A 57,363-nucleotide genomic window follows, 5' to 3' on the forward strand; every position below is an offset into this window, starting at 1 on the left:
TATACGGTGCGTACACCGCGGACCGGATCGTCGTACGCCAGCAGACCGAGATCAGCCGGGAGTCGGACGCGACGCTGGTGACCGCCCGCTGGGACGGGCGGCCGCTCGGCGACTTCCAAGAGGTGCCCGGGCAGGACGCCTTGGCCTTCTTCGGCCTGCTCCTCGACGACGAGGGCGTACGGTCCGTCGGCTGCCTCGCCGTCGTACGGACCGTGGAGCGGAAGGACGTCGATGCCCTCGTCGATGCGCTCACGGAGGAGATCGCGGACGAGGGCATGACGGTCGAGACGCGGCGTTGGTGCCGCGGCGGGCGTTCGTGACGCGGTGCTGGTGCCGCGGCGGGCGCTCGTGACCCGGCACCGGTACCGCTCCACGTCGTGGTGAGACACCGCTCCAGGTCGTCGTGAGACCTCAGCCGGGCCAGATCCCCGTGTCCAGGAACGACTCGATGGCCGTGCTGTACGGGCCGATGTCCAGGCCCTGTTCGGCGAGCCAGGTGTCCGAGTAGTACTTGTCGAGATAGCGGTCGCCCGGGTCGCAGATCAGGGTCACGACACTGCCCTTCTCCCCCGCGGCGACCATCTCGGCGATGATCTTCAGCGCGCTCCACAGACCGGTGCCGGTCGATCCGCCCGCCTTGCGGCCGATCGCCGCCTCCAGGGCCCGTACGGCCGCGACGCTCGCCGCGTCGGGCACCTTCATCATGCGGTCGATCGCACCCGGCACGAAGCTCGGCTCCATCCGCGGCCGGCCGATGCCCTCGATGCGCGAACCGCAGTCGCTGGTGCAGCCCGGGTCGCCGTTGACCCAGCCGTCGAAGAAGCAGGAGTTCTCCGGGTCGGGTACGCAGATGCGGGTGTCGTGCTGCATGTAGTGCACATAGCGCGCGATGGTCGCCGAGGTGCCGCCGGTGCCGGCCGTCGCCACGATCCACGCGGGCTCCGGGTAGCGCTCCAACTTCAGCTGCTGGTAGATCGATTCGGCGATGTTGTTGTTGCCGCGCCAGTCGGTGGCGCGCTCGGCGTACGTGAACTGGTCCATGTAGTGGCCGCCGGTGCGCTCCGCGAGCGCGGCCGCCTCCTCGTACATGGCGCGCGAGTCGTCCACGAAGTGGCACTGCCCGCCGTGGAATTCGATCAGGCGGCACTTCTCGGCGCTCGTCGTACGCGGCATCACCGCGATGAACGGCACCCCGATCAGCTTCGCGAAGTACGCCTCCGACACCGCGGTCGAACCGCTGGACGCCTCGATCACGGGGGCGCCGGGCCGGATCCAGCCGTTGCACAGGCCATACAGGAACAGCGAACGTGCGAGACGGTGCTTGAGACTTCCCGTGGGATGCGTCGACTCGTCCTTGAGGTAGAGGTCGATGCCCCACTGCTCCGGCAGCGGGAAGCGCAGCAGATGGGTGTCGGCGCTGCGGTTGGAGTCCGCCTGCACCTTGCGCACGGCTTCTTTGAGCCAGTGCCGGTACGTGAGGTCGCTGCGGTCCACATCGATCGTGGACATCACTGCCGGGTTCTGAGGCTTCTCCACCGTGCTCACCGCGCCGCTCCCTTGTCTGCCGCCTGCCCGCCGGAGGTCCCGCCGGGCTCTTCCAGCCCGCTGAAGACGTCTCGGCGAAGCCGCCCTGCCGCCCCAAGCATAGACAGCCAACGCACGCTTCTCACCTGCACAAACATCGCTTTGAGCGGCCCAAAGGCCCCCTTGGGGTGACCAGTTCACTCCGCCGGTCCACAGCACGGGAACACGCAACCCGCGCACAGTTGTGCGACGTCCTGAGGGGCACTGGTGCTCGGGCCGTATCGCGGGCAGACTGCCAGCACCGCCCCGGCACCCGGACGTGCGCGGCGGGGTCGGACCACGGCGGATGCTTGGGGGCGAGCTTCATGGCGGAGACGGAGTTCAGGGCCACGGGCGTACGGATCGGCCGGCGCCTGCGCTCGCTCACGCGGGCCGGACAGGTGCGGATCGCCGGCGGCCGCCTGGAGCTCCTGACGAGCAGCGGCCGCGAGATCGACAGCGCGCCGCTGACCCAGGTGCGCGCGGGGCAGCCCTGGTTCGTGCCCGAGGACAAGGCGGTGGCGACCGTCAACGGCACGCGCTACTCGCTGACCCTGGGTGAACACGACCCGGCGCCCGGTGAATCGGGACCACCGGCCGCGAGCCGCTTCATCGAGGCCGTGCGCCAGGCCACCGGCCGGTTCAAGCGCGGCTGATCCACCCGGACGACAAGCGCCGCCGCGGTGCGCGCCCCGCCGGGTGACCTCGCGTTCCGTCACGCAAGTTGCACAGGCCCATCCCCTGAGTCACCCTGGTCTCACCTCGCTACTCAGGGTTCAACGGCGGTCACGCTGAGACCCAGCCACCGCCCAGCAGGCAGCCACAGTGGGACATCCGGAGGTGACTCCGGATGCGTTTGCCGTCTTCTTCCGGACTCAATTTCGGGGAGTCGCAACCGTGATCAGCCAGCCAAGCAGGCACTGCACGGTGGAGCTCCAGGCCCTGCCGTCGCGGATCGGGCAAGTCCGCAGAATCGTCTCGGCGCAGCTGCGCTACTGGCACCTCGATCCGCTGATCGAAGGTGCCGCGCTAGGCGTCACCGAGTTGCTCACCAACGTCCACCGGCATGCCGAGCCGGACAAGATGTGCACGGTCGAGATCGAGCTGCTGCTCGACCGTCTCACCGTCTCCGTGCACGACCACGACCCCCGTCTGCCGCAGATCCGCGCCGCCGATCCGCTGGCCACGTGCGGGCGCGGGCTCGCGATGGTCGCGGCCGTCAGCGAGAGCTGGGGCGTGCGGCCGCAGGGTCCGGCGGGCAAGACCGTGTGGTTCACGCTGCCCGCGCCGTCGCCCGCGGTGGCACTGCCGGCGTATCCCGCACACGGTGCGATTCCGTTCACCGAGACTCCCGCCCGGCCGGCCGTGGTGGGCTGACCGGGCGGTGATCTTCCCTGCCGTACGGGGGCACGCATGCCTCCGTACGGGAGCGCGCACGCGTCCGCACGGGAGCACGCGTCCTCATGGGCGACCCGACCAAGGTCGGAGCCGCAGCGCAGCGCGAAGGAGTCCCGCCTCGGGCAGGACCCCTGACGCACGGACACGAGTTCACTCCGTCGCGATGGCCCGCAGCACATTCAGCCGTGCAGCCCGCCGCGCCGGCCTGAGTCCGGCCAGTGCTCCGGCGGCGAGACCCACCAGGGCCACCACCGACAGCTGCAGGGGCGGCAGGGCGAAGGCGAACGCGCTGTCGCTCGCGCCGTCCGATGCCTTGACCAGGATCCAGCCGAGGAAACCGCCGAGCGCCAGACCGCCCGCGGTGCCGAACGCGGCGACCAGGACCGACTCCCAGCGGACCATCGCGCGCAGCTGGGCGCGGGTCTGGCCGACGGAGCGCAGCAGGCCCAGTTCACGGGTGCGTTCGTGGACCGACAGGGTGAGCGTGTTCGCGATGCCGAGCAGGGCGATCAGGACGGCCAGGGCGAGCAGGGCGTAGACCAGCGTCAGCATCATGTCGATGCCGCCCGCCGAGGACTCGGCGTACTCGTCGCGGGTCTGCACCTCCGGGTCGCCGTAGGCGGCCGCGGTCTGCTCGACCGCCGCACGACCGTCGGCCGCGGTGACGCCGTCCTTGAAGGTGACCGCGATGAGGGTGTCGGAGTCCTGTGCGCGGTGCGGTGCCCAGGCCTCCCGGGTGATCACGTAGTCGCCCGCGAGTTCCGACCGGTCGAAGACGGCTCGTACGGTGAAGGGTTCCTTATTTCCGTCGGTGAAGGCCAGTTCGGTCGTGTCGCCGACGGCCAGACCACGGTCGCCGGCCTCGTCGCGGGCGATCGCGATCCCGTCGCGGCCCAGCGTGCCCAGTGAGCCGTCGACGGTGCCGAGGTCGAAGCCGCGGGCCAGGTCCTGCGGGTCGGTGACCGTCAACTGGCGGCCCGCGCCGTCGACTTCGGCCACTCCCCTGCCGAGGCCCACGGAGGTTTCGACCTCGGGCAGGTCGGCGAGGGCGGGCGCGAGCCGGGGGCTCAGGCCGCTGCCGCCAGCGCCGAAGGCCGGCGCGCTGACGGCGACGTCGCCCGCGAAGGAGCGGGACACGGTCTGGTCCATGGTCGCCTTGAGGGAAGCGGCGAACACGGTGAACAGGCCGACCACCGCGACCCCGATCATCAGCGCGCTCGCGGTCGCCGCGGTCCGCTTGGGGCTGCGCAGCGCATTGCGCCGGGCCAGACCGCCGGTGACACCGCGCAGCCGGTCGAGGGGTCCGCCGAGGATCCGTACGGCGCGACTGGAGGCCACGGGGCCGAGGACCACGAAGGCCACGAGGGCCAGGACGGCGCCGGTACCGGCCAGCCAGAGCGACGGGGTGACCAGGACACCGGTGAGCGTGATGCCCACCGCGAGGACGCCGAGCGCTCCGCCGAGGACCGCACGCCGGCGCGAGGCGCCGGAGTCGTCGACCTGGCTCTCCCGCAGGGCGGCGAGGGGCGCGGTGCGTCCGGCCCGTACGGCGGGGAGCAGCGCCGAGCCGAGGCAGACCACGATGCCCACGAGCAGCGGCAGGACCATCGCCATGGCCGTGATCACCAAGTCGCCCTCGGGGAAGGGGAATCCGATCGCCGGGAACAGGGCCTGCAGGCCGAGGGCGATGCCGATGCCGCCCAGCAGTCCGGCCGCCGACGCGAGAACCGCGACGGCCGCGGCCTCGATGAGCGTGGCGCCGACGACCTGCTGCCGGGAGGCGCCGAGTGCGCGCAGGAGGGCGTTCTCGCGGGTGCGCTGGGCGACGACGATGGTGAACGTGTTGTGGATCGAGAAGGTCGCGACGAGGAGTGCGATCCCGCTGAAGACCAGCAGGAACACGGTGAACAGGTCGAGGAACTGCGCGGAGATGTAGTCCGTGTTCTCCTCGGCGGACTCCTGGCCCGTGATGGCCTCGACTCCCGCGGGCAGCACCGGAGCCAGTGCACGGACCAGTTCCTGTTGCTCCACGCCGGGCCCTGCCCGTACGGAAATGGAGGACGCCTCACCGGGGTTGGGAGTGAGGTACTTCTCCGCGTCGGCCTGGGTCATGCCGGTGAAGGTCACCTGTCCCATGCCGTCGGCGCCGCCGATGGTTGCGAGGCCGACGACGGTCACCTCAACCGGGTCGGGGGTGCGCAGCGTCGTCGTGTCGCCCACCTTCAGGCCGCCGCTCTTCGCGGCGCCGCGGTTGACGACGACCTCACCGGACTTCGCCGGGGCACGGCCTTCGGCGAGTTGATACGGGTTGAGCTGCGGGTCGGCGATCCAGTTGCCGGCGAGCGTGGGCGGGCCCGCGCCGCCGACGGGATCGCCGTTCTTGCCGATGAGCTGGCCGGCGCCTTGGATGCCGGGCGCCGCGGCGGCGACCTGGGGCAACTCCTCGATGCGGCGGACGAGTTCCGTGTCGACCGGGCTCCGGACGCCCTGGCTCTCGCCGGGGGTCGTGATGGTGTCGGCGCTGCGGACGACGGCGTCGGTGCCCGCGGCGGCGTTGCCGAACATCGAGCTGAAACTGGCCTTGAGCGTGTCGCCGAGCAGGAGTGTGCCGGCGAGGAAGGCGACACCGAGGAACACCGCGGTGAAGGTGCCGGTGAAGCGGCGCTTGTGGGCGCGCAGCGAGGAGAGGCTGAGCCGCGCGGTGGCGGTGTTCATGACGGTCCTCCCTGGGCGCGTGCCGCGGCGGACGGGGTGCCGGTGCGGCCGTCGAAGGCCTTCATCCGGTCGAGCACCTTGTCGGCGGTGGGCGCGGCCATCCGGTCGACGAGCCGTCCGTCGGCGAGGAAGACCACCTCGTCGGCGTGCGCGGCGGCCACCGGGTCGTGCGTGACCATCACGACGGTGCGGGCCATCTGCCGTACGGTCCGTCCGAGGAGGCCGAGGACTTCTTCGCCCGCACGGGAGTCGAGGTTTCCGGTGGGCTCGTCGGCGAAGACGACGTCGGGCCGGCCGGCGAACGCCCGTGCCACGGCGACGCGTTGCTGCTGTCCGCCGGAGAGTTCGGCCGGCCGGTGGTGCAGCCGGTCGCCCAGGCCGACGACGTCGACGAGCGCGTCGATCCACTCGCGGTCCGGCCTGCCGCCCGCGAGATCGATCGGCAGGGTGATGTTCTCGGCGACGGTCAGGGTCGGCAGCAGGTTGTACGCCTGGAACACGAACCCCACCCGGTCGCGCCGCAGCAGCGTAAGCCGCTTGTCGTCCAGGGCACCGAGTTCCGTGTCGCCGATGAACGCGGAGCCGGAGCTCAGCGTGTCCAGACCGGCGGCACAGTGCATGAGGGTGGACTTGCCGGAGCCCGAGGGCCCCATGATCGCGGTGAAGCGGCCGGCCGTGAAGTCGACGCTCACCCCGTCCAGGGCCCTCACCTCGGTGTCGCCGGCGCCGTACACCTTCACGGCGTCGACGACCCGGGCCGCGGCGGCGATGTCCGTCATGGTGCTCATGCCGCACCGCCCTTGGCCCGGCCGCGGTCGCCGCGTCCGAACTGCTCCTCGAGCACGGTCAGCCGCCGCCAGTACTCGTCCTCGTCGATCTCGCCGGAGGCGAAGCGGTGGCCGAGCACGCTCATCGGCCCCTTGGCGTCGGGACCCTCACGCCACGGACCGCGCCGCCCGGGCCACACGGTGCGGCGCAGCAGGGTGACCACGCCGATCACCACGGCCGCCCAGATCAGCGGGAAGAACAGGATCCACGGGCCGGGCCCGCCGTCTGCGAAGTGCGCCAGGGTCTCCATGACAACCCATCTCCTCGGTGAGGTCTCGGGACCGGCCGTTGCCCGGCCGATCTCTGTCGATGCCTCGAGACTCCCGCTTGCAGGGGGTCCGGGTCGTCGTACGGGCAGCGGCCGTCGGGCTGCTTCCCCGGGAGTACATGAGGGCTTCGCGCCTGCTCCCCGGCCGCCTCTCCACGAGCCCGTACGCGCCCTTCTGCCGGTGTCGTCGGTGGACGCCGTGCTGTAACGGGACGTGTCCGACACCCCCCGTTCACCCCGTACGGCGGGGAATGTTGGGTTCCGAAGGCACGCTCCGAACGTGAGACGAATCGCAGGAATCATCCTCGCGGTCCTGCTGATCGGCGGCGTGGCGGTTGCCGTCGTAGCAGGCCGGGACGAGGGCACGAGCACGGCGACGAAGACCGTGCGCGCAGTGATCGGGTCGGAGAAGGCCGAGTTCTTCGCCGACCCCGAGGTGGTGGAAGCCCTGGCCGCCAAGGGCTACACCGTGAAGGCCGAGACCTCCGGGTCCTGGGCCATGGAAGGGCTCGACCTCGAGGGGTACGACCTCGCTCTGCCGTCGAGCCAGGCACCCGCCGTCGCGCTGGCGGCGAAGTACAAGGTGACCGGGACGCTCCCGCGCCCCTTCTACTCGCCGCTCGTCGTGGTGGCCCACAGGAACGCGGCCGAAGTGCTCGCGTCGAACGGGCTCGCCACACTCGACGAGGCCCACCGGGGCACGCTCAAGATGGACAGCTACCTCGACGCCGCCCGTAAGGACCGCACCTGGCAGGAGCTCAAGGGCGCCGGGAAGTACGGGGAGTTGACGGGCACGCTGTATCTGTCGAGCACCGATCCCCAGACGTCCAACTCGGGGGCGCTGTATCTCGCCGCGGCCTCCTACGTGGACAACGGCGGCAAGGTGGTCGCCGGCGACGGCGAGGTCGACAGGGCCGCGCCGCTCCTGAACAAGCTGGTGCGGGTGCAGGGCGCTCAGCAGTCCAGCAGCGACGCCGCCTTCCGTGACTTCGTCAGCGGCGCGGGCAACCCGCTCGTGGTCGTCTACGAGTCACAGGTCGCCTCGCTCCTCGCGGACGGACAGAAGCCCGACGACCTGGTCGTCCTCTACCCGGACACCACGGTCAACAGCGACCACACCGTCGTACCGCTCACCGAGGAGGGCAAGGCGGTGGCCGAACTCCTCGCCGAGGACGAGACGCTGCGTGCGCTCGAGGTCCGGCACGGCTTCCGCCCGCAGGGCGGCACGCCGAAGTTCGCGGACGGAGCCACGTATCTCAAGCAGGAACTGACCGGTGTCCACCAGGCGGCCGTGCCCACCTCCAAGGTGCTGCACGAGCTGGCCCGGCGGGCGCGGGCATAGGGGGATCACCGATGAATGACCACATGCCTGACGGCATGACGCGCGACGCTGCGGACGACACCTTCGTCCTGACGCCGCCGCAGCCCGTGGCCGCCGTGCCGCGCGAGAAGGCCGGCGGGCTCGTCCCGGTCGACGAAGGCGTGCGCAGCGACATGGCCGACAAGGCCTCCGCCTACGTCGCGGGCCTCGCGTCGCTCGACGCCCGCTCCCCCGAGTTCGCCGGCAAGGTCGGCGAGATCACCTCGCTCGGCGCCGGCGAGATGCGTACGGCGGCCGCACAGTCCAACCGGATGCTGGAGCGGACGATCCGGAGCCTGCCCGACACGGGCGGGGACGCCCAGTCGCAGGTCGCGGGCTCGCTCGTGGAGCTGCGGCGGGTCGTCGAGGACCTGGATCCGCGCGATCTGCCGGCGTCCAAGGGGCGCAAGTTCCTGTCGAAGCTGCCGGGCGGCAGCAAGCTGCGCGACCACGTCGCCAAGTACGCCTCCGCGCAAGGGACGCTGAACAAGATCGTGGGTTCGCTGCGGGGCGGGCAGGACGAGCTGCGCCGCGACAACGCCGCGCTGCAGACCGAGCGCGTACGCCTGTGGGAGACCATGGGCAAGCTCCAGGAGTACGTCGTCCTGACCGAAGCCCTGGACGTGGCGGTCGAGCAGCACATCGGCGCAGTACCGGACCCGCAGGAGGCCGACTCGCTGCGGGCCGACATCCTCTTCCCGGTCCGCCAGAAGCACCAGGACCTGCTCACCCAGATCGCGGTGTGCGCGCAGGGCTACCTGGCCATGGATGTCGTACGGCGCAACAACGAGGAACTGATCAAGGGCGTCGACCGGGCCGCGACCACGACCGTGTCGGCGCTGCGCATCTCCGTGATGCTGGCCTCGGCCCTCGACAGCCAGAAGAAGGTCATCGAGCAGGTCAACGCCCTGCGGGGCACGACCGATGACCTGATCCGGGGCAATGCCGAGATGCTCGCCACGCAGAGCGGCGAGATCCAGCGCATCGCCGCCGACTCCGCGGTGGGTGCGGAGACGCTGCGCAGCGCCTTCCAGCAGATCTACCGCACCCTCGACGCGATCGACACGTACAAGATCCAGGCGACCGAGGCGATGGCCACGACGGTGGAGAACCTCACCGCCGAACTGCAGCACGCGAGCGGCTATCTGGACCGCAGCCGGTCGCGGGGCGCCCTGGAAGGAGGTCTTGGATGAACAGGCGGACATTCAAGTGGCTCCTTGCCGCAGCGCTGTCCGCACTGACACTGCTGACGGCCTGCACCTCCGAGTCGCCCGCCGGGCCCGACGACGCCCCGCGCCCCGGTTCCCTGCGGATCCTCGCCTCCAGCGAGCTGAGCGACATGAAGCCGGTGCTCGAACAGGTCGCCCGCGACACCGGCATCGAGGTCCGTCCCACCTACATGGGCACCCTCGACGCCGTGGAGCTCCTGGCGCAGGGGAAGGCCGAGGACCGGTACGACGCGGTGTGGCTGTCCTCGAACGACTATCTGCGCCTGCGGCCCGAAGCGGCCGCGCAGATCGTGTCGGAAACCCCGGTCATGTCGAGCCCGGTCGCCGTCGGGATCAAGCCCGCGGCGCTCACCGCCCTGGGCTGGCAGCCCGAGAACGTCACCTGGGCGCAGCTCGAACAGGCCGTGCGCGACGGCAAGTTGACCTACGGCATGACCGACCCGGCACGCTCCCACTCGGGCTTCGCCTCGCTGGTGTCCGTCGCCTCGGCGCTCTCCGGAGCGCAGTCCGCGCTCACCGACGCCGATGTCACGAAGGCCACGCCCCGTCTCAAGGAGTTCTTCGCCGGGCAGAAGCTGACGTCGGGTTCCTCGGGCTGGCTGGCGGCGGCGTACAAGCGGCGCGGGAACGTCGACGCCCTCCTCAACTACGAGTCCGTGCTCGAGAACATCCCCGGGCTGACCGTGATCCGCCCCGAGGACGGCGTCGTCACGGCCGACTACCCGCTCTCCTCGCTCGCGTCGAGCGACACCGCGACCCGCGAGGAGGTCCGCCGCCTCACCGAAGCACTGCGCGGTGACACCGTCCAGCGGCTGATCACCGAGCGCACCCATCGCCGCCCGGTCGTCGCCTCGGTGGCACCGGCGGCGGGGCTCGACACGGGCCGGCGCCGCGAACTGCCCTTCCCGGGCAGCCGCTCGGTCGCGGACGGCCTGCTCTCCTCGTACGAGAACGAGCTGCGCCGCCCCTCCCGTACGGTCTACGTCCTGGACACCTCCGGCTCGATGGAGGGCGAGCGCCTGGACCAGCTCAAGTCGGCATTGACCTCGCTCACCGGGGACTTCCGTCAGCGCGAGGAGGTCACGCTGATGCCGTTCGGCTCGGGGGTGAAGAAGGTGCGGACCCATGTGGTGGAGCCCGCCGACCCCAAGACAGGACTGAACGGAATCCGCAAGGACACGGCCGCGCTGAGCGCGGAGGGCGACACTGCGATCTACACCTCCCTGCAGAAGGCGTACGACCATTTGCGGTCGGAACGGGACACGTTCACCTCGATCGTCCTGATGACGGACGGCGAGAACACCACGGGCGCCGACGCGGCCGACTTCACCGCCTTCTACAAGGGCCTGGATCCCGGGCAGCGCGAGATCCCCGTCTTCCCCATCCTCTTCGGCGACTCCGACAGGTCCGAGCTGCAGGGCATCGCCGACCTGACCGGAGGCCGGCTCTTCGACGCCCAGGAGGTCTCGCTGGACGGCGCCTTCAAGGAGATCCGTGGCTACCAGTAAGAGGCACCCGGGATATCTGAGCTACCTGGAGTCCCGCAAGAACATCGCGGGCAGCGCGTGCGGGCTCTTCGGCCTGGTCCTCACCTTCACCGGTGTCGCCGGCGCGTACTGGCCCGTCGTCGTCGCGGGCCTCTACGGCGCGGGCGCGCTCATCGCCCCGCCGGAGCGGCCCGCCCGACCCGACTTCCCGGACCCCTCGGCCCAACTCGACGCACTGCGCGCCGACTTCGAGAAGCTGCGCGCCTATCTGGCGGACGTCGAGCTGTCGGTCACGGCGGCCGCCCGGCTGCGCGAGGTCACCGACCTCCTCGCCGCTCTCCTCGAACGCGGCTGGGTGGCGGAACTCCTCGCGCACGACCCGGAGAGCGTGCACGTGCTCGCGCGGGTCGTCCGCCGCGATCTGCCGGAGGCCGTCGACACCTTCGTACGGACCCGCTGGTGGACCCGGATGGCTCCGGGCACCGACCCTCCCGAACTGCATCTGGAGCGCCAGCTCGGCCTCCTCAAGGCAGAGTCCGAGCAGCTGGCGGCCGGTCTGCGCGCGGTGGAGGAGCGGCGGCAGGAGTCGCATACGCGGTATCTGGAGGAGCGGGGCGGGAGCGTGTGAGGGCGGTGGCTCAGCGGAAGCGTGTGAGGGCGGTGGCTCAGCAGAAGCGGTGAGGGCGGTGGCTCAGTCGGGCTTCGGCGCGTCCACGCGATAGCCCGGGACGGACGGCCAGCGCACCGTGAGGACCACCGACTCCTCCTCCGCGTGCCAGGAGTGGTCGACGCCCTTGCCCCACAGGACGTACTCGCCCTGTTCGGCGAGCACCACGTCATGACCGGGGAACATCATCCGGAAGCGCCCGCTGATCAGGACGAGGAGCGCCGTACGGATCTCGCCGGTGGCCCACTCCGCGCGGGTGTCCCCCTGGGGGTGCACCCCCCATTTGATCTCCAGCTCGGCGCAGTGCCGCGGGTCGGCCGGATCCTTGAAGTGGCCGAGGAGCCAGCCGCGGTCGAGGGCGGCGTCGCGGTCCGCCCGGCCCGCGTACACCCCGTCGGCCACCTCGTGGAAGGCGCCGCCCTCCTGTTCGTACACGCTCACGCCAGTGCTTTCATCGGGTCGTCGAGGACGGGCTGCCAAGCCAGTTCGGCAGCCCCTACAAGGGAGTTGTGGTCGAGGGTGCAGGCGAGGATCGGCACTCCCCCGCTGCGTCCCCACAGGCTGCGGTCGGCGACCACGGCGCGCAGCCGGTCCGGGTCGGCGTCGAGCAGCGCGCGGTGCAGGCCGCCGAGGATGATCCGGTCCGGGTTCAGGATGTTCACCAGGCCGGCGAGGCCGAGGCCGAGGCGGTCGATGAGTTCCTCGGCCGCCAGACGGACCTGCGGTTCGGCGTAGGAGTCGCGCAGCAGGTCGAGGGACTGCTGCAGGAGCGAGACCTCGGGGCCCGGTTCGCGTCCGGCCTTCGTGAGGAAGGCCAGCGGGTCGGCCTCCACGTCCAGGCACCCGCGGCTGCCGCAGTGGCAGGGGCGGCCCTCGGGGTTGACAGTCAGATGACCGACTTCCAGGGCGAGGCCCGAACTGCCCGTGTGCAGACGGCCGTCGAGCACCAGCGCACCGCCGACGCCGCGATGCCCGGTGGCCACGCACAGCAGATGCGCGGCGCCCCGTCCGGCGCCGTGCCGGTGCTCGGCGAGCGCGGCGAGGTTGACGTCGTTCCCGGTGAACGCGCTGACGTCCAGGCCCGCGGCCGCGATCCGTTCGGCGAAGATCTGCCGTACGGGTGCGCCGACCGGCCAGGCCAGATGCAGCGGATTGAGGGCGAGGCCCTCGGGGTCCGCGACGGCGGACGGGACGGCGAGCCCGGCCCCCGCACATCTGCGGCCGGAGGCTGCGAGCAGTTCGGCGCCGGCGTCGACCACCGCGCTGATCACCTGGACGGGGTCGGCCTCGATGTCCTCGCACCCGGGTGTCGTGGCCACGATCCGGCCGCCGAGGCCGACGAGTGCGGCACGGTAGCCGTCGGCGTGCACCTGTGCGGCGAGGACGACAGGACCGTCCTCGGCGACGTGCAGCCGGTGCGAGGGCCGGCCCTGCGAGCCGCCGGCCGCACCGGGTTCGACGGTGATCAGGCCGAGCGCCTCGAGCTCGGCGGCGACGACTCCGGCGGTGGCCCGCGTGACGCCCAGCTCGGCGGTGAGCACGGAACGGGTCGGGGCTCGCCCCGTATGCACGAGCTCCAACGCGGGGCCGAGCGCTCCACGCCCCCGGTCAAGGCGGGTCCGCACGGTGGCGGACCGCGCTTCGCTTGAGGCCGTGTTGCCGTTCATGGGGCCGAGTCTCCCATGATCCGCCGGACGTTCAGCGGCAGGATCCATCAGGTTCGCGCTGAGCTTGGGGGTTGTCTGACCCTTCAGGAGAGGTTGAGACTTCGCGTACGGGCTGCTGTGCTTCGCCCTCAAGGCGGCAGGCCCGCGTCGGCGGCTCTACGCGAGGCCGCTCACCCGCAAGGTGAGGTTCAGCCGCCCCACAAGCCCCAGCTTCGCGGGGGCTGTTCCCCCGTGGACCCGCGGCACTCCGTGGTAGTTCAGCCGGGATTCCCCGCCGAACACGAACGCGTCGCCGCTGCGCAGTTCCACGTCCGTGTAGGGCTTCGTCCTCGTCTCACCGTTGCCGAAGCGGAAGACACAGGTGTCGCCGAGGCTGACCGACACCACGGGATCGAGGGACTTCTCGTCCTGGTCCCGGTGCATGCCCATCCGGGCGTCCGCGTCGTAGAAGTTGATGAGGGCGATGTCGTACGGGGCCGCCGCGAACTCCTCGCCGAGCGCGGCCGCCGCCGTTCGCCGACCCAGGTCCACGAGTGAGGCGGGCATCGCCTTGACCGGCGCTCCGTCACCGTCCACGGCCGTACGCGCATAGCCGTAGGGGAACCAGTGCCAGCCGAGGCCGAACTGCCGCACCGACATCCGTCCACCGCCGGGGGTGGTGACCTCGCGCAGCCCGGCCGGCGGGCGGGCCCAGGTGCGGCACTGTTCGAGGAGCGCCCGCTGTTCGGCGGGGTCCAGCCAGTCCGGCAGGTGTACGGCGCCGGGTGCGATGGTGCGGCGTGGGCGCCGGAACAGCTCGTCCATGTGGCCTGAGCCTGCTCTACGCGTCGTTCAGATCGTCGCCGGCGTCGACTGAGGGATCCAGGTCGGCCTTCGCGCCGGCGTTCGCGTTGCGCCGGTGCGCCGCGATCTTCGCCCGGCTGGTGGCGAGGTGCTGGGCGGCCAGTTCGTCGACGCGCTGCACGTCCCGCGCCTCGATGGCCAGGTACAGCTCCTCGTGCTCGTGCGCGAAGAGGTCGAAGTCGTCGTGCTGGCCGAGCAGCCAGCGCATCCGGCTCTGCAGGATGCCGCCGAGCTCGCTCAACAGGGCGTTGTCGGCGAGTTCGGTGACGGTTTGATGGAAGTCGGCGGCCTTGCGGCGCGCCGCCTGCCCGTCACCCTTGGCCGAAGCGGCCAGCTGCTGGTCCAGGTCGTCGCGCAGCTTCGCCAGTCCGGCGCGGGTGCGGCGCTCGGCGGCGAGCCGGAAGGCGAGCGTCTCCAGGGCGGAGCGGACCTCGTTGAGGTCGGAGATATCGGACTGGCTGAACTCGCGCACCACGGCCCAGGTGCGGGGCCGTGGCGTCACCAGGCCCTCACTGACGAGGCTGCGCAGCGCATCGCGTACGGGCAGCCGACTGACGCCGAGTTCGGCGGCGATCTCGCGCTCGACCAGCTTGCTGCCGGGAGCGCGCGTACCGTCGATGATCTCGTCGCGCAGGGTGTTCATGACCCGCTCCGACTCGGGGGTGAATTCCTCAGCCGTTGCCATGGCGGCATTTTCGCATCCGAGATCGCCCAGACGGCCTTCGACGACCCTGTGGGTGGCAACGATTCGTATACCACCACGCTTGTCGACACCCACAAAGACGCTCGCGATTCCGGCGAAGCCGCGTATCGGATAGCAAGCAGCCCACCGCCGCTTTGGTATCCCAAATGTTAGAGTCCCCGGGTCGCTCACCCGCAGGAGGATCCCGTGCACACCCGCTGGCGCGCCGCCCATGTACTCGCCTTCCAGAACGGCCGGCATGTGCTGCTGCGCGACGGCGAAGTGGTGTGGCAGGACGACACCATCGTTCATGTCGGGCGCGGCTGGGAAGGCCCGGTCGACGAGGACGTGGACCTCGGCGGGCGGCTGGTCATGCCCGGCCTGATCGACCTCGACGCGCTGGCCGACATCGACCACCTGATCCTCGACTCATGGCACTCCCCCGAGACCGGACCGGGGCTGCAGTGGTCCCGCACGTACGCGCGCGCGAGCCGTGATGTGTTCACACGCGCCGAACGCGCGACCGTCCGCGAGTACGCCCTCGTCCAGCTCGCCCTGCACGGCGTCACCACGTACATGCCGATCGCGTCCGAGGTGCACAGCTCCTGGGCGGAGACGTTCGAGGAGTTCACGGATCTGGCGGAGGCCTCGCGGCGCATCGGACTGCGGGGCTATCTCGGCCCGAGCTACCGCTCCGCCGTCAATGTCGTCGACGCCGAAGGCAACCGCGATCTGCACTTCGACGAGGAGCGCGGGCGCGCCGGACTCAGGGACGCCGAGCGGTTCCTCGACCATGTCGAGCGGCTCGACGACCCGCTGGTGCAGGCCGCCTTGCTGCCCTGCCGTATCGAGACGATGACCCCCGACCTGCTGCGCGCCACCGCGGATCTCGCACGCGAGCGCGGCGTCCCGGTCCGCCTGCACTGCCTGCAGGGCAGCGTCGAGCGCGAGCTCGTGCACCGCCTGTACGGCTGCACCCCGCTCCAACTGATCGAGCGCACCGGCCTGTTCGACACCCATCTGCTCATCCCGCACGGCATCGTCATCGACCGGCACCCTTCCGTGCACGGCGAGGACAACGGCGATCTGGACACCCTCGTGCACGCCGGTGTCTCCGTCATCCACTGCCCGCAGACCTCGCTGCGCTACGGCGACGTACTGCACTCGTTCGGCGACTACCGCAACGCGGGCCTCAATCTCTGCCTGGGCACCGACTCCTTCCCGCCGGACCTGATCCGCGGCATGGACCTCGGCGTCCACCTCGCCAAGGTGGTCGACGGCCGGCCCGACGCGGCACCCGCCGAGGCGTACGTGGAGGCCGCGACGCTGGGCGGCGCCCGCGCGCTGGGACGCGAGGACCTGGGGCGGCTCGCGCCCGGCGCCCGTGCCGACCTGGTCGCCTTCCGCCTCGACGACATCCGCGACGGGGTGCTCGACGACCCGGTGCGCACCCTGCTGCTGAACGGCACGGCCCGCAATGCCACACACTCCGTGGTCGACGGCCGCCCGGTCCTCGTCGACGGCGCCCTGCCCGGAGTCGACGTCGAGGCGCTGCGCGCCCGCGCCCAGGCGCTGTTCGCCACGATGCGCGCGGCCTACAGCGAGCGCGACCACCGGGGCCGCGGGGCCGACGAGCTGTTTCCGCCGACGTTTGCGCCCTTCGTCGAGCAGTAGGTTCAGGTCCCTTCGTCGGTGGACGGGCCACAATCTGACGCCACTTGGACAGATCTGAATCTCAACCGTCACACGGCTGGCGCGTCGACTCCGGAAGGCACCCGCACGGGGGAAACCTGGTCCGACTCCTCCCAGCTCACCTCACTGACCGTGGGCGGCACCACCTACGCCGGCCAGTACGGGGCCACGGATCAAAGCGAGCACATCAAGCTCGGCCCAACTACCTTCCACAACGGGCCACTTGACCTCTCGGCCCAGACCACAGGCGGCGTGGACATGGGATTCAATCGAGACCCCGGGGGCACTCCGAATTCCATGACCACGGGCGGAAAGGCGTACTTCTACCTCACCGACGTCATCGGCTCCGTCATCGGCCTCGCAGATGAAACCGGCGCAAAGGTCAACTCCTACGCCTACAGCCCCTGCGGCGTCACCCGCAACACGACCACGGAACAGGTTCCGCAGCCGTACCGGTTCGCCGACGGCCACCAAGACCCCACCGACCTCTACCACTACGGCGCCCGCAACTACGACCCCAACATCGGCCGCTTCAACAGCCCCGACCCTTCCGGCCAGGAAAAGACCCTTACCTGCACGCCGAAGGCGACCCCGTCAACCGCATCGACCCGACAGGGCTGTTCAGCTTCTCCGATGTTCTGGATGTAGCTGAAAAGGTCGTCACTGTCGCCACAGGATGCGCGGGGGCGTCGGCCTGGCCGCAGAGACCGTAGGACTACAACCATCGACCATCCCCCTCGGCACCGCCGGCACGGCGGGTGCAGGTCTTCTCGGATGCGGAATCGGCATTGGTGCAGCGCTGATAAACGCAGACTTGATTCCCTACGGATGACACCTGATCAAACCAGCTAGTCCGTTACGACCCGGCAGGGGTGGCGCTGGATGGCTTTCGCCACCCCCGCCGACACGATGTGGCCTGCAGAAGATACCGCTTCGGATGCACTCACTTGATGAGAGGAAATCCGTGAACATGCAGATCCTGGCGCGTGGTGCGTACGGGCCGGACTTCCCTGTCTGGCTCTGGGTCGCACTGATAGTTGTCTTCATCGCAGCCGCTTTGCTTTCGGCCTAGCGGAGGCGGAAGTAGGGATCCTGACATGGCCCCACGGGCACACCCCACCTTTCGCGGAACAAGGATCAGGCAGAACGCCCATGTCGAATAACGAGTACCGCAAGGCGTGGAGGAATCTGACCCTCGCCTTCATCGTCCTGTACCTCTTGATAGGCATAAGCATGATTGCCTCCGGATCATCTGCCAGTAGCGCATGGATCAGACCGCTGTGGTTGATCGCTCCTGCCCTTGGGGTGGCAGTTGTCATTCGAACCAGGCGTCCCAAGAGGTAGGTAGAGCCCAGGGAGCCCGCCCGGGAGGGGATCGGCGCTCCCCGGGAATGCGCGCCGGGAGACACACCTGGCAATGGCGACGCGAGACCTGTACGACGAGGCGGCGCCCGAGTCGGAAACTGCGCCGGCCTGAGGAAGCGGAGGTACTCCGGTGCTGGAGAGCAGCGAGTGGACCGTACTGGCATATAAGGGCTTGGGGGGAGCTTCGATGTGGGTCGTGATCGGACTCCTCATCCTGGGGCCGGCGTGGGCCGCCGTCGCGACGTCGAGGAGGCGGAAGTGACGTGTTCTGCCGACGGACCCCAAGTCCCCACCGGCATGCGCCACTTCGGCGCCCGCTACCACGACCGCACCCTCCACCGCCTCATCAGCCGGCCCTGACGCGGAGCACAAGAACCCGTACCTGCACGCCGAGGACGACTCGGTCCACCGCACCAGCCCCCAACGGATCGCTCTCGCTACCGACCTGTCTGAGATCTGGTTCCAGGCGGCTGCGGTCCATGCTCACCCCGGGAACGGCCGGTGATCGACAAGACTCCACCCCGTCGGCATTCCAGCCGTAGAGCCCGCAAACCCACGCGAGCACACGCGAATCCCCCTTGTTCAGGGCCGGACTGACCCCTACCCTGTGTTTTGTGCCGCTACTGAACAAACTCAGGTCCGGATCCGCCGTCGCCACCAAACCGCCCACCGGCCTCACGCGCCTGCGCGTCATCCTGACCGTCTTCTTCGCCCTCGACGGATTCATCTTCGCCGGCTGGGTCGTCCGCATCCCCGCGATCAAGGAGCAGACCGGAGCGTCGGCGAGCGCACTCGGCCTGGCCCTGCTCGGCGTCTCCGCCGGCGCAGTGATCACCATGGTGTTCACCGGACGGCTCTGCCGCCGTTACGGCAGCCACCCGGTGACGGTCGTCTGCGCAGTGCTGCTCTCGTTGAGCGTCGCCCTGCCCCCGCTCACCCACTCAGCAGCCGCACTGGCCGCCGTGCTGGTCGTCTTCGGTGTCGCGTACGGAGGCATCAATGTCGCCTTCAACAGCGCCGCCGTGGATCTGGTCGCCGCTCTGCGCCGGCCGATCATGCCGAGCTTCCACGCCGCGTTCAGCCTGGGCGGCATGGTCGGCGCGGGACTCGGCGGGCTGATAGCCGGCTCCCTCTCCCCCACCACGCATCTGCTGGGCCTCACCGTGATCGGTCTGCTCGTCACCGCGATCGCCGGACCTGCCCTCCTGCACCTCCAGCCCCCGAACCCGCCGGCGGGACGGACCGATCCGGAAGAGACCCCGCGCCGCCTCGACTCCCGTGCCCGCCGCCTCGTCCTGGTCTTCGGCTTCATCGCCCTGTGCACCGCCTTCGGCGAAGGGGCACTCGCCGACTGGGGCGCGCTGCACCTCGAACAGGACCTCGACGCACACCCGGGCATGGCAGCCGCCGGCTACTCCCTCTTCGCGGGCGCGATGACCCTCGGCCGCCTCAGCGGCACGACGCTCCTCGAACGGCTCGGCCAGACCCCGATCATCGTGATCGGCGGGGCAACTGCCGCCGCGGGCATGCTCCTCGGCGCCCTCGCCCCCACCGTCTGGCTCGCCCTCATCGGCTTCGCCATCACCGGCATCGGCCTCGCCAACCTCTTCCCCGTCGCCGTCGAACGCGCCGGCGCACTCGCCGGACCCAACGGAGTGGCCACCGCCTCCACCCTCGGCTACGGCGGCATGCTCCTCGGCCCGCCCGCGATCGGGTTCATGGCGGACTGGTTCACCCTCCCCATCGCCCTCACCAGCGTTGCCGTCCTCGCGGCCATCGCCGCACTCATCGGCTACGGCACGCGGACGCCACGAAACCCAAGACTCGACTCACTTCAATGAGGCCTCGTCGCGTGATGTTCCGGTTGAACCAGCCAGGGACAGGGCGGATCGGCGGACGGTCGGCCATCGACGGCGCGGTTACTGAACCTCGGTACATTACGGGCATGGAAACGCAAATGCGGCCGCTAGTACTCTGGCTCGCACTCTTGGCAGCGGGAGTCGGCTGGGGAGTGATCAGCGGGTCGTGGTGGCTCACGCTGCCGTCTCTGCTCCTGCTCAGCCTCACCGTCCACCGGTGTCAACAGCGGAGCGGCGGTCCCGGGTTTCTCCAACGCAAGGAGAGAGCCGTGATCTTGGGATCGATGGTGCTTTCCCTCCTGGCCGCGCTCGTCGTCCGGCTGGCTCCGTGATCCACATCGACGCGCACCCCATGACCTCGACGCGCACGTCGCCGCTCTTCTCGGTTACGTGACCCGCGGCGGGGACAACCCACCGTCATTCAGCCGCGTTGCCCCCGTATGAGGTCCCGGTACCAGCCGAACGACGCCTTCGGGGTGCGGACCTGGGTCTCATGGTCGACATGGACGAGGCCGAAGCGCTGGTGGTAGCCCTCCGCCCATTCGAAGTTGTCGATCAAGCTCCAGGTGAAGTAGCCGCGCACGTCGACACCTTGGGCCACAGCGGCGTCGACGGCCTGGACGTGGGTGTCCAAGTAGTCGATACGGTCGAGGTCTTGGACGGAGCCGTCGGCGGCGACGACATCCTCCGCCGAGCAGCCGTTCTCAGTGATGTAGACCGGCGGGAGCGACGGGTAGCGCTCCTTGAGGGTGACGAGGAGTTCGCGCAATCCGTCCGGGACCACTGGCCAGCCGAATGCGGTGCGGCGGTAGCCCTCGATCGGGGCCTCGTCGAACGGCAGCCCTTCGGAGGTCGGCGCCTGGATCCGCGTCGGGTTGTAGTAGTTGATGCCGAGGGCGTCCAGCGGGGCCGAGATCAGGTCCAGATCGCCGTCCCGGACGGAGCCGCCGAGCGTCCCGTCCACGCCGAAGGCTGCCAGGTCGGGGTAGGTGCCCGTGAAGAGCGGGTCGTTGAACAGGCGGTTGTGCAGGTTGTCGTAGGCCTGCGCGGCGGCCAGGTCGGCAGGCTTGTCCGACGCGGGCCAGACCGGGGTGCAGTTGTTGGCGATCATCACCTTGAGGCCGCGTGCGCGGAGCTCTCCCGACGCCACTCCGTGCCCGAGGAGTTGGTGATGGGCGACGGGCAGGGCGTCCAGGAAAAGAGTGCGACCCGGCGCGTGGATACCGAGGCCGTAGCCCCAGACCATGTGGACGAACGGCTCGTTGAGAGTGATCCACTGCTGGACGCGGTCGCCGAGCCGGTCGGCCACGAGCGCGGCGTATTCGGCGAAACGGTGCGCGGTGTCGCGGTTCAGCCAGCCGCCCTCGTCCTCCAGGGCCTGCGGAAGATCCCAGTGGAAGAGGGTCGGTACGGGCTCGATGCCGTGCGCGAGGAGTCCGTCGACCAGGCGGTCGTAGAAGTCCAGACCCGTGGAGTTGGCCGCACCCTTGCCGTACGGCTGGATCCGGGGCCAGGCGACGGAGAAGCGGTAGCCGGTGAGGCCCGCCTCGGCCATCAGCGCGATGTCCTCCGCGTACCGGTGGTAGTGGTCGCAGGCCACTTCGCCGGTGTGCCCGTCGCGGACGGTGCCCGGCCGGGCGGTGAAGGTATCCCACACCGACGGCCCGCGGCCGTCCTCCTCGGTGGCGCCCTCGATCTGGTACGACGCCGTCGAGGCGCCCCAGACGAAGTCCGTGGGCAGATGATCCAGTGTCACGTACGACCTCCTAGAACATGAGCACTGCTCACGTTAGTGGGTTCGGTGGAATGATGGAAGCGTGAACCAAGACCGCACCCCAGGGACCCTGCGCAAGCTGCCCGTCCAAAAGCGCAGCCTCGAACGCTTCGAGCGGCTCCTCGACGCCTGCGCCCAAGTCCTGGACGAGGTCGGCTATGCCGCGCTGACCACGAAGGAAGTGGCCCGGCGGGCCGAGGTGCCCATCGGCACCCTGTACCAGTTCTTCTCCGACCGCGAAGGACTGATCGGCGCGCTCGCCGCGCGGAATCTGGAGTCGTACCTGGGGCGGGTGACGGACCGTCTGGAGCGCGAGGCGCCCGACGGGATCATCGGCGTCGTGGAGGTGACCGTCGACGAGTACGTCACCATGCGCCGCTCGATCACCGGATTCGGCGTCGTCGACTTCGGCGCCGTCGGCCAGGACCACGTCCTGGAACCGCACTTGGACAACAACACCGCGGTCGCCGGCCGGCTGCGCGCCCTGACCGCCTCCCTGACCGGTGTCGAGGACGACACCGACCTGGAGATCGCGGTACGGGTGGCCCTGGAGTGCGCGGACACGCTGCTGCAACTCGCCTTCCGCACCGACCCGCAGGGCGACCCGCAGCTGATCGCCGAGTGCAAGCGGGTGCTCAACAGCTACCTGAGCGACCGGCTCGGCTGACCTGCCGCGAAAAGACCTCTCAGCGGACCGACTTCACCTTCCAGACCATCGCCGCACCGAGGACGGACAGTCCGGCGGAGCACAGGAACAGCAAGCGATAGCCGCCCAGGCTGCCGAGTACGACCGAGGCGATCGCCGGGACGAGGACGTACGGCAGGGAGGTCATCAGATTGGCCAGGGCCATGTCCTTGCCGCGGTCGGCCGAGGCCGGGAGCACCTCGGTGACCAGGGCGGTGTCCACGGCCAGGTACACGCCGTAGCCCAGGCCCAGGATGACGGCCGCGGCCAGGGTCATGGTCCATGTCGGCGACAGCGCGAGCGGGATCGCGGCGACGGCCATCGTGACGCCGCCGAGGAAGACGAGCATGCGGCGCCTGCCGAGCCGGTCGGAGAGCCAGCCGCTGAACACCACCGTCGCGATCGTGGCCAGGCAGTTGACGCCGATCACGATGAGCAGCCCGTCCTCGGTGGACTGGCCGGGGAAGATCTCCTCGTAGTGCACCACGTCGTCCAGGAAGTACGGCAGATAGAGCGTGCCCGTGCCGTAGCCGAGGCCCATGGTGAACCGGGAACCCAACGCCCAGACGAAGTCGGGGTGCCGGCGCGGGCTGATCCGGTAGCCGTTGAGGAAGGTGCGCAGCGAGAACGGCTCGCGGTCGCGCAGGGGTAGCGGCGGGTCCTTCATGGTGATCGCGAACAGGAGGATCAGCAGCGGCAGCGTGGCCATCAGCGCGTACTGCGCGGGGAATCCCGTGACGAGGCCGAGCAGCAGACCGCCCGCGATCATGCCGATGGCCTGCGGGGCCATCGCCCAGCCGAGCACCACGCCCCGCTGGGCCACCGGGACTTGGTCGGGCACGATCGGGGCGAGTCCGCCGCCGATGAGCATGAATGTGGCGGACAGTACGAGCGAGCCGATCGCGACCCCGACCACCGTCGTCTGGAAGCCGAGGCAGACCAGCGCCGCCATACAGGCCAGCGAGCCGATCACCAGCCAGGGCCGGCGGCGCCCGAACCGGCTCGTGGTGCGGTCGCTGAGGGCGCCGGCCAGCGGCGCGAGGACGATCCCCGATATCGCGCCCATCATGCTGACCCAGGCGTAACTGCCGATCTTCCCCTCCGGGTCGATCTCGGCGATCTGCTCCGGCATCAGGAATGTGGTCGGCGCCTGCAGCGGCACGTAGAGACCGATGTTGGCCAGTACGTACAGGGCGATCCAGCCGCGGCCGACCTTGTGCACCGGCTCGGCGAGCGCCGCGGGCTGCCCGGGGCGCTCCGGGGCGAGGCTCATCGGGAGACCTTCTTGAGGTGGACGAGCTCGCTCGTGCAGTCGAAGGAAAGGAGCGGCGCGAGGCCGTGGCCGAGGAGGACGGCTCCCTCGTGTACGGCGCCGGTGGCCTCATCCCGGTAACGAGCCCCCGGATCAAGGGCCTTGAGGCGGGTGCGGGCGGCCGAGCGGGTCAGCGCGGACGGCTTGAACCGGAAGACGACCACCTCGTCCTCGGTGAGGTACTGCACGGCGTCGTTCCCCAGGCGGTACTGGACTCCTCCGTGCACCACCGGGCGGATCCGCTTGTACTGCGCGACCAGCATCCGGGACCAGGCCAAGTCCTCCTCGCTCCAGTTCCGCAGGTCCCCGCCGATGCCCATGGCGCCCGCCATCGAGACGTGGAACCGATACGCGATGGACGCCAGGCGGCCGGTGACGCTGTTCGGGCTGTCGGTGACCCAGGCGCCCATCGTGCGTGCGGGCAGCACCTGTCCGTGACCGTGCTGGATGGCGACGCGTTCGGCGGCGTCGGTGTTGTCCGAGGTCCAGATCTGGTCGGCGCGGGTGAGGACGCCCAGGTCGGCGCGGCCGCCGCCACCGGCGCACGACTCCAGGTACAGGCCGGGACGGGCGGCGCGCGTGCGGTCCATCACCTCGTACACGCCGCGTGTGTGCTCGATCCAGACCCGGTCGGGGTCGGCGGCCCCGGGCCGGCCTGCCTCGCTGAAGGGCCGGTTCATGTCCCACTTGAGGAAGGCGACGTCGAGTTCGGTGACGGTCCTGACCAGCCACTCCACCGCCCACTCGCGGACGTCGCGGCGGGCGAAGTTCAGGACGTACTGGTTGCGGCGCTGTGACCGTCCCCGTCCTTCCTGGTGGAGGATCCAGTCGGGGTGCGTACGGAAGAGTTCGCTGTCGGGGTTGACCGCCTCGGGCTCCACCCACAGGCCGAAGCCCATGCCGAGGGAGCGGACGTGGTCGGCGAGCGGCCCCAGGCCGTTCGGGAAGCGGTCGGGGTTGGGCCACCAGTCGCCGAGTCCGGCCCGGTCGCTGGTGCGGGCGCCGAACCATGCGTCGTCCACGACGAACACCTCGACGCCGATCGAGGCGGCCAGGTCGGCGAGTTCGTTCTGCTGTTTCTCGCCGATGTCGAACTCGGTCGCCTCCCACGAGTTGTAGATCAGGGGGCGTTCGGCGGCGCGGGCGGGCAGCACCTCCCGTTCCACGTAGGCGTGCCAGCGGCGGCTGGTGCCGCCGAAGCCGTCGGGAGCGTAGAGGCCGGTGAAGACAGGGGTCTCCAGGCGTTCACCCGCGGCCAGATGCCAGACGAGTCCTTCGTGGCCGAAGCCGCCCGTCCAGGAGGTGCGGCCGTAGGGGTCGCGGCGCAGGGTGATCCGGCGGCTGCCGCTCCAGGCCAGGGCCGTGCTCCAGACCTCGCCGTGTTCCTCGGCGGCGTCGTGCGCGTCGAGCATCAGCCAGGGCCCGGCGTGCTGGCCCGTGATCCCGAGGCGGCTGGTGAACACGGTCTCCCCGACGGGCACTTGGTCGCGCCGCAGCTGGAACTCCCGGCCCCATTCCCCGACCACATGGCTGACGCGGTAGTCGTCGCGGGCGGGCAGCGTCCAGGCGGCGGAGTCGAACCGCAGCACCTCCACCGGCTCGTGCGCGGTGAGGACGGCCCGGCGCTCGACCTGGTCGTGGCCGTCCCGCAGCCGGTAGTGCAGGTCGAGGCCGAGGGCGCGCACCCGGTCCGTGAAGGAGAGCGTGAGCCGGTCGCCGTCGATCTCGTGCGAGCGGAAGCGCCACTCGAAGCCGCGGACCCCGTCGCCGAACCGTACGGTCAACGAGGGCGCCCCGAACCGCAGTCCACCCTCGACGCCGAACTCCTCGCCGCCCGGGTCGTCGCCGCCGGGATCCTCCGCGGGCAGGTCGGCCGCGATCGCGACGGCCTGCTCCAGGGACAGTGGGCGGCCCCAGTGCACATGCCGGGGGACGTCCTCGGCGTCGAGGCAGAAGGCGTAGGAGGTGCCAGGGGTGCTGAGCAGCCAGAGGCGGGCCTCGGCGTGGTGCCTGATCATGCGAGTCCTCGGAGATGGGTGGGGCTGATGCTCTGCCAGGTGGCGGGGCCGGCCGGATCAGGGGAACTGATCCGGCCGGCCCCGGCCGTGGACACCGCCTGGTCGACGGTCAGCTGCCGTACACGCCGACCTCGCGCAAGGAGTAGCCCCACTTGGTGCCGCGCTCCAGGCCGTGCACGCGTACGTAGCGCGCCTGGCTCGACGTGAAGCGGGCCGTGTCCAGGCCGCCGTCGCCGGCGGTCGTGGACCAGGCCGTCCGCCAGTTCGTGCCGTCGTCCGACAGCTCGATGCGGTACGACTTCGCGTACGCCTCCTGCCAGTCGAGGGTCACGCGGCCGACCGGCTTGGCGGACCCGAGGTCGATCCGCAGCCACTGGTCGCTCGACCACTCGCTGGCCCAGCGGGTGTTGAGGTCGCCGTCGACGGCCCTGCCGGGCGCGAAGTTCTCGATCGGATTCCACCACTCCGTCGAGGACGCCGAGGCGCGTGTGCCCTGGGCCAGGTTCTGCCCGGGTGTGTGCTGCTCGGACTTGCCCCATGTACGCAGATACGACTCGGCGCCCGAGAACAGGTCGTCCACGACGCCCTGTCCGCCGACGATCCGGATGTCCTCGATCCAGTCGGGGACCATGCCGTAGTGCGCGGCGCCGTCGGTGTTGAAGTCCCATGTGCGTTCACCGGTGGTCTGCTTGTCGATCAGCGAACCGCCGTCCGTGGACCGGTAGGGGTACTTCACCGGGTTCGGGGTGTCGGCGCCGCGCGGGGCCGGCCAGCCGCCGACTCCGTTCATGTCGGTGCCGTAGCCGAGGCCGACGTCGTACTTCGCACGCAGCGCGTCCCTGCCCTTGGCCTCGGCGCTGAAGCCCTCGGCGCCGCTCATGTACGAGGCGGCGAACCCACCGAGCTTGTAGAGCCGTTCGGTCCAGCCCGCGTCCATCCAGCTGTGCGAGGAGAGGACGCCGGGGTAGTCCGCGGACTCGAGGATGTCGAAGGCCTGGCCGGCGGCCTTGACGCTCATGTGGTCCAGCTCCAGCATCATGTGACGCTTCATCATCCCGCGTACCGCGTATGCGCCCAGGTCGGTCAGTCCGCGGGTGTTGCACTGGGCGTCGGTGGCGTACGTGGGGACGGACTCGCCCTCGGGCAGTCGCGCCTCCGCCTCGGGTGCCGCCGCGTTGCCGATGGGGTTGTCGCGCTGCGGCCCGCGACAGGTCTCCGTCTTCCAGTACGTGCCCGTCGACAGGAACTGGCCGACGTTGATGGCCGTACCGAGCGCGCCGGAGTCGAAACGCACCCCGCACAAGGCGTTGTCGAACTTGTGGCACAGGAACATGCTGCTGACGCCCAGTTCCTTGAGCTCGTCCAGGCCGCGGTCGATGTCCGCCTTGCTGCACTGGGCGACGTCCAGGATCTGCTTGCAGCCGAACGGTTCGGAGGTCTCGACGCCCAGGACGACGGCCAGCTTGCCCTGTTCGATGACCTCGCGCGCCTGCCCGCTGCTGGTGACGATCCGGAACCAGCCCTTGCCGGGGCCGCCGTACATCTTGTCGATGTAGGCCTGCATGTCATACGTCTTCTGCGCCTCGAGACGGATGGCCGTCATCTCGTCGCAGCTGCGGTCCTTGAAGAAGTAGACCGAGCAGATCACTCCGTTGGTGACCAGGTCGTTGACCAGGACCCGCTGACCCGCGCGCCAGGCCCGCTCGATGCCCGCGTAGTAGTTCTGCTGGTGGGTCAGGGAGTCATGGGCGGGCCAGTCCTTGAACGTGGGCCAGCCGACGGGGTCGTGCTTGCCGTCACCGCCCTTGGTGATCATGTCGAAGACGGCGAGCGAGCCGTCGGGGTAGTGCTCGGGGCAGTCCTTGAGCGCGTCGGCCACGCCCTGCTCGGAGAACGGCTTGCCGCAGATCAGCCGCCCGCCGAAACCCTCGTTGGACATGATGTGGTCGTGGGCGTCGACGAAGCCCCGAACGTTCCCCTGGGCGTCGGTGCCCTTGAAGGGCTCGCCCGTGACATTGACCCGAGCGTCGGGAGCAGGCCGCGCGGTGGGATCCCACCACTTGTCCTCCGCCGCGGAGCTGGGCGCCGGGCCGAGCACCAGAGCCATCGCGGTGAGGAGCAGGACGACCAGCGGAAGGGATCTGAATCTGTGGCGTGGGGGGTGCGTGAGGGCCATCACGAGATCCTTAATGTGAGCACAGCTCATGTTTGGCTCACAGATTAGGGACATGCGCCCCCGCCGCCAAGCCCCTGTCAGGGAGTTGTTACCGGAGGTAGCACGTATCCGGCGCGGCAGGCCGACGCCACGCCCATACCGCTAAATCCTGATAAACCGCCTTGCACCCTCCGCACCGCGTCTTCACATACGTCATATCCCACACCCCTCGGCCCTTGTGTCCCCGAGTCCGCCCGCGCAAAGGTGACGCGATTCCTGTTATCCGCCGACGCCCCCAGGGTCTCCTGACTGCCGGCCCGGTGAGGCGGCGAGCGAGAGGGAGAGTGGACGGACGTGGGTGTGAGCCGAGAGAGCGGCGCGCTGGTGCGCGCGGCGCAGAACGGGGACCGCAGGGCGCAGGCCGATCTGGTCACCGCGTATCTGCCGCTGGTCTACAACGTCGTGGGCCGTGCGCTCGACGGTCACGCCGATGTCGACGACGTGGTGCAGGACACCATGCTGCGGGCGCTGCGCGGTATCGACGGGCTGCAGGATCCGCTGCGGTTCCGCTCGTGGCTCGTGGCGATCGCGGTGAACCAGGTTCGGCGCCACTGGCAGGCGCGGCAGTCGGCGCCGGACGCGTTCGGCCTGCGTGACGCGTACGAACTGGCCGATCCCGCCGGGGACTTCGTGAACGTCACGATCGTCCGGCTCGGCCTGGAGGGTCAGCGCCGCGAGGTCGCCGAGGCGACGCGATGGCTGGAGAGCGACGACCGCGAACTGCTCTCGCTGTGGTGGCTCGAGGCCGCGGGCGAGCTGACGCGCCCCGAGCTGGCCGCCGCTCTGGAGATCTCCGAGCAGCATGCCGCGGTGCGGGTGCAGCGGATGAAGGGCCAGTTGGAGACCGCGCGCGTGGTCGTCCGCGCCCTGGCCGCGCCGCCCTGCCCGGGGCTCGGCGCGGTGGTCGGGATCTGGGACGGCATACCGTCCGGGCTGTGGCGCAAGCGAATAGCCCGGCATGTACGGGAGTGTCAGCTGTGTTCGCGGCATGCGGCGGATCTATGGCCGGCCGAGGGACTTCTCGTCGGCTTCGGCCTGGTGCCCGTGGCGGCTGCCGCGGGGGCCGGGCTGTTCGCGGCACTCGGTCTCTACGGGGAGCCGGCCGCGCAGACGGTGGCGTTCGCGGATCCGGCCGGCGCCTCCTGGGACGCCACGGCGGACGAGCCCTGGGACGCCGGCGGCAGCGATCTGACTCCGGCCGGCCCCACGCGGCTCGAGGAGCGCCGGATGCGCGTGCGCAAGCGGCGGCGTACGGCCACGGCGGCGGCAGCGGTCGTGCTGCTCGTCACGGGGGTGACGGCCGTGGGGATCGATCTGATGTCACCCGACTCGGACAGCGACAAGGTGCAGGCGGCCACGGCCACCGCCTCGGACAGTCCGTCCGAAGCGGAGAGCACCGCGGCCGAGACACAGTCGCCGAGCCCGTCCGTATCGAAGTCGCCCTCGCCCTCCGCCTCCAAGAAGCCCTCGCGGACGGCCAAGCCGACCCCGACCACACCCAAGCCGCAGCCGACGAAGACCAGGACGACCGAGCCCGCGCCGGCCCCGAAGCCGCCGGCGAACCCGGGCGGCACGCATGCGCAGCAGGTGCTCGCGCTGGTGAACGCCGAGCGCGCGAAGGCCGGTTGCTCGCCCGTGACCATGGACAGCCGGCTCTCGAAGGCGGCCCAGCTGCACAGCGAGGACATGTCGGCGAACAACTACTTCAGCCACACCAGCCAGGACGGCCGCACCTTCGTCGACCGCGCGAAAGCCCAAGGCGTCGACAACCCGGGCGCGGAGAACATCGCCCGCGGCCAGAGCTCGGCACGGAGCGTCATGGACGCGTGGATGAACTCGGAGGGCCACCGCGCCAACATCCTCAACTGCGGCCTGAAGACCATGGGGTTGGGCGTGGTGACGAGCGACTGGACCTGGACGCAGATGTTCGGCTGGTAGCCCCGGCCGCGGGTCTGCGGATCAGAGCCGCCTGCCTACTTCCGGATCAGGGCTGCTTGCCCACTTCTGGATGAGGGCTGCTTGCCCACTTCCGGATGAGGGCTGCTTGTCCCTCCAGATCAGGGCCTCTTGCCCTCTTCGTGGCGGGCGACTGTCCAGGCGCGGGCCTGCTCGCTGAGCGTGATGCCGAGTCCGGGGCGCCCGGACAGGTGCATCCGGCCGTCGCGTATCTCAAGACGCTCCTCGAACAGCGGGTACAGCCAGTCGAAGTGCTCGACCCAGGGTTCGATCGGGTACGCGGCGGCCAGATGCAGATGGATCTCCATCGCGAAGTGCGGCGCGAGCTGCAGCTGATGGTGTTCGGCGAGCGCGGCCAGCTTCAGGAACTGGGTGATGCCGCCGATCCGCGGAGCGTCGGGCTGGATGATGTCGGCGGCTTGGTGCCGGATGAGCTCGACGTGTTCGGCGACGCTCGCGAGCATCTCGCCGGTGGCCACGGGGGTGTCGAGCGAGGCGGCGAGAGCCGCATGCCCTTGCGCGTCGTAAGCGTCGAGCGGCTCCTCGATCCAGGCGAGTCCGAACTCCTCCATGGACCGACCCATCCGCTGTGCGGTGGTCCTGTCCCACTGCTGGTTGGCGTCGACCATCAACGGCACGTCCTCGCCGATGTGTTCGCGTACGGCCGCGAGCCGGCGCAGGTCGTGCCTGCCGTCCGGGTGCCCGACCTTGATCTTGATGCCGCCGATGCCGCTCGCCAGCGAGGCGCTCGCGTTGGTGAGCACGTCCTCGACCGGTACGTGCAGAAAGCCGCCGGAGGTGTTGTAGCAGCGCACGGAGTCGCGGTGGGCGCCGAGCAGTTTGGCCAGCGGCAACCCGGCCCGCTTGGCCTTCAGATCCCACAACGCCACGTCGTACGCTGCGACGGCCTGCGTGGCCAGACCGCTGCGCCCGACGGAGGCACCCGCCCACACGAGCTTGGTCCAGATCCTGCCGATGTCGCTCGGATCCTCACCGATGAGCTGCCCGGCGATCTCCCGCGCGTGTGCGAACTGCCCCGGCCCGCCGGCCCGCTTGGAGTAGCTGAACCCGACGCCCTCGCGGCCCTGTTCCGTGGCGATCTCGGCGAACAGGAAGGCCACTTCGCTCATGGGCTGCTGGCGCCCGGTGAACACCTTGGCATCGCTGATCGGTGCGGCCAGCGGCAGCGTCACCGAGGAAAGGCGCAGCCAGGCGATGCGGTCGGGGGCGGCGTCGCCCGCGAAGGGCGCGGAGGAGGACGTGTACGGCGTGGTCACCACGGTGGATCCCTGGGTCGGGGCGGGACGGCTGGCGCCTCGAACGCTACGGTCGGCGATCGATCACGTCCATCCTGAGTTTCCCCATGGACCGGCTTCACGGCGTGCGCGGCGTTCCCGTCCACGGGCCGGAACTTGGTGGTCACGCCGCCGGGCAGTGCTTAGGATCCCGGGCCATGGACATCGCCGAGCACATTGCCATCCTGCGCGCGGAGGGCCGACTCCTCGCCGACAGCGCCGAGTCCGCCGGACCCGACGCTGCCGTTGCCACCTGTCCCGGATGGCAGGTGCGGGATCTGCTGAAGCACACCGGGGCCGTGCACCGCTGGGCCACCGGGTACGTCGTGCAGAAGCACACCGAGCGGCGGCCGTTGGGCGAGGCGCCCGACCTGGACGGCGACGCGCTGGTCGGATGGTTCCGCGAGGGGCACGGACTGCTTGTCGAGGCGCTGGAGCAGGCGCCCGACGATCTCGAGTGCTGGGCGTTCCTGCCGGCCCCGTCGCCGCGGGCCTTCTGGGCACGACGGCAGGCGCACGAGACGGCGGTGCACCGCGTGGACTCGGATTCGGCGCTGCGTCCAGGCGCATACCAGGGCATCGGCTCCGCGTTCGCCGCCGACGGCATCGACGAGCTCCTGACCGGCTTCCACGCGAGGGAACGCAGCCGGGTCCGCAGCGAGGAGCCCAAGGTGCTGCGGGTCCGCACCACCGACGAGGACGCCGTGTGGACCGTACGCATCACGGACAAGCCCCCGGCGACGACCCCGGGCGAGGAGGGCGAGGCCGACTGCGAAATCAGCGGACCGGCCGCGCAGCTCTACCTGGCCCTGTGGAACCGCCTGCCCCTCCCCCAGGCCACCGGCGACGCCGCCGTGGCCCGGCTGTGGCAGGAGACTTCGGCGGTCTGAGGCGGCGAAGGGCCCCACCGGCCGTTCCGCAGGCGCCACAATGACCTGTATGGGAACCCGTACGCAGGCACAACGAGACGCCGCCACGGTCGAGATCGGCTATGCGCTGGTCTCGGCCGTGTTCCTCGCCGCGCTGGTGTTCGCCGTGGTGGCCGGCCCGGCCTGGGCCTTCGGTCTCCCCCGCGGTCCACGCGACGTCCTGGTGGGTGCCGGGGCCGTGCTCGCGCCGATCGCCTTTCTCGTACGGGTCGTCAGTGTGCTGTGGCGTTTCCGGAACGCCGGCCGTCAGCCGAGCCAGCCCGGTCGGACCAGCCCCGACTCGTAGGCGAGCACGACCAGTTGGGCGCGGTCGCGGGCGCCCAGTTTGACCATGGTGCGGCTGACGTGGGTCTTCGCCGTCAGCGGGGAGACCACGAGGCGGCGGGCGATCTCCTCGTTCGACAGACCGATGCCGACCAGAGCCATCACCTCGCGTTCCCGCTCGGTGAGTTCACCGAGGCTCTGCTCGATCGCGGGTTCCTTGGAACGCGCCGCGAACTCCGAGATCAGCCGCCGCGTCACGCCCGGCGACAGCAGCGCGTCCCCGTCGACCACCGCCCGTACCGCCCGCAGGAGTTCCTCGGGCTCGGTGTCCTTCACGAGGAAGCCCGACGCGCCGGCCCGGATGGCTTCGAAGACGTACTCGTCGAGCTCGAAGGTCGTCAGCATCACGACCTTCACGGCGGCGAGTCCGGGATCGTCGGTGATACGGCGGGTCGCGGCGAGTCCGTCGAGCAGCGGCATCCGGATGTCCATCAGGACGACGTCCGGGCGCAGTTCGCCCACCCGGCGCAGCGCCTCCTCGCCGTCGGCCGCCTCGCCGGCCACCTCGATGTCCGGCTGTGCGTCGAGCAACGCCTTGAACCCGGCCCGGACCAGCGACTGGTCGTCGGCGAGCAGTACCCGGATCATGGCGTGGTCTCCTTGGGACGCAGGGGAATCAGGGCCCGCACCCGGAAACCGCCGTCCTGGCGCGGACCAGCCTCGATCGTGCCACCCAGGGCCGCCGCACGCTCCCGCATTCCGGCAAGCCCGTTGCCGCTGCCGCCCGCGTCGGCCCCCGAGGCGGGACCGTCGTCGTCGACCAGGAGCTCCAGTTCACTCGTCCCGTAGCCGATCGTGACCCTGGCGGCGCGCGAGCCCGAATGCCGTACGACATTGGTCAGCGCTTCCTGGACGATACGGAACGCCGCGAGGTCGGCGCCGGGTGCGAGCGGCACCTCCTTGCCCTGGCGGGTCACCTCCACGGTGAGCCCGGCGCTCGACGCCTGCTGGACCAGTTCGGGCAGCCGGTCGAGGCCCGGGGCCGGCGCGCGAGGTGCGTCACCGGGTGCCCGAAGCGATTCGAGGACCTGGCGCACCTCGCCGAGTGCTTCCTTGCTGGCCGACTTGATGGTGGTCAGGGCGGTGCGGGCCTGCTCGGGGTCGGCGTCGAGCAGCGCGAGTCCCACCCCTGCCTGCACATTGATGACCGAGATGGAGTGCGCGAGCACGTCATGCAGTTCCCGGGCGATCCGCAGCCGCTCCTCGTCCGCCCTGCGGCGCGCGGCCTCGGCCCGCTCGGCGCGTTCCCTGGCCCACTGTTCGCGGCGCACCCGGGCCAGCTCGGCGACGGCCACGATGGCCACCACCCAGGCGGCGACGACCAGTTCACCGCTCCAGGACGCGGCGGAGTCGCCGGAGGGCGGCAACCAGCGGTAGAGCCAGTGGGCGATCAGCAGATGCCCGAGCCACAGCATCCCGATGGCCGCCCACGCCGCCCGCCGGTGCCCGGCGACGATCGCGGCGAACACCGCGAAGGCGACCGTGACGAAGACCGGGCCGTACGCGTATCCGGCGCCGAGGTAGACCATGGTCGTGGCGGCGACCGCGAACACCACCTGCACCGGGTACTTCTTGCGCAACAGGAGCAGTGCGGTGCCCGCGAAGAGCAGGGCGCGCGCGAAGGCGTCGAGGCCGTTGCGGTAGTCGGTCTGCGCGTGGGCGGCGAAGCCGCTGCCCACCTGCACGAAGACCGTGATCACCAGGGTGGAGATCCAGGGCAGGCCACCGCGCTCCAGCCACCGCCAGGGCCCGGACGGACCACCGTCTCCCCGCTTCCACGGTCCGCGCGGACCGCCGCCCTCCGCCCACCTCCACGGTCCGGGCGGGCCGTCGCGCCACGGCGGTCCGCCCCAGGAACGCGTCGGATGCCCGGGGGTCTGCTGATCTGCCATACGGCCACGCTAGACCGCACGGACGTGCGGCGACGTCAGCCGAGGGAGGTGAGCGTGTGTACTCCTGGTGAAGTACGCGGCGACCTGGGCGTGGGCCCGCCCGCCGCGGCCGTCACGCCTCCGGCCGGCCCGACTGAGCAGGCTGAGCGGGCTGAGCGGGCTCCCGGTCCAGCGCGCTGATCGCCCGCCGCGCCATCGGATGCGTGCGCACGATCTCGGCCAGCGAGGTGGAACCCTGCACGATCCGTACGAACGCGTTCCACGCGGGCCTGAAGCCCGTGATCGCCGCGTGCAGCATGCCGGGCCTGCGCTCGAACAGGGTGAGGACCCGGCGTCCCATGTTCATCTCGACACCGAGGCCCGCCTTGACGGCGAAGGTGTAGTTGAGCGCCTGGCGCCGCGCGTCGACCGCGTCATGTGCCTCGGCGATCCGTACGGCCCACTCCCCGGCGAGCCGTCCCGAGCGCAGCGCGTACGAGATGCCCTCGCGGGTCCACGGCTCGAGCAGGCCGGCCGCGTCTCCGCAGACCAGGACGCGGCCGCGGGAGAGCGGCGAGTCATCCGTACGGCAGCGGGTGAGGTGACCGCTGGAGATCGACGGCTCGAACCCGGCAAGACCCAGGCGCCCGATGAAGTCCTCCAGATAGCGCTTGGTCGCCGCACCCTCGCCGCGCGCCGAGATCACACCGACGGTCAGGGTGTCGCCCTTGGGGAAGACCCATCCGTAACTCCCGGGCAGCGGGCCCCAGTCGATGAGGACACGGCCCTTCCAGTCCTCGGCGACGGTCGGCGGCACGGGGATCTCGGCTTCCAGGCCGAGATCGACCTGGTCGAGCTTCACCCCGACGTGTGCTCCTATCCGGCTGGCGCTGCCGTCCGCGCCGACCACCGCGCGGGCGAGGACCGTCTCGCCGTCGCTCAGGACCACCGCGACCGTACGCCGGTCGGGCACCTCGGGGCCGTGCTGCTCCACGCGCGAGACGGTGGCGCCCGTGCGCAGTTCGGCACCGGCCTTCTGCGCCGACTCGACCAGCTGCTGGTCGAACTCGGGGCGGTTGATCAGGCCGAACAGCATCTTCTTGGAGCGGCGGGTGCGCGTGAACTTCCCGTCGAGGGCGAAGGTCACGGCATAGATCTTGTCCTTGAGCGGCAGCTCGAAGCCCGGCGGCAGGGCGTCACGCGAAGGGCCGATGATCCCGCCGCCGCAGGTCTTGTACCGCGGCAGCTCCGCCTTCTCCAGAAGCAGGACGCGCCGTCCGGCGACGGCGGCCGCATAGGCAGCCGATGCTCCGGCGGGGCCCCCGCCCACCACCACGACGTCCCATACCTCGGGGGTCTCGTCCGGGGCGTTACGGTCCGCGTTCTCGCTGCTCACGATGGCCTGCTGCTCCGATCCGGCTGACTGCGGCTGCTTTCCAGGGCATCCTACGGCGGACGCGGAGGCCCCCCCGCCGCCGGAACAGGGCCTCTCCCCTTGTGAAAAGATCGTCGTGCGGATACCTGCACAACCTCCGCACACCTGTACAACGTCGCATCCCTCAGGAGCGTGCCCATGTCGCCGAACCCGGCGCAGGAACGGATCGCCGAAACCGTCGCCGCCCTCATGCCCAAGGCGAAGGAGGAGCTGGCCGCGCTGGTGGCGTACCGGTCGGTGGCGGACTTCGAGCAGTTCCCGAAGAGCGAGAGCGAGGCCGCCGCGAACTGGGTCGCCGACGCCCTGCGCGCCGAGGGCTTCACCGATGTGGCCCTGCTCGACACCCCCGACGGCACCCAGTCCGTCTACGGCCTCCTTCCCGGCCCCGAGGGCGCGCCCACCGTCCTGCTCTACGCGCACTACGACGTACAGCCGCCGCTGGACGAGCAGGCCTGGCAGACCCCGCCGTTCGAGCTGGTGGAGCGCGACGGGCGCTGGTACGGGCGCGGCTCGGCGGACTGCAAGGGCGGCGTGATCATGCACCTGCTCGCGCTGCGCGCCCTCAAGGAGAACGGCGGAATCCCGGTCTCCGTGAAGTTCATCGCCGAGGGCTCCGAGGAGCAGGGCACCGGCGGTCTCGAGCGGTACGCCGAGGCTCACCCGGAGCTGCTGAAGTCGGACGCGATCGTCATCGGCGACAGCGGCAACTTCCGCGTCGGCCTGCCCACCGTCACCTCGACGCTGCGCGGCATGACGCTGCTGCGGGTCGAGATGGACACCCTCGAAGGCAATCTGCACTCCGGCCAGTTCGGCGGCGCGGCACCGGACGCGCTCGGCGCCCTGATCCGTGTCCTCGACTCGCTGCGCGCCGAGGACGGTTCGACCACGGTCGACGGCCTGGACGGCGACCAGACCTGGGAGGGTCTGCAGTACCCGGAGAGCGACTTCCGCAAGGACGCCAAGGTCCTCGACGGCGTCGAGCTGATCGGCTCCGGCACGGTCGCCGACCGCATCTGGGCGCGCCCCGCCGTCACCGTGCTCGGCATCGACTGCCCGCCGGTCGTGGGCGCCACCCCGTCCGTGCAGTCCAGCGCCCGGGCTCTGATCAGCCTGCGCGTGCCGCCGACGGGCGACGCCGTGGAGGCCACCAAGCTCCTCCGCGCCCACATCGAGGCGCACACCCCGTGGGGCGCCCGGGTGCGCACCGAGCAGATCGGCCAGGGCCAGCCCTTCCGCGCCGACGTCAACTCCCCCGCGTACCAGGCGATGGCGGATGCGATGGCGGTCGCGTACCCGGGTGAGGAGATGCAGTACGCGGGCCAGGGCGGCTCGATCCCGCTGTGCAACGCGCTCGACTCGCTCTACCCGGACGCCGAGATCCTCCTCATCGGTCTGAGCGAGCCGGAGGCGCAGATCCACGCGCCGAACGAGTCGGTCTCACCGCAGGAGCTGCGCCAGTTGTCCATCACGGAGGCGCTGTTCCTGCAGAACTACGCGGCGTCCAAGGCCTGACCGCCCCGGATCCGCCCAGCGGTCCCGCTCCCTGGCCGGGGAGCGGGACCGCTTGTTTTTCGCCCGCGTGCGCGGCGCAGGGCATCACCACGATCACCCTGGGTACTCGGCAGGCCCGGCCCGCGGGACGGGTTTGCAGGTCAGAGGGCCTGCCGCGGGCGCCGGAGTAGAATTGGCCACAGTCGAGGGAGCAGTGTCGTGGGACAGAGCCTCGAAACCAGGACGACGGCGGACCGCCCGGTGTGCTCGCCGCGTTCGAGCTCGCAGCCGTCCACGGATCCGCCGGCCACGCAGCAGTCCCCGGTGAACTCGCACAACGAATGGGACCCCCTGGAAGAGGTCGTCGTCGGCCGCCTGGAAGGCGCCACGATCCCCTCCGACCATCCCGTCGTCACCTGCAATGTCCCCACGTGGGCCGGCCGGCTGCAGGGTCTGGCCGCGGGCATGAGATACCCGAGCCGTCTGATCGGACCGGCCCAGGACGAGCTCGACGGACTGGTGGAGCTGCTCCAGTCCCTGGGCATCACGGTGCGCAGGCCCGAACCGGTCGATCACAAACGGCGGTTCGCGACTCCCGACTGGTCCTCGCGGGGCTTCTGCAACACCTGCCCCCGCGACAGCCTCCTCGTCATCGGCGACGAGATCATCGAGACACCGATGGCCTGGCCCTGCCGCTACTTCGAGACCCACTCGTACCGCAGGCTGCTCAAGGACTACTTCCGGCGCGGCGCCCGCTGGACCTCCGCGCCCAAACCGCAGCTCACCGACGAGCTGTTCGAGCCGGAGTTCCGCACGCCGGCCGAGGACGAGCCGATGCGCTACATCCTCACGGAGTTCGAGCCGGTCTTCGACGCGGCGGACTTCGTACGGGCCGGACGCGATCTCTTCGTCACCCGCAGCAATGTCACCAACCGCATGGGCATCGACTGGCTGCGCCGCCACCTCGGCCCCGAATACCGCATCCACGAGATAGCCAGCAGCTGCCGCACGCCGATGCACATCGACACCACGTTCATGCCGCTCGCTCCGGGCAAGCTGCTCATCAACCCGACCTACGTGAACCCCGACGACCTCCCCGAAGCCCTGCGCTCGTGGGACGTCCTGGTCGCCCCCGAACCCGACCCGATCGACGAACGCCTGCTCAAGGTCACGTCGATGTGCGGCAAGTGGCTGAACATGAACGTGCTGATGGTGGACGAGAAACGGGTCATCGCCGAACGCCACCACACGGGCATGCTGCGCGCCCTGGAGCGCTGGGGCTTCGAACCGATCCCCTGCGACCTGCTGCACTACGCACCGTTCGGCGGCTCGTTCCACTGCGCGACGCTGGATGTGCGCAGGCGGGGGACGCTGGAGTCGTATCTGCCGTGAGGTGAGCGGGCGTTCGGCTCGCGCGCGTGGTCCGTTGAACACGTGCTTGCTGACCTCAGACGGCGCTGTCCTCGACACCTCCGTACAGACCCCACTCGTCCAATCCGCCGTAGATCAATGCGGTGCGCCCGCGCGGAAAGGACAGCGCCTCGGCCATGCCCGTATAGACCGCCACCAGGGAGTCGGCGCCTCGCCACCAGGTATCGGCCAGGCCGCGCACTTCGCGTACGGGCTCGAACCCGTCGAGCACGATGCCGTCGACATCGTCGCCGGTGACCTTGTCGATCCGCCTCGCCCACTTGGAGGCGTGGCCTGCCACGAACGACCATCCCTCGGATGCGGCGCCTTCCGGAGAGTCCGCTTCGAGATACCTCGGGCCACCGTCGTACTGCGATGCGGGTGGGAGAACCAGACCGCCCCAGCGCTCCCTGTAGGTCGCCATCCGGTCGACGACCGCCGCCGGAATGTCCCGCTCGAGCCACCACTGCCTGTGCTCCTCGACGTGCATCACATCGACCCTGACACCGTGCGCTGCGACGAACGAACGAGCCCGTCGGGTCAGACCGTCGGGCACATCGTCGAAGAGGTTGAGATTCACCGGAAGGACGCTACCCAGTAGCCCGTGGGGCGGCTGACGCTCCCCCACAGCCGACCGGCACGCCACCCTCCAGATACAGCGGCACGCCCCGCTCCCGCGCCCGCAGCGCCCACCGCAGGCGCTCGTAGCGGACGGGCGGCAGCAGGGTGGCCGCCTCCGACTCGGTCACGAAGCGGCAGGCGCGCAGTTCGGGGCCGGGGAGCAGAGCCTGTTCGGCGGCGTCCGCGGGGAGACTGCCGCCGTCGAAGAGGAGGCGCATCCCGCCGTATCCCGGTGGCTGGGGCGGTTCCCAGTCGATCACCAACAGGCTGGGGACTCCGGTCAGTCGGATGCCGGTCTCCTCGGCCACTTCCCGTATCCCCGCGGCCGCGGGCGCCTCGCCCGGCTCGACAACTCCGCCCGGGAACTCCCAGCCTGCCTTGTACGTGGGGTCGACGAGCAGCACCCGGTCCCGGTCGTCGAAGAGCAGGACGCCGGCCGCGAGGGTCTCCGCGGTCGGCTGGGGTGTCTGCACGATCTCGCACACGCCGGCGGCGTCGGTGCGCACGGCCTCCGCGATGCGCTCGGCGGCCTCGCGCGGGGTCAGCGCACCGGTGTCGAGGAGGTAGGCATCGGCGGCCAGCCACTGGCCGAGCGCGGCGAGATAGGGCTCGATGTGGTCCAACGACCACTGGCGCACGCGCAGTTCGCCGTCGGCCGTTTCGGGGACCTCGCGGGCGGCGATCCGCGCGCGCAGGATCGTTTCCGCCGGAGCGAGCAGCACATGGCGTACGGCGATGCGCCGGGAGGCGAGACCGCCGAAGATCTCGTCGCGATACTCCTGGCGAAGCAGCGTCATCGGGACGATGAGCACACCGCCGACCTCAGCGTGCAGCGCCGCGGCGGTGTCGACGACCATGCGCCGCCAGAAGGCGAGATCCTGGTAATCGCTCACCTCCGCCAGGCGTTTGGGCGGCAGCAGCCATGGCAGTGCGCCGCCGATGACCTCGGGGTCGAAGAGGGTGCTGTTCGGGATCAGGTCGAGCAGTTCGCGGGCGGTCGTGGTCTTGCCCGCACCGAACGCACCGTTAACCCAAACGATCACGGTTCCCCCTCTTCTCCGGCCCCCGGGTGGCTTGCCCGCTCCACTACGCCGCCTAACCCCGTACGCGATGCGCTCGCCGCGTCTGGGCCGCGACCTGCGGGGTAGTCGGCAACTATGACCGACATCGTGGACTCCGACGAACTGCTGAGGCGTATTCTGCGTGCCCGCGACTGGGCCGCCCGCCAGGAGCACGGCTGGCGCGCACGCACCGCCGACCTCGAACGGGCGGATCCCGACGAGGAGTTCGCGGCGCAGGTCTACGGCTGCGCGTTCCAGGCGGTACGCAGCGTCCTCGACGAGATCATCGAGCCGGGGACGCACGGGGTGTGAGACGCCCTGGGCGCTTGGAGACGCCCGGCATTGACCTGGGCACGTTCGCATACGGGAGAGTCGGCCATGGCGGCACCTTAGGCGGGGCGCCGCGGGGATCTCATCCCGTTTCCAGAGGCTGAGACGGACTGGTCCAGGCTGCGACGGCTGGTCGGCCGCCCCTGCGGGGACGGGCACTTGTCTGGTCCGCTGCTCCCGCGGGGACGAACACTTGCCTGGTCCGCCGCCATGCGCCCTCGTTTCCGGCCGACGCCTGACCGTCTGCGGGCCGTCGAGCGCGAAGAAGCCCCGAACCCTGGGATGGGTTCGGGGCTCTCGCGTGCCCGCTGCCTACGGCATGCGCAATGCCTCCCACGTCTTGGGACCCACGATCCCATCGACGCCAAGTCTGTTGTTGGACTGGAAACGCTTCACCGCGCCCTCAGTGGCGGCGCCGAACTGCCCGTCAATGCCTGAGGATCCGACGGAGTAGCCGCGGAGGGTGAGGAGCGCCTGTATCTCCTTCACCTTGGCTCCGGTGTCGCCGCGGTCTGCGTAGGTGTTCCAGTAGTGGTAGCCGCAGTAGATACCGATGAAGTCTTCAATGGTGCAGGTGATGGCGGTGGTGCCTACGGTCGCCGCCGACGCCGGAGCGGCGAGCGCGATGGTGGGTGCGAGTACCGCGGTTGCTAGGGCGAGCGAGGCGGCGAGGCTACGGGGCCGGAAAGCGCGCACAGGTCTCCTTGGGGGGTTATGGGGGTGCAGGAGCCAGTCGCTCTTGCACTGCCCATGTCAAGCGTCGGGAGGTTAGCCCGCGCCCACCGTCCGTCGATAGGAGAAATACGAAGGGAGGCCGACCGGGTCCTGGCGTGCCGGGGTCGACCAGCGTGTCCGAGGAAAACAGCAGGTCGCGCCTACCCCTTCGCCGACCCCAACGTAAGCCCCGCGATGAAGTGCCGCTGCAGCAGCAGGAACACGATGATCGTGGGGGCCGCGACGATCACCGAGCCTGCGGCGAGCAGGTTGTAGTCCGTGAAGAACTGGCCGCTCAGGTTGTTCAGCGCCGAGGTGATCGGGAGTTTGTCGCCGGTGTTGATGAAGACGAGCGCCCAGAGGAAGTCGTTGTACATCCAGGTGAACTGGAGCGTGCCGAGCGCCGCGAGTGCCGGCCTGCACAGCGGCAGCGTGATCCGCCAGTACTGGGTCCACACGCCCGCGCCGTCCACGACCGCGGCCTCGATGATCTCCTGCGGCAGGGTGCGCATGAAGTTGGCGAGCACGAAGACGCAGAAGCCGAGCTGGAAGCCGATCTGGACCGCGAGCACCGCCCAGTAGGAGTCGTACATCAGGTAGGAGTCCGACATCCAGTAGGGCAGTTCGATCTTGTTGAACACCGTGTACAGCGGCGTGATGATCACCTGCTGGGGCAGCAGATTGCCCGCGGTGAAGATCATGACGAGCACGATGCCGCCGCGCATCCTGAGCCGTGAGACCGCGAAGGCCACGAACGATGCGAGGAACAGCACGACCAGGACGCCGGGCACGGCGATGATCAGGGTGTTGACGAAGTACTTCGTCATCTCCGAGTCGGTGAAGGCCTGTTGGTAGTAGTCGAACGACAGGGTCTTCGGCCAGGAGAAGTACCCCTCCTCGGCCGTCTCGTCGTACGGCCGCAGCGAGGCGTAGACCGCGAGCAGCAGCGGGGCCAGAAAGCCGAGCGCGACCGCGGTGAGGAAGATCTGGGTGCCCCAGCGGCCGCGGCGCCGGGTCCGGGGCCGGGGTCCGGTCCCCGAGACCCGTTCGGTGGCGGCGGTCGGGGCGGGTGCGGGCGCGACGCTCATCGGTTCTTCTCCCCTCGCAGCTCCTGGACCAGATACGTCACGACGAAACCGAGGGAGAAGACGAGCAGCACCACGGCGATGGCCGAACCGAAGCCGATACGGCTCGCCTCGCCGATGATGTTGTCGGTGACGAGCACGGAGAGCAGCTCGAGGCCGTTTCTTCCCCGGTTGATGGCGTACACGATGTCGAACGCGCGCAGCGCCTCGATCACCGTGATCACCATGACGATGACGTTGACCGGCCGGAGCGTCGGGAAGACGACCCGGAAGAACGTCTGGCGCTCGTTGGCCCCGTCGATCGCGGCGGCCTCCTTGAGGGAGGCGTCGACCGCTTTGAGCCCGGCCAGATAGAGGATCATCACGTACCCGGTGTGCCGCCAGGCCGCGGCGATCATCACCATCCAGATGTTGATGTCGGGATCGCCGATCCAGTCGATCGGGTTGTCCTGCCGGCCGAGCAGCGCGTTGAGCGCGCCCTGGTCGCGGGAGAACACGAGCTGGGCGATGAAGCCCACGATGGCGAGCGACAGGACGACCGGCAGGTAGATCGCCGACTGGTAGAAGCGGCTGAAGCGCACACCCCGGTCGATGAGCACGGCGAGGAACAGTCCGAACGGCGTGGCCACAAGGCCCAGGAAGCCCAGCCACATCAGGTTGTGGCGGACGGCCGGCCAGAACTGCGGGTACTCCGTGAAGGCGGTCCGGTAGTTGTCCAGGCCGACCCAGGTGATGTCCCCGATGCCGTCGTAGCTGGTGAACGACAGGCCGATGGACGCGACGGTGGGGCCCCAGATGATGAACAGGTCGATCAGGATGGCCAGACCGAGCAGAACGGCGAGGACGACGCGGTCGCGGCGGTTGAACCGCCGCGCCCCGCGCCGTCGCCGACCTCGATCGCCCCGCGTAGAGGTGAGCGACACTGGTGTGAACTCCCAGAGCTTTAGGGTCGGTCGGGAAGAAGAAGCACCGATCGGGAGGGGACGTCAGTCGGCCGCGAAGACGGTCTTCTTCTGCCGCTCGATGTCGTTCACGAGACCGTCGATGTCCTTCGGGTTGCCGATGAAGCTCTGCAGCGCGGGAATCATGACCGTGGACGCGAAGTCCGGGCGGGTGTCGCGGTCGAGGAACTGCGAGATCTGCTTGGCGCTCGACACCAACTCGACGGCCTTCTGCTGGAGTTCGGAGTATTTGGCGGTGTCGGCTTCCTCGTGCACGGCGATATTGGTCGGATCGTGCTCGAGGTAGGTGTTCTCGGCCTCGGCGGTGGCGAGGAACTTCAGAAGGTCCTTCGCCGCCTCCATCCCCTTGTCGTCCTTGAGGTTCTTGCCCTTCTTCGCGAGCAGGAAGCCGTCGATCGGCGCCTCGACGGCGTCGGTGCCGTGCTCGGGGTTGATCTCGGGGAAGACGAAGAAGTCGAGGTCTTCGCGCTCGTCGTCCGGGAACTGCTGCCCCGGCTGCGGCAGTCCGAAGACCGCCATGCCGGCCTCGCTCTTCTGCAGCGCGCCCGCCGCCTCCTGCCAGGTGCGTCCGTTCGCGCCCTCCTGGTGATACGGCATCAGGCGGCGCCAGGTGTCGAAGACTTCCTTGACCTCGGTGCCGTTCCAGGCCTTCTCGCCCGCCATCAGCGCCTTGTGGAACTCATAGCCGTTGATGCGCATGTTCAGGTAGTCGAAGGTGCCCATCGCGGGCCAGCCGTCCTTGTCCGCGAAAGCGATCGGGATCAGCTTGTCCTTCTGCATCTGCTTCGCGAGAGCCACGTACTCGTCGAGGTTCTTCGGGGCCTCGTAGCCGTACTTCTGGAAAACGCTCCTGCGGTGGAAGACGGCCCACGGGTAGTAGTAAAACGGCACGAAGTACTGTTTGCCGTCCTCGCCCGTCGACTGGTCCTTGATCGCGTCGGAGAAGCCGTCGAAACCGGACCACAGATCCGATATCTCGTGCAGCAGGTTCTTCTTCGCGAAGAACTGCATCCGGTATCCCGCGAACCACATGAACACATCGTCCGGAGTGCTCTGCAGATAGCGATTGATGTTCTCCTGGAACGAGTTGTGGTCGACGGTGTTGACCTTGACCTTGCGCTTCTCCTTCGACTGCTTCTCGTACGCCTTGAAGGCCTCGCCGTACGCCTTCTTCGGCACCGGGTCGGAGGCGTTGGAACCCATGGCGACCGTCTTGCCGGCATCGGCGGGCCCGCCGCCGCACGCGGTCAGGAGCGAAGGCAGGGCGACCGCCCCCGCGCTGATGGCGGTGCCACGCAGCAGATTCCGTCGGGACATCCGATGTCCCGCATCGTTTTGGAGCCCACCGCCGAGCGCACCCTGCCCAGTGAACGATGACTCTGTCATGTCCCTCTCCTTGATGGACTCGTCGGGCCGTCGGGCGAACCCAACACAAACGAACGGGTGGCTCGGATCACACTCGCAACCTGCGGGATGGTCAAGACTTCCGACAGGACAAGGGCGAACTGTTACCGCATCTCTTCCAACAGACTCGAACACGGCCTACCGTAAACGCGCGGTATGACACAGACATGACACATCCGAACCAGCGCGAGTACGGAGGAACGTCACGATGCGTCACCCTCTCACCCGCAACACTCGCCGAAGAATGATCGGAGCGCTGAGCGTCGTCCTGCTCTGCTCGGCAGGACTGTCGACACCAGCTCAGGCCCAAGAAGCGGAACCCGAAAAGCCCCCGGAGCAGCCCCTGGTGGACGACGGGCTCGCCCGTACCCCTCCGATGGGCTTCAACAACTGGAACACGACGCACTGCCGCGCCGAGTTCAACGAAGCGATGGTCAAGTCAATAGCCGACATCTTCGTCGAGAAGGGTCTCAAGGACGCCGGCTACGAATACGTCAACCTCGACGATTGCTGGGCGCTGCCGGAGCGCGACGCCGACGGCAAGCTGGTGCCAGACCCGGTCCGATTCCCGAATGGAATCAAGGCAGTTGCCGACTATGTGCACGCAAAGGGTCTGAAGTTCGGCATCTACACCAGCGCGGGCACCAAGACCTGCAACGTCGCCGGCTTCCCGGGCGGCCTCGGCCATGAGAAATCCGACGCTCAGCAGTTCGCCGACTGGGGTGTGGACTACCTCAAGTACGACAACTGCAATAACCAGGGCGTGGACGCCAAGCAGCGCTACATCACCATGCGCGACGCCCTCAAAGCCACCGGACGCCCCATCGTCTACAGCATTTGCGAATGGGGAGAGAACAGGCCCTGGGAATGGGCCGCCGACGTAGGCCACTTGTGGCGCACGACAGGTGACATCAGTGACAACTGGGGCTCGATGCTCGGCATCATGAAACAGAATCTCCCGCTCGCCCCGTATGCGGGACCCGGCCGGTGGAACGATCCCGACATGCTCGAGGTCGGCAACGGCGGGATGACGGACACCGAGTACCGCACGCACTTCTCGATGTGGTCGATCATGGCCGCGCCGCTGCTCATCGGATCGGATCTGCGCGAGGTGACTCCGGAGACCTTCGAGATCCTCGGCAACAAGGAGGTCATCGCGGTCGACCAGGATCCCCTGGGCAGGCAGGGCGAGGTCGTCACCTCCGAGGGCGGACGCTGGGTGGTGTCCAAGGAGATGCGGGACGGCAGCAGGGCCGTCGCGCTGTTCAACGAGTCGGCCACGGCGCAGCGCATCGCGACGTCGGCGGAGGCGGTCGGCCTGCCGAAGGCCGCGGGCTATTCCGTACGCGATCTGTGGCAGCACAAGAGCTACAACTCGGCCGGCGCGCTGGCCGCGACTGTTCCCGCGCATGGCACGGTGATGCTGCGGGTGAGCGCCGACGGCGACTGGGCCGCGTATCCTCCGGCCGTCGAAACGGCCGTCGAGGGCAGCACGTTCGTCCAGGCCGGTAAGCAGTCGCAGCTCACCACCAAGGTCACGGACCTCGGCCGCACCCCTGCGCTCAAGGTCTCGGTCGCCTTGAGCGGGCCCTCGGGCTGGTCGGTCCGCGCGACGTCGGCGACCTCGGCCGACACCCTGTCCACCGGCCAGACGCTGCGCACCGGATGGACCGTGCAGGCGCCTTCGGATACGCCGAAGGGCTCGTACGACCTGCAGCTGAGGACGAGTTACCGCTCGTCGACCGGTGCGCGGGTCACCAGCACGCTGCCCGTGACCGTACGCGTGGTCGCGCCGCCGCCCGGCGGCACCACCGCACTCAGCTCGCTCGACTGGATCTCGGCGGCCAACGGCTGGGGGCCGGTCGAGAAGGACACCAGCAACGGTGAGTCGGACGCCGGCGACGGCAACCCGATCACCGTCAACGGTGCGGTCTTCTCCCGGGGCCTGGGCGTGCACGCCGAATCGGCCGTCGAGTACTACCTGGGCGGCGCCTGTACGACGCTCACCGCGCAGGTCGGCGTCGACGACGAGGAAGGCAGCGAGGGCAGCGTCGCCTTCGAGATCTGGGCCGACGGGAAGAAGGCGGCCTCGACCGGAGTGCTCACCAACGCCGATGCCGCACAGGCGATTTCGGCCGACGTGACCGGCGCGGAGGTGGTGCGCCTCGTGGCCGCGGACGGCGGGGACGGTGTGACCTCCGACCACGGTGACTGGGCCACCCCGGAACTCACCTGCTCGTAGGCACTGCGTGGCCGGCCTCGGACACGGCTCCGGGGCCGGCCCAGCGCTGTGCGGGCACCCGGTCCCGTGCGGCCTGCCCCTACGCGGACGCCCCCACCCGCGCACCGGTGCCGAGCGCCGCCGCGGCCGCGCCCACCAGGCCGGCGTCCGTGCCGGTCATCGCCGGGGTGACGGTCAGGTTCTGGACGAAGGACAAGGTCGCGTAGTCGCGCAGCGCGCGGCGCAGCGGCGTGAACAGGACCTCGCCCGCCTTCGCCACTCCCCCGCCGATCACGGCGATCTCGATCTCGACGAGCGTGGCCGTCGCCGCGATCGACGCGGCGAGCGCCTGGGCCGCCCGCTCGAACGAGGCCAGCGCCACCGGGTGACCCGCCCGCGCCGCGGCCGCCACCGCGGCCGCGGAGGTGTCGCCGTCGGCGCCCGGCTGCCAGCCGCCTTCCAGCGCGCGCCGGGCGATGTTCGGCCCGCTCGCGATCCGCTCCACACAGCCGCGGCCGCCGCACGGGCACGGGTCGCCGTCCAGCTCGACGCTGATGTGGCCGATGTGCCCCGCGTTGCCGGTCGGTCCGGGGTGCAGCTTGCCGTTCAGGACAAGCCCGCCGCCGACGCCGGTCGAGACGACCATGCAGAGCGCGTTGTCGTACCCCTGTGCCGCCCCCTGCCAGTGTTCGGCCGCCGTGATCGCCACACCGTCGCCGATCAGCTCGACGGGCAGCCCACCGTTCAACCCCCGGACCCGGTCCACCAGCGGAAAGCCGCGCCAGCCGGGGATGTTGACCGGACTGACCGTACCGACCGAGGCATCCACGGGCCCCGCGCTGCCGATGCCGACGGCGCGCACGGCGGACCACTGAGGTGCGGCGGCGAGTTCGCCGAGCACCTGCCCGACGGCGCGCAGCACGGTCTCGCCGTCCTCCCGCGCGGGCGTCGGGCGCTGGGCCCGGACCAGGATCCGGCCGGCATCGCACACAAGGGCACCGGCGATCTTGGTCCCGCCGATGTCGAGCGCGGCGACGAGCTGGTTCTGCATCACGGAAGGTCTCCTGGTCGGTGAGAGCCGCACTGAGGGCCCGAAGACACGAAGTTCTCCAGGTCGCAGAGGCAGGTCGACAGTCTCTCCCGGGCTGACAACGTTGTCTAGGCTCTATGCTCGACGCCACACGTATGTGATCCTCCAGGTCCAGTCCGGGGAGGCGCGGCCGGGGGCGCATACACGGGAACACCATGCGCACCGAGCACTTGAGAACAGGACGGCATACGTGGCGGAAACAGCCAGGGGGACCGAGAGCCGCTACGGCAACAGGCCCACCATGAAAGACGTCGCCGCCCGCGCGGGGGTAGGCCTGAAGACGGTGTCCCGGGTGGTCAACGGCGAATCCGGCGTGACACCCGACACCGAGCGCCGGGTCCAGGAAGCCATTGAGGCGCTCGGCTTCCGGCGCAACGACAGCGCGCGCGTGCTCCGCAAAGGCCGCACCGCGAGCATCGGCCTCGTACTCGAGGATCTCGCCGACCCGTTCTACGGCCCGCTGAGCCGCGCGGTCGAAGAAGTCGCGCGGGCCCACGGGGCGCTGCTCATCAACGGGTCGAGCGCCGAGGACCCCGACCGGGAGCAGGAGTTGGCGCTCGCGCTGTGCGCCCGTCGCGTCGACGGTCTCGTGGTGATCCCGGCCGGCGACGACCACCGCTATCTGGAGCCGGAGATCAAGGCCGGCGTCGCCACGGTGTTCGTGGACCGGCCCGCGGGCCGCATCGAGGCCGACACGGTCCTGTCGGACAACTTCGGCGGGGCGCGGGACGGTGTGGCGCATCTGATCGAGCACGGGCACCGGCGGATCGGCTTCATCGGCGACCAGCCGCGCATCCACACGGCCGCCGAACGCCTGCGGGGCTATCGCGCGGCCATGGAGGACGCGGGTCTGACGGTGGACGAGGCGTGGGTGTCGCTCGGGACGACCGATGCGGGGCGGGTGCGCACGGCGGCCGAGGCGATGCTCAGCGGGCCCGAGCCCGTGACGGCCATATTCGCGGGCAACAACCGCGTGACCGTCACGGTCGTACGCGTCCTCGCCGGCCTCTCCGGGCCGGTGGCCCTCGTCGGGTTCGACGACTTCGAGCTGGCGGATCTGCTGCAGCCGGGCGTCACGGTGATCGCGCAGGACGCGGCGGCGCTTGGCCGGACGGCGGCGGAGCGGTTGTTCCGGCGCCTCGACGGCGGGCAGGACGTGGCACCGGAGCGGATCGAGCTGGCGACGCGGTTGATCGCCCGGGGGTCGGGCGAGATCGGCCCGGCGCGCTAGGTCATCTCTTTCGGATCTTGCCGGCCACGGAAGCGTCGCCTTCGACGGCTGCCGAAGCAGGGTCTGGTGGGTGCAGGTGCAAGGCGGAGGAGGGAGTCGACGCGGAGCGTCGGCGACCGACGACAACGCGGCAGATGTGCGTGCCAGACCCCGCGCCTCCGGCAAGATCCGAAAAAACCCTGGGCCGGTCCTCGAATTCCATGCGGCAGGCGGGAGTTCGAGGACAAGCCCTAGGACTGCGCCCCGTCACGCGAGGCCAGAGCTGCAGCACGCCTCGGCTGCCGTGGTCCCGGCAGCCGGGGCACGGCGGCGCGCAGATCGCGTTCGGCGATCAAGGACACGGCGCTCGCGGCCAGGTATGTGCCTGCGCGCAGCACCAGCAGGGCCGACACGAACAGCAGGAAGCCCGAGCCGTCGAGCGGGGCGAGACCGCCCGCGCCGAGGAGCAGCAGACCGAGCACCGTCTCGGTGCGGGCGGCCGCCAACGCCCGCCACCCTTGCGGGCCCGCCTTGAACTTGCTCGTCCCACGCCAGGACGTGTTGCTGGTGACCAGCGCGTTGAGGGTGGCGACGGTGGAGTTCCAGGTCAGGGAGAGCTCGACCAGCATCGCGAGGCCGGCGCCTGTACGGTCGGCTCCGGCGAGACGCCGGAAACGGCACCACCTGAGCCCTGTCGTCGCGGTCAGGCTCGCGGCGAAGGCCAGCCAGATCTCGTACCCCACCGGCGGGCGCTCCCCGTGCGCCAGCATGGACGCCAGCGCGGCGAGCCCGAGGGGCAGGCCGACGACCATGGCCACGGCGCTGGTGATCAGCCCGAGTCCGTGGTGCATGCAGAGCAGCCGCTGGGCCCGGCTTATCCGCGAGGCCCGGCCGAAGGGGCGCGGCGGGTAGAGGCGCCAGTGCTCCTTGAACTGCTGAACAGGTCCGTAGGTCCAGCGGAAGCGCTGCTTCTTGAAGGCCTCGAAGGTCTCCGGCGCCAGGCCCGCCCCCAGGGGCTCGTCGAAGGTGTACGACGTGTATCCGGCCGCCTGGATGCGCACGCCGATCTCGGAGTCCTCCGTCACACACGTCTCGGACCAGCCGCCCGCCTGCTCGACGGCCCGTCGCCGCAGCAGACAGGAGGTGCCCATGGGATGCGTCGCGACGCGGTCGTTGCGACTGCGGTAGAGGGCGGGGAAGGGAACCTGATAGCCCCAGAAGGCGCCGGTGAGAAAGGCGCTGCCCTGCCAGTCACGGAAGTCGTACTTGGCCTGGATGAAGCCGAGTCGCGGATCTTCGAAGTGGCCGACGAGACGCGACAGGAAATCCGGCTCCATCCGGTAGTCCGCGTCCACCAGCGCGATCAGCTCGACGTCCGGGCCGGTGTGCGCGAGCGCGTAGTTGAGGGCACCGCCCTTGGCGCCCGGCAGCGGATCGACGTGATGGAAGCGGAAACGCGGCCCGAGCGCCTCGCAATGCGCCTCAACCGGCCGCCACAGCGCGGGATCCTTCGTGTTGTTGTCGACGACCAGCACTTCGAAGTCCTCGTACGTCAGCCGCGCGAGCGCGTCGAGCGTCGCGATGACGACGTCGGGCGGCTCGCTGTAACACGGCACGTGTACGGAGACCTTGGGGCCGGTACGTCGCGGCTCGGCGTGCGGTACGTACGGGCGTTTCCAGTGCGTACGGCAGAGGGACTCCGCGTCCAGGAAGGTCTGCAGGGCGGACATGGGCAGCGCCGCCAGCATGGTGGGGATCATGGCGAGGAGCAGGCCCCGGGTAAGGGCGGAGACGTCCACGGTGCACGCGAAGTGGATGAACCACATAGTGCCGTTGAGCGCCGTGGAGTAGAGGGCCACCAGCACCACACGGCCCGGCACGTGCAGGGCGGTGCGGCGGCCCGTCAGCCATACGGCGAACCCCTGGGCCGCCGCGAACGCGACGGGCCAGGGCCCGGCTCCCCTCAGCGAGAGAAGCGTCACGAGGGCCATTGCCACCCAGATGCCGCCCGCAGCGAGGGATCCGACCCGCCCCGTCCTCGGCCGGTGACGCAGCGCGAGCAGCGTCAATCCGCCCAGCAATGCGGCTGTGTTGACGAGCAGCACATCGCTGAAGTATTCGTCCACGTCAAGTCCCCATGAGCGTTCACAGAAGACTCAAACATAGACAATTCATCTCAATCAACAGCGCATACGGCGCCACGGCGTGCCACGCCGAGCGGGGACCAGCGGTCTCAGCAGACGGGCAGGCCGGGCACCGGCGCGTCGTTGTCGCCGCCTTCGATGTAGACGTCGCTGATCCAGACGTCGGTGTTGCCGCTGTCGTCGTCGGTCTTGGCCCACCACACGTTGGTCCACTCGCCGTGGGTCTCGCGGCGGCCCAGATTTGCCTGGCAGTAGAAGTAGTTGGTGCCGGCGTTGAGGATGCCGGCCTCGGCGCCCGATGCCGTATAGGACTTGGCGGTACGCCAGACCTCGCAGTTGTACTTGCCGCCGCCGACCGGGTTGCACATGGGCGCCGGATCCTGCCCGCCGCCTCCGGTCGTGGTTCCGCCGGTCGAGGTTCCCCCGTTCGTGCCGCCACTGTCCGAGCCACCGGTGCCCGAGCTCCCCGAACCGCCGGAATCCGTACCGCCGTTGTCCGAGCCTCCCGTCGTTCCCCCGTCGGCGCCGGCGGGGCGCGAGGGCGTCGGCGACTTTGCCCCACTGTCCTTCGACTGCTTGGCGCTCGGTGTCGGGGACTTGCCGTTCGGCGTCGACGGCTTGTCCTCGGCGTCGGTCCTGCCGTCCGGCGACGCGGTGGTGGATTCCGCGCCGGGCCGCTCGGACGCCGAACTCCCCGACGTACCGGAGTCCTTGAGCAGCACGATGCCGCCGCCGGCCGCCGCGAGTACAGCCACCACCGCGGCCGCGACCAGGGCAGTTCGCCCGCGCTTTCGCGGCTGCGGCGGTGACGGCGGCTGAGCGCCCGCCGTTGACACCACCGCTTCGGGCTGCTGCCAGGTCGCAGGCCCGAAGCCGGGCGGAACGGGGCCCGGCCGGCTCACCTCCGTGGGGACATGGGGCTCAGCGGGCGCGCTCGCGTGCGGCGGAGGCGGCGCACCCGGCGCTCCCCGCAGCACCGCGGTCGGATCGTCTTCCACCGCCGAGTCCGCGACGGCGCGCAGCAGCCGCGCCGCTCCGTCCGCGTCCGGTCGCGCCTGCGGGTCCTTGGCCATGAGCTGTTGCAGTACGGGCGCGAGCGGACCGGCCCGTACCGGCTCGGGGAGCGGTTCGACCACGATCGCGGTCAGCGTCGACCAGGTGGACGTACGGCGGAACGGAACCGAGCCCTCGACCGCCCCGTACAGCGTGGCGCCGAGCGCCCACACGTCGGACGGGGGTCCGGGGTCCTGGCCCTGGGCGCGTTCGGGCGCCAAGTAGTCCAGGGAACCGACGAGTTCGCCGCTGCGGGTCAGGTGCGTGGCGGAGCCGTCGCCCGGGTCCTCCATGGTGGCGATGCCGAAGTCCGTGAGGACCACGCGTCCGTCCGCGGCGAGAAGGATGTTGCCGGGCTTCACATCGCGGTGCAGCACTCCGGCGCGATGGGCGGCGGCGAGCGCGTCCATCACTTTCGCTCCGATGCCGGCGGCTTCGCGCGGGCTCAGCGGGCCGCGTTCACGCAGCACCGCGTCGAGGGAAGGACCGTCGACCAGCTCCATGACGATCAGCGGACGGCCCTCGGCCTCCACCACGTCGTGCACCGCGACGACCCCGGGGTGGCGGACCCGGGCCGCCGCGCGGGCCTCGCGCTGCATCCGTACGCGCAGCGCGGAGAGTTCGGGCGCCTCGGCGTCCGCGTAGGTGCGCAGCTCCTTGACCGCGACCTCACGGCCGAGGATCTCGTCGTACGCGCGCCACACGATGCCCATACCGCCGCGCCCCAGCTGGGACACCACCCGGTACCGCCCGGCGAGGACCCGCCCCTCGCCCGTGTTCTCCCCCGAAGACACCACTGCCCCGTCCGTCCGTCATGCGTCGATGCGCGTACAGACTACGGGGCAGCGGTGAAGCGGCTGCGGGCTACTTCGCGGAGGCCGTGAGGTCCGCGCGGCGCGGGCCCGAGTACGTCTGCAGACGGGCCAGGGTCAGGCCGGTCAGGCGGGTGACCTCGCCGGTGTCCAGGGCGCCGCAGTCGAGGCCGCGAAGGAGGTAGCCGGCCAGGGCCTTGGCGGTGGCGGGCTCGTCCATGACGGCTCCGTCGACGTGGTTGGCGTATGCGGCAAGGCGCTTGGCGGCGGCCTCGAAGCCCTCGCGGTAGAAGGCGAAGACGGCGGCGTAACGGGTCGGGATGTGGCGCGGGTGCATGTCCCAGCCCTGGTAGTACGCGCGGGCCAGGGCGCGGCGGGTCAGGCCGTAGTGCAGCCGCCAGGCCTCGTGGACCTGCTCGGTGGTGCCGATGGGCAGCACGTTGGTCGAGCCGTCGGAGACGCGGACGCCGGTGCCGGCGGCGGCAACCTGCATGATGGCCTTCGCGTGGTCGGCGGCCGGGTGGTCGCTGGCCTGGTAGGCGGCGGAGACACCGAGGCAGGCGCTGTAGTCGAAGGTGCCGTAGTGCAGACCGGTCGCACGGCCCTCGGCGGCGTCGATCATCTTGGCGACCGTCGCGGTGCCGTCGGCGCCGAGGATGGACTGGCTGGTCTCGATCTGGATCTCGAAGCCGATCCGGCCGGCGGCGAGGCCGCGGGTCTTCTCGAACTGCTCGACCAGGCGCACCATCGCAGTGACCTGCTCGGGGTAGGTGACCTTCGGCAGCGTGAGGACCAGGCCCTCGGGCAGACCGCCGGCCTCCATCAGGCCGGTGAGGAAGACATCGAGGGTGCGGATGCCGCGGTCGCGGACCGGGGCCTCCATGCACTTCATGCGGATGCCCATGTACGGGGCCGCGGTGCCGTTCTTGTACGCGTCGGCGATCAGCTGCGCGGCACGCGCGGCGTCGGCGTCCTCGTCCTTGCCCTTGTAGCCGTCCTCGAAGTCGACCCGCAGGTCCTCGATGGGCTCGCGCTCCAGCTTGGCGCGCACGCGGTCGTACACGGGCACCGCGAGCACGTCGCTCAGGCCGAGCATCCTGGCGAAGGTCTCGGCGTCCGGCGCATGCTCGTCGAGGGAGGCGAGCGCCTGGTCGCCCCAGGACCGTATGGTGTCGGCCTGGAAGACCTCACCGGGTACGTAGACGGTGTGCACGGGCTGGCGGGTGCCGGGGTCTCCGGGGTAGCGCCGCTCGAGCTCGGCGTCGACCGGGGCGAGGGAAGCGCTGATCTCCTCGCTGAACGCACCCGCGAGGCTCGTCGCCACCGTCTCTTGCTGACCCATTCCCGCACCCTCCGACTCACTGTTTTCCGCTTCACGGAATCAACAATCCGTATAGCGAAGTTATCCGGCGACCTTCCCGCTGGTCAACACCCACTTCGGTCAGGGACGCCCTCCCTCCGCGTGTCCTTCGCCCACGACGGGCACCCTGTGCCCGTGCACCCCATCCTCACCGCACCGGCGGAACCCCGCGTCCCGGCCGACGCCGTCGCCCAGCCCACGCTCACCCGCAGAACCGGCCTCAAGTCCGCCCTGGTGGCCGCGCCGGCCGTGCCCTTGGGGGTTTCCGTCACTGCCCACGCCACCGAGAAGGAAGGCGATCCGTGCTCGATGTCATGTCGTTCAATCTCCGCTACGCCGGCGACACACGCCCCAACAGCTGGGCCGAGCGCCGCCTCGCCACGGCGGAGCTCCTGCGCCGCACCGCGCCGACGGTCATCGGCACCCAGGAAGGCCTGTACCAGCAGCTCCGCGACATCGAGGCGGACCAGGGCGGCCGCTACGCCTGGATCGGCACCGGCCGCTCGGGCGGCAGCCGCGGCGAGTTCATGGCGGTGTTCTACGACACCAGGCGACTGGCCCCGCTGGAGTACGAGCACTACTGGCTGTCCGACACCCCGGAAGTCATCGGCTCCAACACCTGGGGCGGCAGCTCGATCCGGATGGTGACCTGGGTCCGGCTCCGGGATCTGCGCACCGGCGGCCAGTTCTATCTCGTCAACACGCACCTGGACGTGTCGAGCCGTACGGCACGTATCCGATCCACTGACCTCATCCTGCGCAGGATGAACGGTCTCGACCCCGCGCTGCCGGTGGTGCTGACGGGCGACTTCAACGTGCCCGCGCACGCGGACCCGGTCTACGACACGCTGACCGGCGCCGGACTCGTCGACACCTGGGACGCGGCCGAGGTGCGCAGCCCGCAGTACGCCACCTTCCACGGTTACGGGCCGCTCGTGCCCGACGGCGACCGGATCGACTGGATCCTGACCACGACAGGGGTACGGACGCACTCCGCGGCGATCAGCACCTTTGCCCTGGACGGCCAGTTCCCCAGCGATCATCTGCCGGTGCAGGCCTCGCTGACGCTCGGCTGAGAGCCCGCTCCTGGTCCTCGCTGTCAGTGCCCCGACGGATCCTGTGCGGATGGCTCAATTGCTGGAAGACGTGCACACGAGTGCGCACTGGATCGCTGCCGCTCTCGGCAGTTCGGGATATCGGGCGGACTTCTCCCCTGCGAGTCTGCGGAAAGTCGAGCGCTTCATGACAGAGCACAGCGACTCCGGCGCAGGGGTGCCCGGGGGCCTTCTGGCCTCCGGCCTTGGAGCCCGCCTGTTCGGCTTGGGCTGTTACGTCGGAGAGACGATCCGGTCCGGCGTCGGGGGCGTCTGGGAGACGAACGACGCCGATCCGCAGGGCGAGTTGTACGTCGCGCTCCGGCTCTCCTCCGGCGCGGTCGTCCGGCCGGTGCAGCGCGTGGTGAAACGGTTTCGGAACGGACCCGAGGAAAGCCTCGTCGCGTACGCGAACTTCGTAGTGCTGGAGGTGCCGGCGCCTGCGCAGCCACAGGTGGGGCGGAGACCTCGTTGGGGAGCATGCGGGCGTCGGTGAGGGATGTCAGTGGAGCGCCGTAGCCTCCGGGTGGTGACTCGCCAACCGATCGAGCAACATGCCCTCCACGCGGCGATGCAGGAGTCGCAGCATGCCCTTTGTGTGGATGACGATGCGTCGGCCATGCTGGCGCGCCCCGACGCACAGCGTGACGGACCGCTGGCGGCCGAGGTCTGGGTGTTCGACGCGGAGTTGTCGCACATCCTGATGGTCGATCACCGCTGGCGGGGGTGGGTTCCGCCGGGCGGCAAGGTCGAGCCCGGGGAAACTCAGCGCATGGCGGCCCTGCGAGAGGTGTTCGAGGAGACCGGTGTCCAAGTGGATCTGCTTGAGCGGCCGGCAGCGGTCACGGTCCGGTCCTATCGCTCCGGCTGGTCAGCCACCTTGGGCATCTCGTTCATGGCCGTCGCCGACCGGCGGACGCCCTTGATGCCCGAGGAAGGGCAGGCCGTCGCCTGGCTGCCGCTGGACGAGCCATGGCAGGGCTGGTTCGCGCGGGACCGCCGGCGGATGCGGCAGTGCGCGGCCTGGATCTCCGAGCACGCGAACGGGCCCCGCACCCTGAAGCAGAGTGCGGGGCCCGTCACCGAAGATGCTCAGCCCTTGCGGGTCTCGATCTCGGAGGTCAGCTGCGGGACGACCTCGAAGAGGTCGCCGACCACGCCGTAGTCGACCAGGTCGAAGATCGGGGCCTCGGCGTCCTTGTTGACGGCCACGATGGTCTTCGAGGTCTGCATACCGGCGCGGTGCTGGATGGCGCCGGAGATGCCGTTGGCGATGTACAGCTGCGGCGAGACCGACTTACCGGTCTGGCCGACCTGGTTGGAGTGCGGGTACCAGCCGGCGTCCACCGCGGCACGCGAGGCACCGACGGCCGCGCCGAGCGAGTCGGCCAGCTTCTCGATGATCGCGAAGTTCTCGGCGCCGTTGACGCCACGGCCGCCGGAGACCACGATCGCGGCCTCGGTCAGCTCGGGGCGGCCGGTGGACTCGCGCGGGGTGCGCGAGACGACCTTGGTGCCGGTGGCACCCGCCGAGAAGGAGACGGACAGGGCCTCGACCGCGCCGGAGGCCGGAGCGGCCTCCACGGCGGCCGAGTTCGGCTTGACCGTGATGACCGGGGTGCCCTTGGAGACACGGGACTTGGTGGTGAAGGAAGCGGCGAACGCGGACTGCGTCGCGACCGGACCCTCGTCGCCGGCCTCGAGGTCGACGGCATCGGTGATGATGCCGGAGCCGATACGGACCGCGAGGCGGGCCGCGATCTCCTTGCCCTCGGCGGAGGACGGGACGAGCACGGCGACCGGCGATACGGCCTCGTGCGCGGCCTGCAGCGCGTCCACCTTCGGTACGACGAGGTAGTCCGCG

48 protein-coding genes and 1 pseudogene (2 of these 49 cut by a window edge) are annotated in these 57,363 nt (G+C 70.0%); 22 read left to right on the forward strand and 27 right to left on the reverse strand.

From position 1 onward, the window contains the following. Window positions 1–320 carry the 3' portion of a YciI family protein gene (locus H9Y04_RS25860; RefSeq protein ID WP_187816405.1) on the forward strand. The gene continues 232 nt to the left of window position 1, outside the view, so the window shows 320 of its 552 coding nt (coding positions 233–552); its start codon lies off the left edge, out of view; its stop codon occupies window positions 318–320. Between the two features lie 91 nt (window positions 321–411). Here the strand turns inward: H9Y04_RS25860 and cds1 are convergent, their stop codons facing one another. Then, complete coding sequence (gene cds1 / locus H9Y04_RS25865) at window positions 412–1,509, reverse strand: L-cysteine desulfhydrase Cds1 (protein WP_187816505.1); 1,098 nt, start codon at window positions 1,507–1,509, stop codon at window positions 412–414. A 380-nt stretch (window positions 1,510–1,889) separates the two neighbouring features. Here cds1 and H9Y04_RS25870 point away from each other — a divergent pair, with 380 nt between their 5' ends. Continuing rightward, window positions 1,890–2,219, forward strand: a complete 330-nt coding sequence (locus H9Y04_RS25870) for a hypothetical protein (RefSeq protein ID WP_187816406.1) — start codon at window positions 1,890–1,892, stop codon at window positions 2,217–2,219. A gap of 241 nt (window positions 2,220–2,460) precedes the next feature. Further along, a complete protein-coding gene (locus tag H9Y04_RS25875; protein ID WP_187816407.1) occupies window positions 2,461–2,940 on the forward strand; it encodes an ATP-binding protein in 480 nt (159 codons plus the stop codon). Window positions 2,941–3,111: 171 nt separating this feature from the next. On the opposite strand, the gene H9Y04_RS25880 is transcribed toward H9Y04_RS25875, so the two are convergent. The 3 genes from H9Y04_RS25880 to H9Y04_RS25890 are packed head-to-tail and all read right to left on the reverse strand — an operon-like array spanning window position 3,112 to window position 6,754. Further along, window positions 3,112–5,676, reverse strand: a complete 2,565-nt coding sequence (locus tag H9Y04_RS25880) for an ABC transporter permease (protein ID WP_187816408.1) — start codon at window positions 5,674–5,676, stop codon at window positions 3,112–3,114. Further along, window positions 5,673–6,464 carry an ABC transporter ATP-binding protein gene (locus tag H9Y04_RS25885; protein WP_187816409.1) on the reverse strand — a complete coding sequence of 264 codons (792 nt, stop codon included), beginning with the start codon at window positions 6,462–6,464 and terminating at the stop codon, window positions 5,673–5,675. Before H9Y04_RS25885 ends, H9Y04_RS25880 begins: the two co-directional genes overlap by 4 nt. Beyond that, entirely contained in the window at window positions 6,461–6,754 is a 294-nt protein-coding gene (locus H9Y04_RS25890) for an SHOCT domain-containing protein (RefSeq protein WP_187816410.1), read from the reverse strand. The genes H9Y04_RS25885 and H9Y04_RS25890 overlap by 4 nt, the downstream gene beginning before the upstream one ends. Window positions 6,755–7,052: 298 nt before the next feature. On the opposite strand from H9Y04_RS25890, the gene H9Y04_RS25895 reads away from it, so the two are divergent. Genes H9Y04_RS25895 through H9Y04_RS25910 form a run of 4 tightly spaced genes read left to right on the forward strand, consistent with a single transcriptional unit; the run spans window position 7,053 to window position 11,476 of the window. Beyond that, a complete protein-coding gene (locus tag H9Y04_RS25895) occupies window positions 7,053–8,114 on the forward strand; it encodes a substrate-binding domain-containing protein (protein WP_187816411.1) in 1,062 nt (353 codons plus the stop codon). Window positions 8,115–8,149: 35 nt separating this feature from the next. Continuing rightward, window positions 8,150–9,325, forward strand: a complete 1,176-nt coding sequence (locus H9Y04_RS25900) for a toxic anion resistance protein (protein WP_187816412.1) — start codon at window positions 8,150–8,152, stop codon at window positions 9,323–9,325. Further along, window positions 9,322–10,869: a substrate-binding and vWA domain-containing protein gene (locus H9Y04_RS25905; RefSeq protein ID WP_187816413.1), complete on the forward strand. Its 1,548-nt coding sequence runs from the start codon at window positions 9,322–9,324 to the stop codon at window positions 10,867–10,869. The genes H9Y04_RS25900 and H9Y04_RS25905 overlap by 4 nt, the downstream gene beginning before the upstream one ends. 16 nt (window positions 10,870–10,885) lie before the next feature. Next, window positions 10,886–11,476: a hypothetical protein gene (locus tag H9Y04_RS25910; RefSeq protein ID WP_187816507.1), complete on the forward strand. Its 591-nt coding sequence runs from the start codon at window positions 10,886–10,888 to the stop codon at window positions 11,474–11,476. A gap of 63 nt (window positions 11,477–11,539) precedes the next feature. Here H9Y04_RS25910 and H9Y04_RS25915 read toward each other — a convergent pair whose 3' ends face one another. The 4 genes from H9Y04_RS25915 to H9Y04_RS25930 form a co-directional block, all read right to left on the reverse strand. Beyond that, a complete protein-coding gene (locus H9Y04_RS25915) occupies window positions 11,540–11,917 on the reverse strand; it encodes a cupin domain-containing protein (protein WP_187816506.1) in 378 nt (125 codons plus the stop codon). A 35-nt stretch (window positions 11,918–11,952) separates the two neighbouring features. Then, the gene (locus H9Y04_RS25920) at window positions 11,953–13,182 is read right to left on the reverse strand and encodes an ROK family transcriptional regulator (RefSeq protein WP_187816414.1); all 1,230 of its coding nucleotides are present in this window, start codon (window positions 13,180–13,182) and stop codon (window positions 11,953–11,955) included. Window positions 13,183–13,338: 156 nt separating this feature from the next. Then, window positions 13,339–13,986 carry an alpha-ketoglutarate-dependent dioxygenase AlkB family protein gene (locus H9Y04_RS25925; protein WP_187816415.1) on the reverse strand — a complete coding sequence of 216 codons (648 nt, stop codon included), beginning with the start codon at window positions 13,984–13,986 and terminating at the stop codon, window positions 13,339–13,341. Between the two features lie 16 nt (window positions 13,987–14,002). Continuing rightward, a complete protein-coding gene (locus H9Y04_RS25930; protein WP_187816416.1) occupies window positions 14,003–14,710 on the reverse strand; it encodes a GntR family transcriptional regulator in 708 nt (235 codons plus the stop codon). Window positions 14,711–14,914: 204 nt separating this feature from the next. On the opposite strand from H9Y04_RS25930, the gene H9Y04_RS25935 reads away from it, so the two are divergent. The 3 genes and pseudogenes from H9Y04_RS25935 (at window position 14,915) to H9Y04_RS25945 (ending at window position 19,605) form a co-directional block, all read left to right on the forward strand. Then, window positions 14,915–16,381, forward strand: a complete 1,467-nt coding sequence (locus H9Y04_RS25935; protein ID WP_187816417.1) for a chlorohydrolase family protein — start codon at window positions 14,915–14,917, stop codon at window positions 16,379–16,381. 69 nt (window positions 16,382–16,450) lie between these two features. Further along, window positions 16,451–17,112 (forward strand): annotated as a pseudogene (locus H9Y04_RS25940) (RHS repeat-associated core domain-containing protein); the annotation flags it as partial. Between the two features lie 1,266 nt (window positions 17,113–18,378). Continuing rightward, on the forward strand, window positions 18,379–19,605 hold the full coding sequence (locus tag H9Y04_RS25945) for an MFS transporter (RefSeq protein WP_187816418.1): 1,227 nt from the start codon (window positions 18,379–18,381) through the stop codon (window positions 19,603–19,605). 439 nt (window positions 19,606–20,044) lie between these two features. On the opposite strand, the gene H9Y04_RS25950 is transcribed toward H9Y04_RS25945, so the two are convergent. Further along, window positions 20,045–21,379, reverse strand: coding sequence for a GH1 family beta-glucosidase (locus tag H9Y04_RS25950; RefSeq protein ID WP_187816419.1), 1,335 nt, complete (start codon window positions 21,377–21,379; stop codon window positions 20,045–20,047). Between the two features lie 61 nt (window positions 21,380–21,440). Between H9Y04_RS25950 and H9Y04_RS25955 the strand changes: the two genes are divergently transcribed. Continuing rightward, window positions 21,441–22,064, forward strand: a complete 624-nt coding sequence (locus H9Y04_RS25955) for a TetR/AcrR family transcriptional regulator (RefSeq protein WP_187816420.1) — start codon at window positions 21,441–21,443, stop codon at window positions 22,062–22,064. 19 nt (window positions 22,065–22,083) lie between these two features. Here H9Y04_RS25955 and H9Y04_RS25960 read toward each other — a convergent pair whose 3' ends face one another. From H9Y04_RS25960 to H9Y04_RS25970, 3 genes are all read right to left on the reverse strand, one after another. After that, complete coding sequence (locus H9Y04_RS25960; protein ID WP_187816421.1) at window positions 22,084–23,355, reverse strand: MFS transporter; 1,272 nt, start codon at window positions 23,353–23,355, stop codon at window positions 22,084–22,086. After that, entirely contained in the window at window positions 23,352–25,412 is a 2,061-nt protein-coding gene (locus H9Y04_RS25965) for an alpha-galactosidase (protein ID WP_187816422.1), read from the reverse strand. The genes H9Y04_RS25960 and H9Y04_RS25965 overlap by 4 nt, the downstream gene beginning before the upstream one ends. Window positions 25,413–25,521: 109 nt before the next feature. Then, on the reverse strand, window positions 25,522–27,588 hold the full coding sequence (locus H9Y04_RS25970) for a galactose-binding domain-containing protein (protein WP_187816423.1): 2,067 nt from the start codon (window positions 27,586–27,588) through the stop codon (window positions 25,522–25,524). Window positions 27,589–27,927: 339 nt separating this feature from the next. Between H9Y04_RS25970 and H9Y04_RS25975 the strand changes: the two genes are divergently transcribed. Continuing rightward, on the forward strand, window positions 27,928–29,565 hold the full coding sequence (locus tag H9Y04_RS25975) for a sigma-70 family RNA polymerase sigma factor (protein ID WP_187816508.1): 1,638 nt from the start codon (window positions 27,928–27,930) through the stop codon (window positions 29,563–29,565). A 119-nt stretch (window positions 29,566–29,684) separates the two neighbouring features. Here H9Y04_RS25975 and H9Y04_RS25980 read toward each other — a convergent pair whose 3' ends face one another. Next, complete coding sequence (locus H9Y04_RS25980; protein ID WP_187816424.1) at window positions 29,685–30,863, reverse strand: L-talarate/galactarate dehydratase; 1,179 nt, start codon at window positions 30,861–30,863, stop codon at window positions 29,685–29,687. Between the two features lie 173 nt (window positions 30,864–31,036). Between H9Y04_RS25980 and H9Y04_RS25985 the strand changes: the two genes are divergently transcribed. Together H9Y04_RS25985 and H9Y04_RS25990 are read left to right on the forward strand one after the other, a co-directional pair. After that, a complete protein-coding gene (locus tag H9Y04_RS25985; protein ID WP_187816425.1) occupies window positions 31,037–31,768 on the forward strand; it encodes a maleylpyruvate isomerase family mycothiol-dependent enzyme in 732 nt (243 codons plus the stop codon). 40 nt (window positions 31,769–31,808) lie between these two features. Next, window positions 31,809–32,093, forward strand: coding sequence for a DUF6332 family protein (locus H9Y04_RS25990; RefSeq protein WP_187816426.1), 285 nt, complete (start codon window positions 31,809–31,811; stop codon window positions 32,091–32,093). Here H9Y04_RS25990 and H9Y04_RS25995 read toward each other — a convergent pair. From H9Y04_RS25995 to H9Y04_RS26005, 3 genes are all read right to left on the reverse strand, one after another. Then, on the reverse strand, window positions 32,054–32,719 hold the full coding sequence (locus H9Y04_RS25995) for a response regulator transcription factor (RefSeq protein WP_187816427.1): 666 nt from the start codon (window positions 32,717–32,719) through the stop codon (window positions 32,054–32,056). The two genes, H9Y04_RS25990 and H9Y04_RS25995, sit on opposite strands and share 40 nt — an antisense overlap. Beyond that, a complete protein-coding gene (locus tag H9Y04_RS26000) occupies window positions 32,716–34,023 on the reverse strand; it encodes a sensor histidine kinase (RefSeq protein ID WP_187816428.1) in 1,308 nt (435 codons plus the stop codon). Before H9Y04_RS26000 ends, H9Y04_RS25995 begins: the two co-directional genes overlap by 4 nt. 112 nt (window positions 34,024–34,135) lie before the next feature. Then, a complete protein-coding gene (locus H9Y04_RS26005) occupies window positions 34,136–35,398 on the reverse strand; it encodes a geranylgeranyl reductase family protein (RefSeq protein ID WP_187816429.1) in 1,263 nt (420 codons plus the stop codon). A gap of 177 nt (window positions 35,399–35,575) precedes the next feature. Between H9Y04_RS26005 and H9Y04_RS26010 the strand changes: the two genes are divergently transcribed. Further along, entirely contained in the window at window positions 35,576–36,949 is a 1,374-nt protein-coding gene (locus H9Y04_RS26010) for a dipeptidase (protein WP_187816430.1), read from the forward strand. Between the two features lie 240 nt (window positions 36,950–37,189). Then, window positions 37,190–38,320 carry an amidinotransferase gene (locus H9Y04_RS26015; protein ID WP_187816509.1) on the forward strand — a complete coding sequence of 377 codons (1,131 nt, stop codon included), beginning with the start codon at window positions 37,190–37,192 and terminating at the stop codon, window positions 38,318–38,320. A gap of 55 nt (window positions 38,321–38,375) precedes the next feature. Here the strand turns inward: H9Y04_RS26015 and H9Y04_RS26020 are convergent, their stop codons facing one another. Both H9Y04_RS26020 and H9Y04_RS26025 read right to left on the reverse strand, forming a co-directional pair. Further along, window positions 38,376–38,918: a hypothetical protein gene (locus tag H9Y04_RS26020; protein ID WP_187816431.1), complete on the reverse strand. Its 543-nt coding sequence runs from the start codon at window positions 38,916–38,918 to the stop codon at window positions 38,376–38,378. Window positions 38,919–38,928: 10 nt separating this feature from the next. Continuing rightward, window positions 38,929–40,002, reverse strand: a complete 1,074-nt coding sequence (locus tag H9Y04_RS26025; protein WP_187816432.1) for an NUDIX hydrolase — start codon at window positions 40,000–40,002, stop codon at window positions 38,929–38,931. Window positions 40,003–40,116: 114 nt separating this feature from the next. Here H9Y04_RS26025 and H9Y04_RS26030 point away from each other — a divergent pair, with 114 nt between their 5' ends. Next, window positions 40,117–40,332: a hypothetical protein gene (locus tag H9Y04_RS26030; protein WP_187816433.1), complete on the forward strand. Its 216-nt coding sequence runs from the start codon at window positions 40,117–40,119 to the stop codon at window positions 40,330–40,332. A gap of 330 nt (window positions 40,333–40,662) precedes the next feature. Here H9Y04_RS26030 and H9Y04_RS47550 read toward each other — a convergent pair whose 3' ends face one another. The 4 genes from H9Y04_RS47550 to H9Y04_RS26050 all read right to left on the reverse strand — a co-directional run bounded on the left by H9Y04_RS47550 (window position 40,663) and on the right by H9Y04_RS26050 (window position 44,428). Further along, window positions 40,663–41,046 carry a peptidoglycan-binding domain-containing protein gene (locus tag H9Y04_RS47550; RefSeq protein WP_187816434.1) on the reverse strand — a complete coding sequence of 128 codons (384 nt, stop codon included), beginning with the start codon at window positions 41,044–41,046 and terminating at the stop codon, window positions 40,663–40,665. A 179-nt stretch (window positions 41,047–41,225) separates the two neighbouring features. Beyond that, entirely contained in the window at window positions 41,226–42,152 is a 927-nt protein-coding gene (locus H9Y04_RS26040; protein WP_187816435.1) for a carbohydrate ABC transporter permease, read from the reverse strand. After that, window positions 42,149–43,072, reverse strand: a complete 924-nt coding sequence (locus H9Y04_RS26045; protein WP_187816436.1) for a carbohydrate ABC transporter permease — start codon at window positions 43,070–43,072, stop codon at window positions 42,149–42,151. Before H9Y04_RS26045 ends, H9Y04_RS26040 begins: the two co-directional genes overlap by 4 nt. A gap of 63 nt (window positions 43,073–43,135) precedes the next feature. Further along, on the reverse strand, window positions 43,136–44,428 hold the full coding sequence (locus tag H9Y04_RS26050; protein ID WP_187816510.1) for an ABC transporter substrate-binding protein: 1,293 nt from the start codon (window positions 44,426–44,428) through the stop codon (window positions 43,136–43,138). Between the two features lie 295 nt (window positions 44,429–44,723). Here H9Y04_RS26050 and H9Y04_RS26055 point away from each other — a divergent pair, with 295 nt between their 5' ends. Next, window positions 44,724–46,757 (forward strand): NPCBM/NEW2 domain-containing protein, encoded by a 2,034-nt coding sequence (locus tag H9Y04_RS26055; RefSeq protein WP_236071377.1) that lies wholly within the window; start codon window positions 44,724–44,726, stop codon window positions 46,755–46,757. A gap of 79 nt (window positions 46,758–46,836) precedes the next feature. Here H9Y04_RS26055 and H9Y04_RS26060 read toward each other — a convergent pair whose 3' ends face one another. Further along, window positions 46,837–47,787, reverse strand: a complete 951-nt coding sequence (locus H9Y04_RS26060) for an ROK family protein (RefSeq protein WP_187816512.1) — start codon at window positions 47,785–47,787, stop codon at window positions 46,837–46,839. A 229-nt stretch (window positions 47,788–48,016) separates the two neighbouring features. On the opposite strand from H9Y04_RS26060, the gene H9Y04_RS26065 reads away from it, so the two are divergent. After that, window positions 48,017–49,057: a LacI family DNA-binding transcriptional regulator gene (locus H9Y04_RS26065; RefSeq protein ID WP_187816437.1), complete on the forward strand. Its 1,041-nt coding sequence runs from the start codon at window positions 48,017–48,019 to the stop codon at window positions 49,055–49,057. Window positions 49,058–49,287: 230 nt separating this feature from the next. Here the strand turns inward: H9Y04_RS26065 and H9Y04_RS26070 are convergent, their stop codons facing one another. From H9Y04_RS26070 to H9Y04_RS26080, 3 genes are all read right to left on the reverse strand, one after another. Further along, the gene (locus H9Y04_RS26070) at window positions 49,288–51,162 is read right to left on the reverse strand and encodes a glycosyltransferase family 2 protein (protein ID WP_187816438.1); all 1,875 of its coding nucleotides are present in this window, start codon (window positions 51,160–51,162) and stop codon (window positions 49,288–49,290) included. 107 nt (window positions 51,163–51,269) lie between these two features. Next, window positions 51,270–53,027, reverse strand: a complete 1,758-nt coding sequence (locus H9Y04_RS26075) for a serine/threonine-protein kinase (RefSeq protein ID WP_187816513.1) — start codon at window positions 53,025–53,027, stop codon at window positions 51,270–51,272. Between the two features lie 70 nt (window positions 53,028–53,097). Next, window positions 53,098–54,387 carry a DUF6986 family protein gene (locus tag H9Y04_RS26080; protein WP_187816439.1) on the reverse strand — a complete coding sequence of 430 codons (1,290 nt, stop codon included), beginning with the start codon at window positions 54,385–54,387 and terminating at the stop codon, window positions 53,098–53,100. A 320-nt stretch (window positions 54,388–54,707) separates the two neighbouring features. Between H9Y04_RS26080 and H9Y04_RS26085 the strand changes: the two genes are divergently transcribed. The 3 genes from H9Y04_RS26085 to H9Y04_RS26095 are packed head-to-tail and all read left to right on the forward strand — an operon-like array spanning window position 54,708 to window position 56,664. Beyond that, complete coding sequence (locus H9Y04_RS26085) at window positions 54,708–55,481, forward strand: endonuclease/exonuclease/phosphatase family protein (protein ID WP_438818146.1); 774 nt, start codon at window positions 54,708–54,710, stop codon at window positions 55,479–55,481. Window positions 55,482–55,530: 49 nt separating this feature from the next. Beyond that, the gene (locus H9Y04_RS26090) at window positions 55,531–55,995 is read left to right on the forward strand and encodes a hypothetical protein (RefSeq protein ID WP_187816440.1); all 465 of its coding nucleotides are present in this window, start codon (window positions 55,531–55,533) and stop codon (window positions 55,993–55,995) included. A 33-nt stretch (window positions 55,996–56,028) separates the two neighbouring features. Further along, on the forward strand, window positions 56,029–56,664 hold the full coding sequence (locus H9Y04_RS26095) for an NUDIX domain-containing protein (RefSeq protein ID WP_308801102.1): 636 nt from the start codon (window positions 56,029–56,031) through the stop codon (window positions 56,662–56,664). On the opposite strand, the gene H9Y04_RS26100 is transcribed toward H9Y04_RS26095, so the two are convergent. Further along, window positions 56,592–57,363, reverse strand: the 3' portion of a protein-coding gene (locus H9Y04_RS26100; protein ID WP_187816441.1) for an electron transfer flavoprotein subunit alpha/FixB family protein. 191 nt of this gene lie beyond the right edge of the window; 772 of the gene's 963 nt are visible here — the last part of the coding sequence; the start codon falls outside the window, past its right edge — the gene reads right to left on this strand; the stop codon is at window positions 56,592–56,594. The two genes, H9Y04_RS26095 and H9Y04_RS26100, sit on opposite strands and share 73 nt — an antisense overlap.

This window comes from Streptomyces polyasparticus (genome assembly GCF_014493765.1).
Taxonomy (GTDB): Bacteria; Actinomycetota; Actinomycetes; order Streptomycetales; family Streptomycetaceae; genus Streptomyces; species Streptomyces polyasparticus.

What these genes read in the sequence shown, in the direction of transcription:
- H9Y04_RS26030 (WP_187816433.1), top strand. Translation starts at nt 40,117, where the DNA reads ATGACCGACATCGTGGACTCCGACGAACTGCTGAGGCGTATTCTGCGT.
- H9Y04_RS25985 (WP_187816425.1), top strand. Translation starts at nt 31,037, where the DNA reads ATGGACATCGCCGAGCACATTGCCATCCTGCGCGCGGAGGGCCGACTC.
- H9Y04_RS25890 (WP_187816410.1), bottom strand. Translation starts at nt 6,754, where the DNA reads ATGGAGACCCTGGCGCACTTCGCAGACGGCGGGCCCGGCCCGTGGATC.
- H9Y04_RS25970 (WP_187816423.1), bottom strand. Translation starts at nt 27,588, where the DNA reads ATGGCCCTCACGCACCCCCCACGCCACAGATTCAGATCCCTTCCGCTG.
- H9Y04_RS26080 (WP_187816439.1), bottom strand. Translation starts at nt 54,387, where the DNA reads ATGGGTCAGCAAGAGACGGTGGCGACGAGCCTCGCGGGTGCGTTCAGC.
- H9Y04_RS25960 (WP_187816421.1), bottom strand. Translation starts at nt 23,355, where the DNA reads ATGAGCCTCGCCCCGGAGCGCCCCGGGCAGCCCGCGGCGCTCGCCGAG.
- H9Y04_RS25880 (WP_187816408.1), bottom strand. Translation starts at nt 5,676, where the DNA reads ATGAACACCGCCACCGCGCGGCTCAGCCTCTCCTCGCTGCGCGCCCAC.
- H9Y04_RS25885 (WP_187816409.1), bottom strand. Translation starts at nt 6,464, where the DNA reads ATGAGCACCATGACGGACATCGCCGCCGCGGCCCGGGTCGTCGACGCC.
- H9Y04_RS25990 (WP_187816426.1), top strand. Translation starts at nt 31,809, where the DNA reads ATGACCTGTATGGGAACCCGTACGCAGGCACAACGAGACGCCGCCACG.
- H9Y04_RS26010 (WP_187816430.1), top strand. Translation starts at nt 35,576, where the DNA reads ATGTCGCCGAACCCGGCGCAGGAACGGATCGCCGAAACCGTCGCCGCC.
- H9Y04_RS25920 (WP_187816414.1), bottom strand. Translation starts at nt 13,182, where the DNA reads ATGAACGGCAACACGGCCTCAAGCGAAGCGCGGTCCGCCACCGTGCGG.
- H9Y04_RS26040 (WP_187816435.1), bottom strand. Translation starts at nt 42,152, where the DNA reads ATGAGCGTCGCGCCCGCACCCGCCCCGACCGCCGCCACCGAACGGGTC.
- H9Y04_RS26055 (WP_236071377.1), top strand. Translation starts at nt 44,724, where the DNA reads ATGCGTCACCCTCTCACCCGCAACACTCGCCGAAGAATGATCGGAGCG.
- H9Y04_RS26060 (WP_187816512.1), bottom strand. Translation starts at nt 47,787, where the DNA reads ATGCAGAACCAGCTCGTCGCCGCGCTCGACATCGGCGGGACCAAGATC.
- H9Y04_RS25965 (WP_187816422.1), bottom strand. Translation starts at nt 25,412, where the DNA reads ATGATCAGGCACCACGCCGAGGCCCGCCTCTGGCTGCTCAGCACCCCT.
- H9Y04_RS25995 (WP_187816427.1), bottom strand. Translation starts at nt 32,719, where the DNA reads ATGATCCGGGTACTGCTCGCCGACGACCAGTCGCTGGTCCGGGCCGGG.
- H9Y04_RS26000 (WP_187816428.1), bottom strand. Translation starts at nt 34,023, where the DNA reads ATGGCAGATCAGCAGACCCCCGGGCATCCGACGCGTTCCTGGGGCGGA.
- H9Y04_RS25870 (WP_187816406.1), top strand. Translation starts at nt 1,890, where the DNA reads ATGGCGGAGACGGAGTTCAGGGCCACGGGCGTACGGATCGGCCGGCGC.
- cds1 (WP_187816505.1), bottom strand. Translation starts at nt 1,509, where the DNA reads ATGTCCACGATCGATGTGGACCGCAGCGACCTCACGTACCGGCACTGG.
- H9Y04_RS25930 (WP_187816416.1), bottom strand. Translation starts at nt 14,710, where the DNA reads ATGGCAACGGCTGAGGAATTCACCCCCGAGTCGGAGCGGGTCATGAAC.
- H9Y04_RS26090 (WP_187816440.1), top strand. Translation starts at nt 55,531, where the DNA reads ATGGCTCAATTGCTGGAAGACGTGCACACGAGTGCGCACTGGATCGCT.
- H9Y04_RS25925 (WP_187816415.1), bottom strand. Translation starts at nt 13,986, where the DNA reads ATGGACGAGCTGTTCCGGCGCCCACGCCGCACCATCGCACCCGGCGCC.
- H9Y04_RS25905 (WP_187816413.1), top strand. Translation starts at nt 9,322, where the DNA reads ATGAACAGGCGGACATTCAAGTGGCTCCTTGCCGCAGCGCTGTCCGCA.
- H9Y04_RS25900 (WP_187816412.1), top strand. Translation starts at nt 8,150, where the DNA reads ATGACGCGCGACGCTGCGGACGACACCTTCGTCCTGACGCCGCCGCAG.
- H9Y04_RS26050 (WP_187816510.1), bottom strand. Translation starts at nt 44,428, where the DNA reads ATGTCCCGACGGAATCTGCTGCGTGGCACCGCCATCAGCGCGGGGGCG.